We start from the raw sequence: 56,743 nt of genomic DNA on the forward strand, positions 1-56,743 counted from the left end.
GGCTCACCCCGGCCGTGCCCGTCCGCGGCCTTGGCCGGGCTGATCCGAGTCGTGCCCGTCCGCGGCCTTGGCCGGGCTCACCCCGGCCGTGCCCGCCCGCGGCCTCGGCCGGGCGCGCCCCGGTCGAGCCCGCGACTTGGCCGAGCTCACCCCGGCCGTGCCCGCCCGCGGCCTCGGCCGGGCTCACCCTGGTCGAGCCCGCGACTTGCCCGGGCTCATTCCGGTCCTGCGGCCTGGCCCGGCTGATCCCGGCCATGCCCGCGGCCTGGCCGGGCTGATCAACTTGTCGTGATCTTCAGTGGGCGCAAAAAGGCGCTCCCCGGACCTCATGGTCCGGGGAGCGCCTTTGCAGCAGCGTTGCTCAGCTCTCGAAGACGCCGGCGTCCACGAGGCGCTTCTCGGTCGCGCCCCAGCCGTGCTGCGGGAACGAGGCGTCCAGGCCCTCGATCTCGGCGCGGATCTTGGCGCCGTGGCCGGCGGCCGCGAGGGAGCGGATCTCCTCGACGAAGGCGTCCGAGTCGGTGCGGAGGTGGTTGGTCTTGCCGTTGGTCAGGTTACGCACGTAGGCGAAGCGCCCTTCGGCGAGCGGGATGAGGTACTTGAACTCACCCAGCACGCTCAGGGCCCCGCCCTGACCGGCCTGGCCGGCGCGGACTGATGCGCGGGCGGTCTTTGAGGTGTTGCTGGCCACGGCGGTACTCCTAGCTAGGTATTCCTCGGCAAAGTTGTCGGCAGAAAATGCCGCAGCCAGCCTACACGAACCCGGCATGGCCGTGCCGCCGGACGGGGTTCGGCCGTTAGGTCAGGTGTGCCTCGACGGCCATTCACATGTCGATATTGCGGTTTCTCTGGCGCACCATCCGTACCACCCGGCATCATGGAGCACGATCAACCGCGGTCGAGGTCGTAGGGGAAGACGCACCTCGGTCTCCGGGAGGTCACCGTGCCAACGTGTGGCGTCGTATACGTCCACTCGACTCCACTCGCCGTGTGCCAGCACGTCGAGTGGGCGATCGCGCGCGTCCTGACCGCGCCGGTCAATCTGCACTGGACGGCGCAGCCGGTAGACCCCGGCATGCGGCGTTCCGAGTGCAGCTGGACCGGACGGCCCGGGACTGGCGCCGAGCTGGCTGCTGCCCTCCGGCAGTGGCCCATGATCCGTTTCGAGGTCACCGAGGAACCGAGCCCCGGCGTCGACGGGGAGCGTTTCATGCACGTCCCGGGCCGCGGACTGTTCCGCGGCACCATCGGGGCGTCCGGTGACATCCAGATCGGTGAGGATCGGCTGCGGGCCATCATGGCCGCGGCCAAGGCTCCGGAGGCGCTTTCGCATGCCCTGGAGAAGGCGCTGGGCACGGCGTGGGACGCCGAGCTCGAGCCGTACCGCTACGCCGGGGACGGCGCGCCGGTCACCCTGCTCACCCGGGTGGGCTGACCCGACGCCAGGTAGTGGTCCTGCGTCACGTGGCCGGACCATGGGCGGGTGACCGCACCGGTCACCGGCCGATTGTGGGGGACCGGGGCGCTGGCCTACGCCGTTCCCTTGCCCGCGGGACGTTGTGCCGGCGAGGCCCTGCCTCGCCGATGGACCGCTTGCTGGCCTCGCAGTGTGGCTCACCCCAGGATCAGCGTCGGCAGGAAAGGCGCACGCGACCGCCGATCTCCCGTCGACCTTGCCGTCCGGCACGAAAGTCGGCCGTAACCTCCCCCTCAACGGCACGTCGGCGGGGTCGGCCCGCGCGTTGTCAAGGGGGTGTTCCTGCCCCCGTTCTTGGGGTGGACCCGTTTGTGCACGCGCTCGGGAGCTGATCGAATGGCAGCCGTGAAGAGGGCGTTTCGCGTTGCTGTGGCCGTACCCGTGGCTTTGTCTCTGCTGGCCGGGTGCGGCAGCAGTGATGCGCCGCAGCAGCCGCGACCCGCTCCGGGCTCCGCGTCTCCCGCCGCTCCCGCGCCTTCCATCAGCGCTGCCCCCACCGGCGATCCTGCCGCCCGGGCGCGCGAAGCCGTCAAGACCTTCACCGACGCCCAGCTGGCCGGCCAGGTGCTGATGCCCTACGCCTACGGCGACACCGCCGACCGGGTCGACGAGACGGCCGCCGCCGGCAACAAGCGGATCGCCGGCGTGGACACTCCCGCCGAGATGGTCACCAAGTTCGGCCTCGGCGGGCTGATCCTGGTCGCGTTCACCCCCGACGACCCGACCGGTGCCACCAATCCGGCCACGAATGTGGACAATCCGCAGCAGGTGCGGGCGCTGACCGACGGCCTGCAGCGGGTGGCGACCGGCCTGCCCGGCGGGGCGCCGCTGCTGATCGGCACCGATCAGGAGTACGGCGTGGTCACCCGGGTGAAAACCGGCGTGACCCTGCTGCCGTCCGCGATGGCGTTCGGGGCGGCGGGTAAACCGGAGCTGACCGAGGGCGCCTGGCGGGCGGCCGGCACGGAGCTGGCCGCGATGGGGATCAACCTCGACTTCGCCCCGGTCGCCGACACGCTGGGGCCGCAGGGCAGTTCGGTGATCGGCTCGCGGTCGTTCGGCGCCGATCCGAAGGCGAATGCCGCCCAGGTCGAGGCCGCTGTGCGCGGGATCCAGGGCGCCGGGGTGACCGCGGCGCTCAAGCATTTCCCTGGTCATGGGCACACCACTGGGGACAGCCACGACGACCTGCCGGTGGTCGCGCAGAGCCGGCCCAAGTGGGAGAGCGAGGACCGGCCGCCGTTCGCCGCCGGGATCGCCGCGGGTGCCGGCGTGGTCATGTCCGGGCACCTGGATGTCGAAGGCCTGGACAAGGGTGTCGCCGCGACGTTCTCGCGCAAGATCATGACAGATGTCCTGCGGGGTGAGCTGAAGTTCGGCGGGGTGGCGATCACCGACGCCATGAACATGCCGCCCGCGATGAAGTGGCCGGCGGGCGAGGCGGCGGTCCGCGCGCTGAACGCCGGGAACGACATCCTGCTCATGCCGCCGGACCTGGCCGGCGCGCGGGACGGCATCCTGGCCGGGCTCAAGGACGGCAGCCTCAAGCGGGAACGGCTCGTCGAGGCGGTCACCCGCGTCCTCACGCTCAAGTTCCGTACCGCCGCGCAGGTGCGGCCGGAGCTGTCCGCGCTCGGTTCGGCCGAGCACGTGCGGGCCGTCGGCGCCGCTGACGCGGCCGCGATCACCCTGCTCAAGGGCCCGTGTGCCGGGCCGCTGGTGTCCGGGCCGGTCACGGTCACCGCGTCCGGCGGCCGGGAGGCCGCCCGGATCGCCCTGGTCAAAGCGTTGCAGGACGCGGGCGTCACGGTCCAGGCCGCGGGTGGCAAGGTCGTGCACCTCGTCGGGTACGGCGACCGGCAGATCGACCTCAGCCCGGACGCGACGATCACCGTCATCATGGACACTCCCCAGCTGCTGGCCGGGTCGCGATCGCCGACGCTGCTAGCGACCTACTCGTCCAGCCCGCTCGCGCTCACGGCCCTGGCCGCGGTGCTCGCCGGCAAAGCGGCGGCGCCGGGCAGATCCCCGGTGGCGGTCGGCAAGCTACCGCGCAGCGCGTGCGTCAAGTGAGCCGCCGATAGCGCCCCGGCGCTGACCCGTGCCGGCGCCGGAACGCGGTGGCGAAGGCGAACTCGGAGGCGTAGCCGACCCGGTGCGCGACGGTGGCCACAGTGGCGTCCGAGTCGCGCAGCAGCCGTGCCGCCACGGTCATTCGCCACCAGGTCAGGTAGGCCAGCGGTGGCCGGCCGACCAGGGCGTTGAAGCGACGGGCGAAGGGCGCCCGGGACAGCCCGGCGTGCGCGGCGAGTGTGGCCACCGTCCAGGGGCGGCCAGGGTCCTCATGCATGGCGTGCAGGGCGGCGGCGGTCACCGGGTCGCGCAGGGCCGCTGCCCAGCCGGTCGGTGCGGCGGGCTGCTCGGCGTACCAGCGGCGCAGCAGGTAGAGCAGGAGCATCTCCAGCAGCGCGGGCACGACGGCGTCCGTGCCGAGGCGGGGATGTTCGAGCTCGGCGGTGAGCAGGCCGACGGCGGCGCGCAGTTCGTCGGTGGGGCTGAGGTGGATCACTTCCGGTAGGTCGTGGACCAGCGGGTGGACCTGGGCCGGGTCGATCTCGTAAGCGCCGCAGAGCGTGACCACCTCCTGCCCGTGCGGCCGTCGCGCGGGCTCCGCAATGCCGGCGCCGGGCACCGACCCGGGACGGGACCATCCGTGCGGCCGTCGCGCGGGCTCCGCATTGCCGGCGCTGGGCACCGACCCCGGACGGGACCACTCGGGCGGCTGCGGCGGCGAAGCGTTCGTGCACGGGGCGGGCACGGCGTCCGGCCTGTCGGCGAGGGCGTGCGCACGACCGTGCGGCCGGAACACGACATCTCCGGCGCGGAGCCGCACCGGCGCGGCACCACCCGGCGGAAGCAGCCACGGCGACCCCCGGAGAACCACCTGGAAGCCCATCGCCCCGGGCACCTCGGCGAACTCCTGCGCCCAGGGCGCATCCCACCCGAGCAACATCGACCGCGGCCGCCCGGTCCGCTGCACGGCGAGCACATCACTGAGCACATCCATCGCCGCACCCGCCGAGACGATCGCGAAGGTTTCCAGGACTTGAAAGCATAGGACGTCCTCACCGACCCGCCTACGGTCGGTGGTCATGAGAGCTGCGCGCATCCACGAGTACGGCGGCCCGGACGTCATCCGCGTCGAGGACATCCCCGAGCCGCTCCCGGGACCCGGCGAGGTGCTGATCCGCGTGGCCGCCACGTCTCTGAACCCAACCGAGACGGCGCTGCGTTCCGGCTTGCTCGCAACGATGTTTCCGGTCGTACTGCCGGTGACCCTGGGCTGGGACGTCGCGGGCACCGTCGACGGCGACCCGGTTCTCGGAATGCTCGACACCGGCGCGGCCGCCGAGTTCGCCGTAGCCCCGGCTGCGTCCCTGGTCCGAGCTCCGGCCACCGTCCCGCTCGCCGACGCGGCTGCCCTGCCACTGGCCGGGATGACCGCCTGGCAGACCGTCACCGAGCACGCCGCGATCACCCCGGGCGAACGTGTCCTGGTCAACGGTGCAGGTGGCGGCATCGGCGGCTTCACGGTCCAGCTCGCCAAGCACGCGGGCGCGTACGTGCTGGCCACCGCAAGCCCCCGCAGCGCCGTGACGGTCCGGAGCCTCGGCGCCGACGAGGTGCTCGACTACACCGCCGGCCCGTTGACGGTGGGGGAGCCGGTCGACGCCGTGCTGAACTGTGCGGCGATCGACCCCGCCGCCGCGGCCGCACTCGTGCCCCTGGTCCGGCGGGGCGGCCGGATCATCACGGTCGCCACCCCGATCGAGTCGTCCGCGTCGGTGACCGCCCGGCACATGGTCACCCGCAACGATCCGGCCGGCCTGGCCACGCTGGTGCGGCTGGTGGACGAAGGCATGCTGCGGCTGGTGATCACTGACCGCCGTACGCTCGGCGATCTGCCGGAGCTGCACCGGCTCGCGGAATCAGGCGGCACACACGGCAAGATCATCGTGACACCGTCGCGCTGACCGGGTCAGAGCGGGATGTTGCCGTGCGCGCCGCGGGCCGCCGGGGCCGCTGCCAGGGCTTCCGCGATGCGGCGGCGGGTCTGGTCCGGCGTGATCACGTCGTCCACCACGCCGATCTCCAGGGCCCGGTTGACCCCGCCGGCCGTGTGCAGCTGCTCCTCGACCAGCGTCTCGCGGAGCGCCTCGCGCTGCTCGTGCGGGGCTGCCGCCAGCCGCTTGCGGTGCAGGATGTTCACGGCCGCGCTCGCGCCCATGACCGCGATCTCCGCTGTCGGCCAGGCGAACACGGCCGTGGCGCCCAGCGCGCGGGAGTTCATCGCGATGTACGCGCCGCCGTACGCCTTGCGGGTCACCAGCGTCACCCGCGGCACGACCGCCTCGGCGAACGCGTGCAGCAGCTTCGCGCCGCGGCGGACCACACCGTCCCACTCCTGGCCGAGGCCGGGCAGATACCCGGGTACGTCCACCAGCACGATCAGCGGTACGCCCAGCGAGTCGCACATCCGCACGAACCGGGCGGCCTTCTCGGCACTGGACGCGTCCAGGCAGCCACCGAGGCGCAGCGGGTTGTTGGCGATGACACCGACCGTACGACCACCGAAGCGGCCCAGCGTCGTCGACACGTTCGGCGCCCACTTGGCGTGCAACTCCACGCCGGGCTCGTCGAGCAGCGCCCGCACCACCGGCTTCACGTCGTACGCCCGGTTGGCCTGGGCCGGCATGGCCTGGGCCAGGTCGTGGCCCGGCGTGCTGCCCCCCGCGACGTCCGCCGGGGTGAGCCGGCCCTGCCGGCCGAGCAGGACGGTCAGCTTGCGTGCCTCGGCCAGCGCGCTCTCGTCGTCCTTGGTGGTGATGTGCACGACGCCGGAGCGGCGGCCGTGCGGCTCGGGACCGCCGAGGCGTTCCATGTCGACCTGCTCACCGGTGACGCTGCGGACCACTTCCGGCCCGGTCACGAAGATCCGTCCGGCCTTGCTCATGATCACGATGTCGGTCAGCGCCGGACCGTAGGCCGCGCCGCCGGCGGCCGGGCCGAGGACCACGGAGATCTGCGGTACGCGCCCCGACGCGCGAACCATCGCCGCGAAGATCTGACCCACCCCGTCCAGCGCGACCACGCCCTCGGCGAGCCGCGCCCCGCCGGAGTGCCAGAGTCCCAGCACCGGCACCCGCTCGCGAACCGCGGTGTCGATCGCGTCGACCACATGCCGGCAGCCGTCGACACCCATCGCGCCGCCCATCCGGGTGGCATCGGTGGCGAAGGCGATCGCCGGCGTGCCGTCGACCTCACCCCGGGCCCACAGCACACCCGAGTCGTCCGCCGGAGCGAGCAAGCGCAGGGTGCCGCTGTCGAACAGCGCCCGCAGGCGAACCTGCGGATCACGGGTGTCAATGGTGGGATCGGCGGGCGATGAGGTCGTGGTCACAGCGCTTCTCCTAACGGTTCGCCGCGCGGGGTGAGGAACCGGACGGTCGCCGCGCGGGATGGAGACCGGGGCCGCGCGGCGTGCGGGACAGGACCGGACCGGTCGCCGCGCGGGGGTTGCGGCCGGTTCGCGTGAGGTGAGGGACCGGACCGGTGGCCCGGCGGGGTTGCGGCCGGTTCGCGGGAGGTGAGGGACCGGACCGGTCGCCGCGCGGGGTGCGGCCGGTTCGCGTGAGGTGAGGGACCGGACCGGTGGCCCGGCGGGGTTGCGGCCGGTTCGCGTGAGGTGAGGGACCGGACCGGTCGCCGCGCGGGGTGCGGCCGGTCCGCGTGAGGTGAGGGACCGGACCGGTCGCCGCGCGGGGTGCGGCCGGTCCGCGTGAGGTGAGGGACCGGACCGGTCGCCGCGCGGGGTTGCAACCGGTCCGCACGGTGTGAGGAACCGGTCACCGCGCCGAACAGAAGGTAGGACCGCACGGCTTGAGGAACCGGCCGGTCACTGCGCGGGATGGGAACCGGAACCCATCGCCACGCGGGATAGAGACCGGGCCGCGCGGGTGAGGGCCGGACCGATCGCTGCGCGGCATGGAGACCGGGCCGCGCGGGGTGAGGAATTGGACCGGTCACCGCGCCGGACAAAGACCGGGCCGCGCGTCGTGAGAGACCGGATCCGGTCACCGCGCGGGCGAAGTCCGGACCGCGCCCCGCGAGGACCGATCGGTCACGGCGCGGGCGAAGTCCGAACCGTGACCCGCGAGGACCGGCCGGTCACCGCGCGGCGCGAGAATCCGACCGCGCGGTGATCGGCCGGACCGTCACGCGCGGGTGAAGACCAGGGCCACGTTGTGTCCGCCGAAGCCGAACGAGTTGTTCAGCGCCGCCGGGATGTCGAGCTGGCGGGCCTTGTGGGCGGCCACGTCCAGCGCCAGCTTGTCGTCGGGGTCGTCCAGGTTGATGGTCGGGGGGACGACGCTGTCGCGGATCGCCAGGATGGTGGCGATCGACTCCAGGGCGCCGGCCGCGCCGAGCAAATGCCCGGACATGGACTTGGTGGAGGTCAGGACCGGGTGGTCGCCGACCGCCGTGAGCAGCGCGGCGATCTCCGTCATGTCCCCGGCCGGGGTGGAGGTCGCGTGCGCGTTGACGTGCACGATGTCGGCCTTGGTGAGACCCGCGTCCTCGATCGCCCGGCGGATGGCCCGGATCGCGCCGGCGCCCTCGGGGTGCGGCTGCACGATGTCGTAGCCGTCCGAGGTGATGCCGGCCCCGGCCAGCCGCGCGTAGATCGTCGCGCCGCGGGCGATGGCGTGGTCGGCGCGCTCGAGGACGAGCGCTCCCGCGCCCTCGCCGAGCACGAAGCCGTCGCGGCCCTTGTCCCACGGCCGGGATGCCTTCTCCGGCTCGTCGTTGCGGGTCGACATGGCCCGCATCGAGGCGAAACCGGCGATCGGCAGCGGGTGGATCACGGCCTCGGTGCCGCCGGCCATGACCACGTCCGCCCGGCCGGACCGGATGATGTCCAGGCCCAGCGACAGGGCCTCGGCGCCGGTCGCGCAAGCGCTGGCCATCGAGTGGACGCCCGCCTGGGCGCCGAGCTCGAGGCCGACCCAGGCGGCGGGGCCGTTGGGCATCAGCATCGGCACGGTGTGCGGGCTGACCCGGCGCGGCCCGGAGGCCTCCAGGATGTCGTCCTGGTTGAGCAGGGTCTGCGCACCGCCTATGCCGCTGCCGAAGCTCACGGCGAAGCGCTCCGGGTCGAGCCCGGAGTCCTTCAGGCCGGCGTCGGCCCAGGCCTGGTGGGCGGCGATCAGCGCGATCGCCTCGGAGCGGTCCAGCCGGCGCAGCTTGACCCGTTCCATCACCTCGGACGGGTCGACGGCGAGCTCCGCGGCGATGCGGACGGGCAACTGCGCGGCCCACTCCTGGGTGAGGGCTCTCACCCCGGAGCGGCCGGCGAGCATGGCGTCCCAGGTGGACGCGACGTCCCCGCCGAGCGGGGTCGTCGCGCCGAGCCCGGTGACGACGACGTCAGTGGTGCTCATGTCAGTGGTTCGCCTCGATGAAGGAGACGGCGTCGCCGACGGTCTTGAGGTTCTGCACCTCGTTGTCGGGGATCTTGACGCCGAACTTCTCCTCGGCGGCCACCACGACCTCGACCATGGACAGCGAGTCGACGTCCAGGTCGTCGGTGAAGGACTTCTCCTCGGCGACGTCGTCCGGGTTCACCCCGGCGACCTCCTCGAGGATCTCGGCGAGGCCGGAAGTGATCTCAGCGCGGGTTGCCATGTTCGGTGGTTCCTCTCGGTGGTGGGAAAAGCTACGGGCAGCGGATGACCTGACCCGCGTATGTGAGGCCGCCGCCGAAGCCGAAGAGCAGGACCGGGGCGCCCGAGGGCACCTCGCGGCGCTCGACGAGCTTGGACAGGGCCAGCGGCACACTCGCCGCGGAGGTGTTGCCGGACTCGACCAGGTCCTTGGCGATGACGACGTCCGGGCCGAGGCCCAGGCGCTTGACGATGCCGTCGATGATGCGGGTGTTGGCCTGGTGCGGCACGAAGGCGGCGAGCTCCTCCGGCCGGACGCCGGCCCGCTCGCACGCCTGCAGGGCGAACGGCGCCAGCGCGGTGGTCGCCCAGCGGAAGACGATCTGACCCTCCTGCTGGATGTACGGCTGCCAACCCTCGATGCGCAGCACGTCGCCCTTCTCCGGGGCCGAGCCCCAGAGCACCGGGCCGACGCCGGGCTGCTCGCCGTCGGGGACCGCGGAGACCACGGCCGCGCCGGCGCCGTCACCGAAGAGCACGGCGGTGGTGCGGTCGGTCCAGTCGGTGACGTCGGAGAGCTTCTCCGCGCCGATGACGATGGCGTTGCGGCTGGCGCCCGCCCGGATCGCGTGGTCGGCGGTGCCGAGGGCGTACGAGAAGCCGGAGCAGGCGGTGTTGAGGTCCATCGCCGCCGGAGCGGTGATGCCCAGCCGGGCGGCGACGCGGGTCGCCACGTTGGGGCAGCGGTCGATGGAGGAGCAGGTGGCCACGACGACCATGTCGATGTCGGCGGCGCTGAGCCCGGAGCCGGCCAGCGCCTTCTCCGCGGCGAAGGTGGCCATGTCGGCGACCGACTCGGCGTCGGCGATGCGGCGCTCGGCGATGCCGACCCGGTCCTTGATCCACGCGTCGTTGGTGTTGACGATCTTGGCCAGATCGTCGTTGGTGACGATGCGCGAGGGCTGGTAGTGGCCCATCGCGACGATGCGGGAACCCGCGGTCATCGTGTTGCTCCTTCGTTCGCGACGGACGTGGTCACTGCTGTTGCCCGCCGATGCGGGCCACCGGCTGGCCGGGGGCCACCGGGTCGTCGTGGTGGGCGAGCCACTCGGTGAGGATCCCGGCGGCGTGCGCGGCGACCTCGACCGGTCCCTGCCGGGTGGTCACCTGGCCGATGACCTGGCCCTGCCGCAGGTCCACGCCCTCGGCCAGGCCCTCGGCGGGCTGGAACAGCCCGGCGCTGGGGGCGACCACGACCCGGAAGAGCGGGGTGGGCTCGTGGGTGGAGACGGTGCCGTGCCGGGCGATGAGGTCGCGGGCGGCGGGCAGGTCGTCCGGGGTGTTGAGGGTGACGATCTCGGGGGCGTTCTCGCCCTTGAGCTCGCGCTTGGCCAGGCCGGCCAGGGTGCCGGCCGGGGGCAGCTCGATGATGCCGGTGACGCCCAGGTCGCGCAGGTTGCGCAGCACCAGGTCCCAGCGGACCGGGGCGGTGACCTGGCGGACCAGGCGGCGCAGCATCTCGCGGCCGTTGTTGACGGCGGCGCCGTCCAGGTCGGACAGCAGGATCCGGGCCGGGTCGGCGACGGGCACGCCGGCGGCGACGGCCCCGAGGGCCCGCTCGGCCGGCGCCATGTACGGCGTGTGGAAAGCCCCCGCAACCTGTAGTGCGATGACCCGGGCCTTGGCCGGCGGCTCGGCGGCGAACTTGGCCAGCGCGTCCAGCCCGCCGGCGGCGACGACCTGACCGGCGCCGTTGCGGTTGGCCGGGTAGAGCCCGTGGCGCTCGATCGCGGCGATCACCTCGTCGGCGTCGCCACCCAGCACGGCGCTCATGCCGGTGGCCTCCAGCGCGCAGGCGGCGGCCATCTCGCGGCCGCGGACCCCGGCGAGGGTGATGGCGGACTCGGCGGACAGCACCCCGGCGAGGGCGGCGGCGCCGAGCTCACCGACGCTGTGCCCGGCGACCAGGGCGACGTCGTGCATCGGCAGGTGCTCGGCGGCGAGCAGGGCAGCCGCGACGAGCAGCGGCTGGGTGCGGGCGGTGTCCTTGATGTCGTCCGCGTCGGCCTCGGTGCCGAGGTGGATCAGGTCGACGCCGGAGAGAGCGGACCACCAGGTCAGCCGGGCCTCGGCCCCGGGCAGGCCGAGCCATCCGGAGAGGAAGCCGGGCTTCTGGGAACCCTGGCCGGGCGAGAGTACGGCGAGCACGGAGTCGACTCTTCCGGATGCGAGGTCGTTCCGGGGTTGCTGCACGGGACCAAACCCTACGACCGGCGTTGTAGCTTTCCTACAAACACCCCCGTGTTTCGCCCAGATTAGGCATGATATCGGGGCTCTTCCGGCGATGCGGGGAGGACCGCGAAGCCCGGTGATTTAGCTCGCAGGGTCGAGGCGCCCGATGGTCAGGGCCATCCGCAGCGCGAACGCGTCCCGGCCGTCCAGCGGCGACAGACTGGTCACCTCGGCAACCCTTTTGAGGCGGTACCGCACGGTGTTCGGGTGCACGAACAGCTCGCGGGCGGCACTTTCCAGCACGCCGCCGGCCGCGAAGAAGGCGTCCAGCGTCTCCAGCAGCCCGCCGCCCGCGCGCGACAGTGCGCCGTACACGTCGTGCCGCAGCGCCCGCCGGGCCTCGGAGTCCCCCGCCATGGCCCGTTCCGGCAGCAGGTCGTCGGCAGCCACCGGGTTCGGGGCGCCGGGCCAGGCGCGCGCCGCCCGGAAGCCGGCCAGGGCGGCCCGGGCCGACTCGGTGGCCTGGTCCAGCGAGGGGACGGCCGGGCCCACCACGATCGGTCCCTCGCCGAAGCTCGTGGCCAGGTGCCCGGCGGCGGCCAGCGGGTCGGCGACCCCGCCGAGCACGACCACCAGCCGGTCGCCGTGCACGCCGCCGATGACCTCGACCCGGGCGCGCCGGGCGGCCCGGTAGACCGAGTGCAGCACCGCGGTGATGTCGCCGCCGGGGGTGCGTCCCACCACCACGGCCACCGGGGGCGCGTCGGCCCAGCCCAGGGCGGCGGCCCGGCTGGCCAGCACGTCCGAGGAGTCGCCGCGCAGCAGGGCGTCGACCAGCAGCGCCTGGAGCCGGGCGTCCCAGGCGCCGCGCGACTCGGCGGCGCGGGCGTAGACCCGGGCGGCCGAGAAGGCGATCTCCCGGGAGAACTTGAGGATGGCGACCGCGAGGGCCTCCTCCTCGCCGGCCGCGGCCAGGCTGGTCACCTCGGCCTCGGCCACGTCGATGGTGACCTTGATGAGGGCGACGGTCTGGGTCAGCGTGATCGAGCGGGCCAGGGCGCGCGGGGCGGCGGCGAAGACCTCGTCGGAGATCTCCTGGGTGCCGGCCGCGGTGCCGCCCGAGCGCAGCCACTCGACCAGCGAGCGGACGCCGGCCTGGGCGACCAGCATGACCCACGAGCGCTGGTCGGCCGGCAGGGCCCGGAACCAGGGCAGGGTCTCGTCCATCCGGGCGACGCTGGCGCTGGCCAGGGCTCCGGCGCGGCGCTCGACGCGGCGCAGGGTCGCGGCCAGCGGGGGGCGTTTCGCCGTACCGCCGGGTTTCGCCTCCTCTGCCACCCGGCCAGCCTGTCACGACCCGGCTCGCGGGCGGTCGCCGGTGCCTGGCACGTCCTTCCATGGCCGTGACGGGCCTGCTGGCTGTACCGTTCCGCGCGGTTGCCGAGCTTTCTTCATCTGTAACCTTTGGGTTATTTGTCCGATATAGCGGTGCGCCTTCACCGCGATTTCGGTCGGTGACCTGGCAGGGTGTCGTCCTAGCACCGCATGACTCGGGGGCGCGAGGTCTCATGACGGGCGGCGCGGTGCCGATGAGACCGGGTGGTCCGGACGGCGGGCAGGAGAGGGGGCAGGGATGACGGAACGCGAGGACGGCCAGCTGTACGCCGAAGCGGAGCAGGTCGCCGCGGAGGAGCCGTTTCCCTCGGCCGCCTCTTCACAGGCCACCGAGGAGCCGGTCGACGACATCCCGCACCGGGTCGGCTGCCGCACCGAGCTGCGCGGCTGGGCCGGTGCCCACCTGCACGGCGCGGTCCGGCCCCGGCGCCGGGCAGTGAGCCGGGGGCGTCCGCCCGGCCGCTGGTGCTGAAGCGGCGTCCCGCTCACCCTCGTGGGTGACTGACTGCGGTGTGGCGGGCTGGTTCCGGCCCATCACCCGGCCGGTCTCGGCACCGTGTGTGTCCGTGGACGACAAGAGACGACTCATCCTCGACCAGGCCCTGGCCCTCGTCGACGAACACGGCCTCGGTGCCATGTCCATGCGCGCCGTCGCCGAACGGGTCGGGCTCACCTCCATGGCCCTCTACCCGTACGTCGGTGGCAAGGACGCCCTGCTGGACGGGCTCGTCGACCTGCTGCACCTGGAGCTGGGCACCGAGTACGGCGAGGACCCCGGCGACATCGACTGGCGGCAGCGCCTGCGGGCCCTGGGCCGCGCGGTACGGGCGTTGTCCCGGGCGCACCCCGGCGCGTACCCGTTGCTGCTGAACCGCCGCTCCGCCGGCGCCTCCGCCTCCTGGCTGACCGCCGCGCTGCGCGGCTGCCTGCACGACGCCGGCGTGCCGGGCGAGCAGGTGCCGCGGCTGACCCGGATGATCTGTGCGTTCCTGCTCGGCTACACCGTCGGTGAGGTGACCGGCGGACTGCCCGCGGACGAGGCGGCCTGCCACGAGGACGCCGCGGGCGAGTTCGACGCCGACCTGGATGACCTGGTCCGGCTGGTGGAGGTCACCGTTAGCGGCACGTGAGGCCGTTCCGCATCGCCGCCCGGGTGCTGTGGCCTATAAAGAGGCTTATGTCCGACGGGTACGTTCTGGAGCGGTACATCCAGCTGCGCCGCGCCGCGTTCCTGATGTGCGGCGACTGGGCGCTCGCCGATGAGCTGGCCCGGACCACCCTGGCCCGGGTGCTCGCCGATCCCGACATCACCGAGCCGGACCTGTGGGCGTACGCCGATCTGATGGCCGCCTTCAAGAAGCCCCGCGGCCGGCGCGAGCACGTCTTCGTCGCCCCGGAACCAGCCCTGCTGACCGCACCCGTCCCGGCCGACCGGGGCTCGGGAGGCGGTCAGCTGCAACTCGCGACCGCGCCCGCCGAGGTCGACGCCGTGCACACCGTGCTGGTGCTGGACGCGCTGCACGGCCTCAGCCCGCGCTGCCGGGCCGTGCTGGTGCTGCGGCACTTCTGCGGGCTGGCCATCGACGAGACCGCCGACGCCCTCGACCTGGACGACAGCAGGGTGCTCGCCTTCGAGGCGGAGGGGCTGGGCGCGTTCGCGGGCCTGCTGGCCGCCGCCCGGCCGGTGGACGTGCGATGAGTGCGCTGCTCACGGCGGTGCTGGAGAAGGCCTGCGAGAGCGAGCCGCCGCCCGGCGACGCGGTTGCGGACATCAACCGGCGGGCCGACCGGCTGCGCCGCCGCCGGGCCTGGCGTGTGGTGCTGGCCGGCCTGATCGCGGTGGCCCTGGTCGTGCTGCTGGGCTTCGTCCTCACGAACGTCCTGCTGCCCGGGCACAAGGCCCGCTCGACCGCCGCGGTGCCCGTCCCGCAGCCCCGTCCGTCCGCCGTCCTCGACCCGGTGCTGAGCGTGCTGGCCCCGCCGGTGGACGCGAAGGGTTACCGGATCGTGCCGCGCCCGCCCAGCGCGGGCACCGGCTGGCGGCAGTACGCGGTGCTGAACGCGGACGGGGAGCCGCGGGGCCTGGTCGAGGTCGCCGTCTACGACGCGCCGGCCGGGCTCTGCCTGCCCGTGCAGGCCGAGCCGGAGGCCTGCGCCCTGCCGGACCGGACCCGGGGCGGCATCGAGTACGCGCGCTACGCCGAGACCGGCGACGTCGACTGGCAGGTCCACGAGGTGATCGCCCGCCGGGTGGTCGACGGCCGCACGGTGGCGGTGATGGCCACCGGGGAACGGGGCACCGGCAGCGCCGAACTGGGCGAGCCCCCACTGACCACGGTGGAGGTGGCTCAGGTCGCCACGAACCGCCGGTTGCCGGACGCCTTCGGGGTGGGGGAGCGTTGCAACGTTCCCGCCCCCGCCTGCCCCATCCTGCGGGTCCCGGTGCGTCCGGCCGGTTGAGGTCAGACCCGGCGGCGGATCAGGTAGGCGATGCCGCCCAGGCCCAGCAGGATCGTGAGCAGGACCGCGCCGTTGAGCAGGTACAGCCGGCGCATGTCGGCCAGCACGTCGTTGACGCCCTCGACCGGGTCCAGCTCCTCGGCCTGCACGTCCTCGCCGATGCCGCCGCCGATGCCGCCGCTGACCACGTCCGGCTTCTCCTTGAGCGGCACGCCGCTCAGGCGCAGCGACTCACTCATGGTCAGCCGCCCGTAGAACCACCCGGCCGTCTTCTTGCCGGTCGGCTGCTTCGCCGGCCGGAACGCCCGCGGGCCACCGGCGGCGTTCGGGTAGAGCTCGTAGGTCTGATTGGCCTTGTCCTTGATCAGCACGGTGACCGTGAACTTGGGACCGAGCTTCTTCGCCTCCGGCTTGGAGGTGGTCGGCGCCGTGGTCGCCAGCCAGCTGACCTCGCTGAGCAGTTGCTTGAACAGGTCCGGCCGCTCACTCTGCTGCACCGTCACAGTGCCGCCGGGGAACTTGCCGGCGATCTGCACCGCCGTCGGCTTGGCCGGCGCCTTGGGCGCGGCCGGCGCGGCCGGCGCGGCCGGCGCGGCCTGCGCAGCGCCCGGTGCGGCCACTCCCGCGCTCAGCGCGACACTCGCCGCGAGCACTCCGGTCGCCGACAGCAATCGGGCGATCACCCCTTGAACCACCGTCCGGCCTCCCCGCCCCGTGGATGACATGCATGCGCCGACCGGAACGACGCGTCCGGAAGGGACTCGTCGCCGGCACGGCCCAGTCCTCACAGCCTCCCCGCAGATCGTCTCGGCCGCATCTCGGAACGGGACGAATTGGAGCTATCTGGGATCGACTGCGTCGGTGGACCTTGGCCGCTGATCAGCGGGCGAATAGTACCCAGGGAGGGCAAGCCGAGGGGGTTCCGGTCACCCGTGCTGCTGACGTTCATACCCCTTTGACGGGCTGAACTGGCCAGGACGTTGCCTGGTGAGGTACGCGCGCGCCGTCATCGAAGCGCGCGCGTACCGAAATGGTCACGAAACCTCAGGCCAGGCGGGACCGGGCCGCCGACAGCCGGGCCAGGGTCCGTTCGCGGCCCAGCACCTCCAGCGATTCGAACAGCGGCAGACCCACCGTGCGGCCGGTGGTCGCGACGCGTACCGGTGCCTGGGTCTTGCCCAGCTTGAGCCCGCGCTCCTCGCCGACCCGCTCGAGGGCGGCCTTCAGCGGCTCGGCCGACCACGTCTCCAGCGCGCCGAACGCCGCGACGGCGGCGTCCAGGATGTCGCCCGCGCCCTCCTTCATCGCCTTGTTCCACGACTGCTCGTCGCGGACCGGCTCGGCCAGGAAGAGGAAGTCGACGTAGTCGACGATCTCGCTGAGCACGGCGATGCGGGTCTGCGCCAGCGGCGCCACCGCGGCGAACACGGTGGAGTCGAACGCCGACGGCTCCCACGGCGGTGCCGGGATCGTGTCGGTGCCGCCCAGCCAGGGCGCGCACACCGCGGCGAACTCCTCGGCGTCCAGGGCCCGGATGTAGTCGCCGTTGAACGCCCGCAGCTTCTTCACGTCGAAGAACGCGGGGGAGTGGCTGACGTCCTCGAGTCGGAACTCCTCCTCGACGACCGACCACGGCACGATCTCGCGGTCGCCGGAGGGCGCCCAGCCGAGCAGCATCAGGTAGTTGCGCATGGCGGCGGCGAGATAGCCCTCGTCGCGGTACGACTCCAGGGCCACCTTGTCGCGCCGCTTGGAGAGCTTCTGCCGCTTCTCGTTGACGATGACCGGCACGTGGCCCCACACCGGGGGCTTGACCCCGAGCGCCTCCCAGAGCAGCTGCTGCTTCGGGGTGTTGGGCAGGTGCTCCTCGGCCCGGATGACGTGGGTGATCCCCATGGTCATGTCGTCCACGACGTTGGCCAGCAGGAAGACGGCCGAGCCGTCGCTGCGGGCGATGACGAAGTCCTCGAGCAGTTTGTTCTCGAAGGTGGGCTCGCCGCGGACCAGGTCGACGACCACGGTCTCGCCCTCGTCGGGCGTGCGGAAGCGCAGCGCCCGGCCCTCGCCGGGACCCAGCGCCCGGTCGCGGCAGAAGCCGTCGTAGCCGATGTGCGTGTTGCCGGTGCGGGCGATCACAGCGTCGCGAGTGCAGTCGCAGTAGTAGGCGCGACCCTCGCCGTAGAGACGGGTCGCGGCGGCGGTGTGCTCGGCGGCGTACGTCGACTGGTAGTAGGGGCCCTCGTAGGAGCCGCGCTCGATGCCGATCCAGTCGAGCGCCGAGAGGATGCCCTCCGTCCATTCCGGACGGTTGCGGGCGGCGTCGGTGTCCTCGATGCGCAGGACGAAGACGCCACCGTTCTGCTGGGCGAAGATCCAGTTCTGCAGCGCCGAGCGGGCACCGCCGACGTGGAACATTCCGGTCGGAGAAGGGGCGAAGCGTACGCGTACTGTCACCCGACCAGCCTACGGCGCTTGTCGAGTCCCTTGTCAGCGACCTTTTATCACGTCTTATATTGACGACTATTAGTTAACCTTCTTAAACTTCAGCGGCCCGATGTCATCCCCGACGGCGCCCCCACGCCGGACAGAGAGGTCCCTGATGAAGAGAAGACTGGCTGCCGCAGCCGCCGCGGTCGCCGTGGTGGCCGCCAGCGCGATCGCCATGCAAGGCACGTCCGAGGCCGCCGTGCTGCCCAACAACTTCAAGAGCGTCGGCTACATGCCGTCCTGGGCCGGCAGCGTCACCAGCATCCAGTACAGCAAGCTCACCCACATCAACTACGCCTTCGTGCTGCCGAACGCCAACGGCACCCTGCAGGCCGTCCCGGACCCGGCCAAGCTGCAGTCGCTGGTCTCGCTCGGACACCAGAACAACGTGAAGGTCGGGCTCGCCCTCGGCGGCTGGAACGACGGCAACGACTCGGCCTTCGAGGCGCTCGCCGGCAACTCCGGCGCCCGCACCACGTTCGTCAACGCCGTCATGGGCCTGGTCGGCCAGTACAACCTGGACGGCATCGACATCGACTGGGAATACCCCGACCCGGGCACCTCGGGCAACAACTACACGGCCCTGATGCAGCAGCTCAGCACCGCCCTGCACGGCCAGGGCAAGCTGCTCACCGCGGCGGTCGTCTCCGAGGGCGGCACGGCCAACGGCGTGCAGCCGGCGGTCTTCGGCATGGTCGACTGGCTCAACATCATGGCGTACGACGGCGGCAGCCCGCACGCCAACTACGACTGGTCGATCGCCAGCGTCAACTTCTGGAAGAACCGCGGCCTACCGGCCGGCAAAGCGGTCCTCGGCGTTCCGTTCTACAGCCGTCCCGGCTACAAGACGTACGCGCAGATCGTCGCGACCAACCCGGCCTTCGCCAACCAGGACTGCGCCACGATCGCGGGCGTGCAGGAGTGCTACAACGGCCTGCCGACGATCCGCCGCAAGACCCAGTGGGCCATGGCCAACGCCGGCGGCATCATGAACTGGGAGCTCTCCCAGGACGCGACCGGCGCCAACTCGCTGGTCAGCGCCATCTACGCAACGGCGACCGGCGGTGGTACGCCGACCACCCCGCCGCCCTCGGGGCGTACCGGCCGGATCACCGGCATCGGCGGCAAATGCGTCGACATCGCCGCGGCGTCGTCGGCCAACGGCACCGCCGTGCAGCTCTACGACTGCAACGGCAGCGCCGCGCAGAGCTGGACCGTCGCGACCGACGGCACGCTGCGCGGGCTGGGCAAGTGCCTGGACGTGGCGGCGGCCGGCACCGCCAACGGCTCGCTGGTGCAGATCTACGACTGCAACGGCACCGGCGCCCAGCAGTGGCAGGCGCAGAGCAACGGCACGCTGCGGAACCCGGTCAGCAACAAGTGCCTGGACGCGTCGAACAACAGCTCGGCCAACGGCACCCGGCTGCAGATCTGGGAGTGCTTCGCCGGTACGAACCAGCGCTGGACCCTGCCCGCGTGACAGCTGATCCGCGCGGTCCGCTGACTCAGGGGACCGCGCGGATCCGTACCACGAGGACCGCGCCGAGCAGGGTGACCACCGCGGTCAGCGCGTACAGCGTGGAATAGCCGCCCAGGTGGGTGACCAGCGGCGCCGCGATGGCCGGCCCGAGCACCTGCGGCGCGGCCGTCGCGATGTTGATCACTCCGAGGTCCTTGGCCCGGTCCACCGCGGCCGGCAGCACCTGGGTGATCAGCGCGGTGTCGACCGCCAGATAGACGCCGTAGCCGGCGCCCAGCAGCACCGAGGCGACCAGGGCCACCGGCCAGGTCGGCCAGATCGCCAGCAGCAGGGCGGCGACCGCGATGACCACACCGGACCACACCACGAAGATCTTGCGGCGCCCGGACCGGTCGGAGAGCCGGCCGCCGAGCACCGCCGTCGCGAGCATGCCCGCCGTGTAGAGCAGGATCATGATCAGCAGCCCGGTGTCCGGGTCGGCCAGCCGGAGCCGGTCGGTGAGGAAATACAGCAGGTAGAGCGTGCCCAGGGCGTTGCCCAGCTGGACCAGGAACCGGGTGCCCCAGGCCCAGCCGAAGTCGGGATGCTCCCGCAGGACCCGCCACAGCCCGGTCCGCGACCGCGGCCGGGCCGGCCCGGCGGGCAGCGGATCGTCCGGGGTGAGCAGCACGAACGGTACGGCGAGCAGCAGCAGTACCAGGGCCATCACCAGGTAACCCGTGGCGACGCCGGTGACCACCGCGGTCACCAGTACCGCGCCGAGCACCAGGCCGAGCGCCTGCGGCATACCGATCCAGCCGGAGACCATGCCCCGCTGCTGCACCGGGACCCGGTCGGGGACCGCCGCGGTCAGCGTGGCCAGCATGATGTTGAGCCCGAGCTGGGTACCGGCCCAGCCCAGCGCGACACCCGCGAGGTGCCGCTGACCGGCCAGGGCCAGCAGCGACAGGGCGGCGATCAGGGCACCGGCCAGCGTCCAGACGTGCCGGCGGCCGTACGACCGGCCGCCGAGGCGCAGCCGGGTCCGGTCGGAGTACAGGCCGGCCAGCGGGTTGACGACGATCGCGACCAGCGCGCCGAGGGCGGTGACCCAGCCCAGCGCGGCTTCCTTGCCCTCGATGCCCAGCTCGCTGATCTGTGCCGGGAGCAGCACCTGCACCGGCGTGAAGAAGGCCATCCACAGACCCAGGTTCGCGGCGGACAGCAGGGCGACCCAGGAGCGGTGGACCGGCCGTACGGGCTCGGCCAGCGCGGCGGGCGCGTCCTGCGTGACGCTCATCGGACCCCCGGAGCGGGCTTCAGCGGATGACGGACCCCTCGGGCAGGGCCCGCCGGGTCGCGGCGGACAGCGGGGCGAACGGCGTGACGACCGGGTGGCCGTCGGCGAGCTCCCACACCCCCTCGATGCGGCCGTTCACCACCAGCGTGGGGGAGATCCAGCCCTGTGGCCGGGAAACCGCCGACTTCGGCCCGCTGCTCACCGTTTCGAGCCGCCGCAGGCTGCCCACCACGTACGGGTCGAAGGCCGGCAGCAGCAGCACCGTGTCCTCACCACCGGCGTCCGGCGCGTCGGCCGGCAGGAACCCCTCGTCCCCGACGGGCCGCAGGCGGTCGGCCAGCCGGGCGAAGGACTTCTTGGCCAGCGGTGGCTTGAGGTCGAACCAGCGGGCGAACTCGGCGGCGTCGGCCGGCCCGTACGCGTCCAGGTGATGGAGCACCAGCTGGTCGATCGCGTCCTCGGCGGGCATCGGCTCCCAGTCGCCCAGCCAGGCCCGCGGCGCCACGAACGTCACGTGCCGGCCCCGGGGCGGACCCGAGCAGAGCAGTCCGCGGAACGCCAGCGGCTTGAGGATCGCCCCGAACCCCTGGATCAGCGGCCCGCGCAGGTCCTCGTGCCCGGTGGCCTCGATGATCGCGCCCGTCAGTTCTTCGCGGGTCAGCGGCGTGGCCCCGAGCAGGTCGGGCAGCGCAGCGATGATGTCGCGCATCTGCTCGGCCGTCACGCCGTGGAACTTGAGCCACGAGCCGGTGGTCTCGCGGGTCCGGGTGCTCATCGCGGCGACCCACAGCGGCAGATCGGCCGCGGGCAGCAGGTGCAGTGTGCCCCGCGCGGCCCAGGTCCGGACCAGCGACTTCTGCCGGTACAGCGCGGCTTCCAGATCCGGCTCGGTGCCCAGCCGCAGGGTCGCCGAGGCGAGCGCCGAGGAGGCGACCTGGGCGTGCAGGCCGCCGACCCGCCGGGCTGCCGCGACCACGTCGCCGGCCTTGGTGGTGCCGAGGTGGTGCCGGTCGATCCGGCGCCGCAGGATCTCGTCGAGCTTCATGCGCTGCAGCGTCGCATGTCGAGGTAGCGCGGCGAGACCGGCTGAGGCAGGCTCAGCTGTTCGATCGCCACAACACGGAGGCCGGTAGGCATGGGAAAGATCATCGCGGTGGAGTACGTGACCCTGGACGGCGTCTTCGAGGAGCCGGCCTGGAGCGGGCCGTACTTCAACGACGAGCTCGGCAGCTGGCAGAACAGCAACCTCATGGAGGCCGACGCGCTGCTGCTGGGACGGCGGACGTACGAGGGTTTCAAGGCCGCCTGGCCGCAGATGGAGGAAGCGACCGGCGACTTCGGCAAGAAGATGAACGGTATGCCCAAATACGTCGCCACCACCACGCTCACCGAGCCGGAGTGGAACGCGCAGTTCCTCCAGGGCGACGTGGTCGAAGCGGTGACCAAGCTCAAGACCGACCCCGGTTCGCTGCTGATCAACGGCAGCGCCTCGCTGGTGAACCTGCTGACCCGGCACAACCTCATCGACGAGTACCGGATCATGGTCTACCCGGTGGTGGTCGGCGAGGGCCGCAAGCTGTGGGACGAGGGCACCAAGGTCGCGCTGAAGCTGAACAGCACGTTCACCACCACGACCGGCGTCGAGGTGCTCACCTACCTGCCGGCCTGACAGCTGCCCGCGCTCAGACGGTGAACCGTCCCACCAGTCCGGTCAGCCGCCGGGCGGTCGCGTTCAACTCGTCGGCCGCCTGGTGGGACACCGCCACCGCTGACCGGGTGCTGTCCACCGCGCCGCTGACGGCGGTGATGCCCACCGCGATGTCCTGGCTGCCGGTGGCCACCTCGCTGATGTTGCGGGCCATCTCCGCGGTCGTCGCGGCCTGCTCCTCCACCGCCGCGGCGATCGCCGTCTGGTAGTCGTTGACCTGGGCGATGGTGGCGGTGATGGCGTTGATCGCCTCGACCGCGCGGGCGGTGTCCCCCTCGATCGCGGCGACCCGGGCCGTCACGTCGTCGGTCGCCCGGGCCGTCTCCTGGGCCAGCTCCTTGACCTCGCCGGCCACCACCGCGAAGCCCTTGCCGAGGTCGCCGGCCCGGGCCGCCTCGATGGTGGCGTTCAGCGCGAGCAGGTTGGTCTGCTCGGCGATGCTGGCGATCAGCCGGACCACGTCGGCGATCTTGGTGGTGGAGACCCGCAGCTCGTCGATCACGCCGCTGGCCGTCTCGGTCAGCCCGACACCGTCGCGGCCCGCCCGCGCCGCGTCCTGGGCGTTGCTGGAGATCTCGCCGATCGAGGCGCCCATCTCCTCCGCGCCGGCCGCGACCGTCTGCACGACGTGGCTGATGCCCTCGGCGGCCACGCTGGCCGCGCCGGCCTGGCCGGACGCGTCCTCGGCGGAGGTGGTCAGCTCGCTGCCGGTGGCGGCGACCTGCCCGGCGGACCGGGAGACGCCGTCCGAGGCGGTGGTGACCTCGACCATCACCTCGCGCAGCTCGGCGACGGCGGTGTTCAGGGCCGTGCCGGCCCGGCCGATCTCGTCCTGGGCGCTGGGCGGCACGGAGACGGTCAGGTCCCGCTGGGCCAGCCGGGCCAGGGCGGCGGTCAGGCCGCCGAGCCGGCTGGAGATGCGGCGCGCCTGCCAGGCGGCGAAGAGGCCGCCGGCCAGGGCCAGCAGCAGGGCGGCGATTCCGAACGCGGTCAGCATGGCCCGGCGCCCGTCGCGGACCGCGTCCACCGCGCCGGAGGCGTCGTCGTCATAGCCACCGACGGCGATCGCCCACGAGTACGGCGCGTAGTAGGCGACCGTCGTGGTCGTGGGACCCGCACCCGCGCCCGCGGAACCCGGTAGCCGGTACGTCTTGCGCCAGGTGGCTCCGCCCTCGAGCTGCGGTGCCTGCGCGACGATCTCCTTGACGTACTCGGTGCCGGCGGCGTCGGTGGCGTCCAGGTCGGTCCGCCCGACCGCCCCGTCGAGACTGGAGGCGATGACCCGCCCGGTGTCGGCCTTCGCCGTGCTGTAGACGGTGACCCAGCCGTTCTCGCGGACCGAGGTGGCCGCGATCGCGTCGGTGAGGTTCTGCAGAGCGGCCGCCTGCTGCACGCCGACGTAGAGCGCGCCGATCACCTTGCCCGACGCGTCCTTGACCGGGTCGTACGCGGAGATGTACCAGGTGTCGACCACCTGGGCCACGCCCCGGTACGGCTTGCCGGCCTTGATCGCGGCGGCCACGGCGTTCGGGGTCCCCTCCGCCGTCACCGCGGGGATGAAGGTGCCGATGGCCCGGTTGCCGGTCTTCGCCCGGACGTTGGTCGCCACCCGCAGCAGGTCGCCGGCGTCGTTCATCCGCTGGAAGACCGTGACCGTGCCGCCCAGCAGCGACTGCACGTCGTCGACGAACGGCGTCGTCTTCTTGACGTCGGTGTTCTGACCGAGCCACTGGCCGCCGACCGTCGCCCGCGGCAGCCGCACCGACTGCTTGGCCTGCGACAGCTGGTTGGTGGCGGTCCAGGTCGTGGTGTCCCCGTCCAGGCGCAGACCGCCCCGCTGCTTGAGCAGTGCGTTGGCGGCCTGCATGTCGCTGTCCACCCCGCCCTGCACCTCGTCGCCGACCGAACCGACCAGCCGGGTCACGTTCGCGGTGGTCTGGTCCAGGTCCTCGGCGTTGAGCGTGGCGACCGCCGCGCCGGTCTTGTCGGCGAACGCGTCGCTCTGCCAGGCACCGACGCCCACGAGGACGGCCGCGGTGCTGACCACTCCTCCCAGACCGAGCGCGAGCAGTTTGTGGCTGATCTGGAACCCCATGTCCGGCTTTTCGGCGAGATCCGGACCCAACTGAGGATCTTGGCGCAGAAAAAGGGAGCCCCGCGGGGCTCCCTTTCTCGTCGTCCGATCGCCTAGCTGTCGCCGCCGGTCTCGCCCACCGGGGCGGCCGAGACGTCGTCGATCGCGTACTTCTTGGCGGCCTCGGCCGGCACGTGCGCCGGCACCTTGCCGCTGAGCGCGAGCTGGCGCAGCGTGGCCACCGCGACCGACTCCGCGTCCACGTGGAAGTGGCGGCGCAGGGCGTGCCGGGTGTCGCTCATCCCGAAGCCGTCGGTGCCCAGCGACGTGTAGTCGTTCGGGATCCAGCGGCTGATCAGGTCGGGCACGGCGCGCATCCAGTCGCTGACCGCGATGGCCGGGCCCTCGGTGCCCTCCAGCTTGGTCCGGATGTACGGCTTGCGCGGCGCGTCACCGGGGTTGAGCAGGTTGTGCTCCTCGGTCTCGACGGCGTCGCGGCGCAGCTCCGTCCACGACGTCACCGACCACACGTCCGCGCCCACACCCCAGTCCTGGGCGAGCAGCTTCTGAGCCTTGAGCGCCCACTGCATCCCCATGCCGGAGGCCAGGATCTGTGCCTTCGGGCCGGTGGTCTCGGGTGCCGCCGCATAGCGGTAGATGCCCTTGAGCAGACCCTCGACGTCGACCCCGTCCGGCTCCACCGGCTGCAGGATCGGCTCGTTGTAGATGGTCAGGTAGTAGAAGACGTTCTCCTGGTGCTCGCCGTACATCCGGTGCAGGCCGTTCTCGACGATGTGCGCGATCTCGAACGCGAACGCCGGGTCGTACGCCACCACGGCCGGGTTCGTCGCCGCGATCAGCAGCGAGTGCCCGTCCTCGTGCTGCAGGCCCTCACCGTTGAGCGTGGTCCGCCCGGCGGTCGCGCCCAGCAGGAAGCCGCGGGTCATCTGGTCCGCCGCCGCCCACAGCTCGTCGGCGGTGCGCTGGAAGCCGAACATCGAGTAGAAGATGTACAGCGGGATCATCGGCTCGTCGTGGGTGGCGTACGAGGTGCCGGCCGCGATGAAGCTGGCGGTCGAACCGGCCTCGTTGATGCCCTCGTGCAGGATCTGCCCGCTCGTCGACTCCTTGTACGACAGGAAGAGCTCCCGGTCGACCGACGTGTAGGTCTGGCCGTGCGGCGAGTAGATCTTCTTGGTCGGGAAGAGCGAGTCCATGCCGAACGTGCGCGCCTCGTCCGGGATGATCGGCACCCAGCGGGCCCCGAACTCCTTGTCGCGCATCAGGTCCTTGAGCAGCCGGACGAAGGCCATCGTGGTGGCGACCTTCTGCTTGCCCGAGCCGCGCTTGACGTCACCGAAGGTCTTCGACTCCGGGATCGCCAGCGACTTGTGCCTGGTGCGCCGGGTCGGCACGAAACCGCCCAGCTCCTTGCGGCGCTCGAGCATGTACTGCAGCTCGTCGGACTTCTCACCCGGGTGGTAGTACGGCGGGAGGTACGGGTTGTCCTCCAGCTGCTTGTCCGGGATGTCGAGGTAGAGCCGGTCCCGGAACTGCTTGAGGTCGTCCAGGGTCAGCTTCTTCATCTGGTGCGTGGCGTTGCGGGCCTCGAAGTGCGAGCCCAGCGTCCAGCCCTTGACGGTCTTGGCCAGGATCACGGTCGGCTGGCCGGTGTGCTCGGTGGCCGCCTTGTAGGCCGCGTACAGCTTCTTGTAGTCGTGGCCGCCGCGCTTGAGGTTCCAGATCTGGTCGTCGGTCATGCCCTCGACGAGCTTGCGGGCGCGCGGGTCACGGCCGAAGAAGTTCTCCCGGACGTACTGGCCGGACTCACCCTTGTAGGTCTGGTAGTCGCCGTCGGGGGTGACGTTCATCAGGTTGACCAGCGCGCCGTCGCTGTCCGCGGCGAGCAGCGGGTCCCACTCGCGGCCCCAGACGACCTTGATGACGTTCCAGCCGGCGCCCCGGAAGAACGACTCCAGCTCCTGGATGATCTTGCCGTTGCCGCGTACCGGGCCGTCGAGGCGCTGCAGGTTGCAGTTGATGACGAAGGTGAGGTTGTCGAGCTCCTCGCGGGCGGCCAGGCCGATCGCGCCGAGCGACTCGACCTCGTCCATCTCGCCGTCGCCGAGGAACGCCCAGACGTGCTGGTCGCTGGTGTCCTTGATGCCGCGGTTGTGCAGGTAGCGGTTGTAGCGGGCCTGGTAGATCGCGTTCAGCGGGCCGAGGCCCATGCTGACCGTCGGGAACTCCCAGAAGTTGTTCATCAGCCGGGGGTGCGGGTACGACGGCAGGCCGCCGCCCGGGTGCGAAAGCTCCTGGCGGAAGCCGTCCAGGTCGTTCTCGCTGAGCCTGCCCTCCAGGTACGCGCGGGCGTACATGCCAGGTGAGGCGTGCCCTTGGAAGAAGATGTGGTCGCCGCCGCCGGGGTGGTCCTTGCCGCGGAAGAAGTGGTTCATGCCGACCTCGTAGAGGCTGGCGCTGGAGGCGTACGTCGAGATGTGCCCGCCGACGCCGATCTCCGGCCGCTGCGCGCGGTGCACCAGCATCGCGGCGTTCCAGCGGATGTAGGCCCGGATCCGGCGCTCGACGAACTCGTCACCGGGGAACCAGGGCTCCTGCTCGGGCGAGATCGTGTTGATGTAGTCCGTCGACGTCAGCGGCGGGACACCGACCTGTCGTTCCCGGGCCCGTTCCAGCAGGCGCAACATCACGTAGCGGGCGCGCTTGGCGCCACCTTCGTCGATGACTCCGTCGAGCGATTCGACCCACTCGCTGGTTTCCTCGGGGTCGACGTCCGGAAGCTGGCTCGGCAGGCCGTCGCTGATCACCGGGCGCTTGCGTTCCGTGGCCACAGGCATTCCTCTTGTCGGTGTCGGACCGTGCGACTCATTGTGTGAACCGCACGGGAATGGTTCCATCCTGCCCCCTGTCGGTGTCTGTCGTCACGCCTACCGTCCGGGTACGCGACGCTCGACACACGTACTGAGCAGTAACTTGAAATCAACCTGCGAGAAAGCTGAACCTCACCTGGCGCGACGGATTGTCGCCGTTCGGGTCGACCAGGCAGATGGACTGCCAGGTGCCGAGCTGGATGCGCCCGCCGATGACCGGCAGGGACGCGTACGGGGGGATCCAGGCGGGCAGGACGTGATCGCGGCCGTGCCCGCGCGAGCCGTGCCGGTGCCGCCACTTGTCCTCGGCCGGCAGCAGCTCGTCGATGGCGGTGAGCAGGTCCTCGTCGGAGCCCGCCCCGGTCTCGATGATCGCCACCCCGGCGGTGGCGTGCGGCACGAACACGTGCAGCAGCCCGTCGCCGCGGCCGCTGACGAACTGCTCGGCCTCGCCCGTGATGTCCCGGACGACCGGCCGGTCCCCGGTCCGGACGGTGATCACCGTGGTGTCCATGACCGGGAAGTCTGCCACGCTACGTATAGAGGTCGAGCACGAGGAAGCAGACACTCACGATCACAAACCAGAACCCGCACTGCGCGAGCCGGCCCAGCATCGCCATGTCCCCAGCTGAGCACCTGTCCGCCGGCCCGCGCAGCCGTTCGGCGTACGGTCACCCACCGATGTCCCGGCGGCCGAAGCGGAAGACGCCCACCGCGGCCAGGACGACCGCCGTGCCCGCCAGCGCCGTCGCGCCACCCCACTGCACCCCGTTGGTCAGCGGCTCGCCGCCCAGATACCAGTGGAACGGCGAGATGTTCCGGGTCCACTCCAGGGCGGCGACCTGCGGGAAGACGCTGTTGGCCAGGTACGCCAGCACCGCCACGCCCGCGCTCACGCCCAGCGCCAGGCTCTTGCTGCCGGTCGCCGCCCCGACCGCGAAGGCCAGCGTGCCGAACATCGCGCCGAAGAGCGCCAGCTGAACGTTCATCGCCAGGAAGCCACCGACCGCGACCGTCTCCAGCTCGAACGGGCCCCGCAGGGCCACCAGCAGGGCGAACAGGACCACCGCGACCACCGCCATGCCGGTCAGCGCCGCGCCGAGCCGCTGCAGGGCCAGCGCGCGCCGGCTCACCGGATGCGCCAGCACCAGGTCGAGGGTCCCGGCCTCTTCGTCACCGGCGACCGCGCGGGCCCCGGCGGCGATCATGAAGACCGCCACCAGCAGCGGCACCAGCAGCCCGTAGACCGCGCCGCCCAGGTAACCCTGCGCGGTGCCCAGGTCGCCCGAGTTGAAGGCGGCCAGCACGTCGTCCGGGTACGCCGCGAGCGCGTCGTGCATCTGCGGCGAGTTCACGGTCGGCCAGAACGCCGCGTACATCAGGGCGACCGCCGCGATCGCCGCTGTCCACCCGGGCAGCGATCGCCGGGCGTCCCAGAGGGCCTTCGGATAGACATCACGCAGGAACATGGTCGGCCTCCGGCCGCGCGTAGTAGTGGAAGAAGATCTCCTCGAGGTCCGGCTCCTCGCACAGCAGGTCCCGCACCGTGTATCGCGACGCGGCCTTGACCAGCTCGTCCGTGTGCCCGGCGAGCCGCCCGCGCAGGGTCGGGCCCGCCACGGTCAGCTCGGTGAAGCCGGGCACCCGCGCGAAGTCGGCGGCGTCGAAGGCACCGTCGAAGGTCAGCGTCACGCTGCGCAGGGCGTGCGCGCGCAGCGACTCGACACTCTCGACGGCGGCCAGCCGGCCGTCGCGGATGATGCCGACCCGGTCGGCGGTGTGCTGCACCTCGCTCATCACGTGCGACGACATGAAGACCGTCGCGCCCTCGCGCCGCGCCTCCTGGACCAGCCGCACGAACTCCTGCTGCAGGAACGGGTCCAGCCCGCTGGTCGGTTCGTCGAGCACCAGCAGCTCGGGGGAGTGCATGAAGGCCTGGATGACCCCGGCCTTCTGCCGGTTGCCCTTGGACAGACCCCGGATCTGGCGATCCAGGTCCAGGCCCAGGCGGTCGGCGAGCTCGGCGATCCGCGCGGCCGGGACGCCACCGCGCAGATTCCCCAGGTACGTGAGCAGCTGGCGCGACGTCTGCCGGCCGTCGACGACGAAGTCACCGGCGAGATAGCCGATCCGCCGGCGCAGCGCCACCCCGTCGGCGCGCGGGTCCAGGCCCAGTACGCGGACGGTGCCGCTGGTGGGGCGGATCAGGTCCAGCAGGATGCGGATGGTGGTCGACTTGCCGGCGCCGTTGGGGCCCAGGTAGCCGTACACCTCATTGGTCTTGACCTCGAGGTCGAGTCCCGCCAGGCCGCGCGTGCCGCGGCCGTAGGTCTTGACCAGGTCCTGGGTGGAGATGGCCAGGTCAGCCATCACTCCGTCCTCTCTGTTCGGTCTTGAAGCGGTCGATGAGCTTGGGCACCTCGACCTCGAGGTAGGCGTAGAAATCCCGGTTCGTGCGCAACCGTTCGGCGCCGGGGGCGTCCTCGCCGCCGACGACTTCGAGGCCGCGGTCCATCAGCTGGCGGAAGTAGGTGAACTTCTCCGAGCCCGCGGCGCGCATGATCGCGTCCGGGGTCATCTCGTAGAAGGAGCCGCGGCGCCCGGGCATGGCCACCCGCCGCACCAGCCCGCCGGCCTCCAGCGTGCGCAGGCCGGCGCTGACCGAGCCCTTGGAGAGCCCGAGGGCGGCGACGAGCTCGGCGCCGCTCTGCGCGGCCGGGGTGCAGATCAGCAGCCAGCCCAGCAGCTTCCCGTACGCCTGCGGCATGCCCATCCCGGCCAGCACGACGCCGGCTTCCTCGGCATACCGCCGCTGGGCGCTGAGATCCATCGTGCTCCCTCAGGTTCTAGAAGGTTCAGTATGTTCTGAACTTCGACGTTAGACCTCTCGCACCATCGATGACAAGCAAACTTTCCGACGGAGTGTCCGACGGCACTCACGGGCGGTGGCGGCTGTGGCCATGGTCGGCAATGCTGGGTCGCGTGACCACCCCGCAGAACCTCGACGAGCGCTTCCGTGACGCCGTCTCGGCCCTGCAGCCGAGCGGCCGGCGGCCGGCACCCGACGAACCGGTCCGCGACGGCTCGGCCCTCACCGGGGCCCGGGCCAGAGAGCTCTTCGACGCCCAGCTCACCAGCCGCCACCTCGACCTGGCCGCGCGCTGGCTGCGCAGCTTCAACGAGGGCTTCTACACGATCGGCTCGTCCGGCCACGAGGGAAACGCGGCGGTGGCGGCCGCCCTGCGGGTGGACGACCCGGCGCTGCTGCACTACCGGTCCGGCGGGTTCTACTGTGCACGCGCGCTGCAGGCCGGCGTCGAGAGCGACGACGAGTCGCGCAAGGACCCGCTGGTCGAGGCGGCCCGCGACGTGCTGCGCGGAGTGGTGGCCGCGGCCACCGAGCCCATCGCGGGTGGCCGGCACAAGGTCTTCGGCCGCGCCGACCTGCGGATCATCCCGACCACCTCGACCATCGCCTCGCACCTGCCGCGGGCCGTCGGTCTCGCCTTCGGCATCGCCCGCGGCAAGCAGACGCCCTGGCCCGCGGACGCCGTCGCGGTGGCCTCCTTCGGCGACGCGTCGGTCAATCACGCGACCGCTACCGCGGCCTTCAACACCGCCGGCTGGTACGACCACACCGGGCAGCGGTTGCCCCTGCTGCTGGTCTGCGAGGACAACGGGTACGGCATCAGCGTCCCGTCGCCCGACGGCTGGACGGCCGAGACGCTGCGCAGCCGCCCCGGCATCCGCTACTTCAGCGCCGACGGCTGCGACCTGGCCGCCACGTACGACGCCGCCCGTGCGGCCGCCGACTGGGTCCGCGAGCAGCGCCGCCCGGCCGTGCTGCACCTGACCATGGTCCGGCTCATGGGTCACGCCGGCGCCGACGCCGAGGTGGCGTACCGCTCGGCCGAGGAGATCACCCGCGACCTGGAACGCGACCCGCTGGTGGGCACCGCCCGGCTGCTCGTGGAGAGCGGCACCCTCGGCGTCGAGGAGCTGCTGACCCGCTACGACGAGGTCGGCTGGCAGGTCCGCAAGGTCGCCGAGGAGGTGCTCAACGAGCCCAAGCTGACCAGTGCGGCCGAGGTCATGGCCCCGCTGGCCCCGCGCCGCCCGCTGCGGACGGCCCGGGTGATCGCCGACGCCGCCATCCGCGCGGGCGGCCCCGGCGCGCACGCCCGCTCCCAGACCTTCGGCGGCAAGCTGCCGGAGCAGGGTGGTCCGCTGACTCTGGCGCAGACCATCAACGCCACCCTCACCGACGCCCTGCTGGCCACCCCGGGCGCGGTCCTGTTCGGCGAGGACGTGGCGGTCAAGGGCGGCGTGTACGGCGTCACGAAGAACCTGCGGGACCGGTTCGGGGCCGAGCGGGTCTTCGACACCCTGCTCGACGAGACATCCGTCCTGGGCCTCGGACTGGGCGCCGGGCTGGCCGGAATGCTGCCGATCCCGGAGATCCAGTATCTGGCGTACCTGCACAACGCCGAGGACCAGCTGCGTGGTGAGGCGGCCACGATGGGCTTCTTCTCCAAGGGAGCCTTCCGTAACCCGATGGTCGTGCGGGTCGCCGGCCTGGCCTACCAGCAGAGCTTCGGGGGCCACTTCCACAACGACAACTCGGTGGCCGTGCTGCGCGACGTACCCGGGCTGGTCCTGGCCGTGCCGGCGCGGGCCGCGGACGCCGCACCGATGCTGCGGGCCTGCCTGGCCGCCGCGGCGGCCGACGGCAGCGTCTGCGTCTACCTGGAGCCGATCGCGCTCTATCACACCCGCGACCTGTACGAACCGGGCGACAACGAGTGGCTGGCGCCGTACGCGGGGCCCCTGGAGTGGGCGAACGCACACACGCCGATCGGGCGCGCCCGGACCTACCCGATCGGGTCGGCCGACAATCTGACCATCCTGACGTTCGGCAACGGCTTGCCGATGTCGCTGCGGGTGGCGGCCCGGTTGGCCGCCCAGGGGTACGGCTCGCGGGTGGTCGACCTGCGCTGGCTGTCCCCGCTGCCCACAGCCGACCTGGTCAGGGAGGCGTCGGCGACCGGGCGGGTGCTGATCGTGGACGAGACGCGACGCTCGGGCGGCGTCGGCGAGGGCATCCTGGCGGCTCTGGTGGACGGCGGATTCGTCGGCGCGGCCCGCCGGGTGGCCGCCGCGGACTCGTTCGTTCCGCTGGGTCCGGCAGCACAACAGGTCCTGATCGGGGAAGATGCCATCACACAGGGTGCCCACGCGCTGCTGGCGCGGTAAATTGCCACACACTCGGTGCGCCACTTGCGCGCAGAGCCACAACTGTGTGGACTACCCAGACCGGGACCGGCATCGGTCCCGACCACGGAACAAGGAGGCATTCGACAGTGAGCGCGACCGCTGGTCAGGCCGACGGCGTACGTAGCCCGGCGGACCGGTTCGGGATCGAACCGGACTCGGTCGTCATGGAGATGGGCTACGACGACGATGTCGACGAAGACCTCCGTGACGCCCTGGCCGAACGTTGTGGGGAGCTGGAAGACGAGGACACCGACGAGGTGGTCGACGCGGTACTGCTCTGGTACCGAGACGGCGACGGTGACCTGTTCGACCTGCTCACCAATGCTTTGGGGCCGCTGGCCGACACCGGAGTGGTGTGGCTGCTGACCCCGAAGGCCGGCCGCGAAGGCCACGTCGAGCCGAGTGAAGTGAGCGAGTCCGCGCAGACTGCCGGCCTCCAGCAGACCTCGACGGTGAACGCGGGCAAGGACTGGACGGCAGCCCGGCTGGTGTCCCCGCGAGGCGCGAAGAAGAAGTAGCTGCGGCACTTCTGCCGGCCGGCGCCCCGAGGACGGGCGACCGGCCATTCGACATACGCCCGGCTATCGTGACCCCATGCCGATCGAGGTGGGAACGCAGGCGCCGGACTTCACGCTGAAGGACCAGAACAACCAGGAGGTCGCCCTCGCGGACTTCACCGGCCGCAAGGCGGTCCTGCTGGTGTTCTACCCCTTGGCGTTCTCCGGCACCTGCCAGGGGGAGCTGGCCGAGATCCGCGACAACCTCCCGCAGTACGCGAACGACTACGTGCAGGTGCTGACGGTGAGCGTGGACTCGGTCTACAGCCACAAGATCTGGGCGAACAACGAAGGCTTCACCTTCCCGATGCTGTCGGACTTCTGGCCGCACGGGGCGGTCGCGACGGCATACGGGGTCTTCAACGAGCAGGCCGGCGTGGCCAACCGCGGCACCTTCGTGATCGACAAGGAGGGCGTGGTCCGCTACGCCGATGAGCAGGACCCAGGCCGGCGCCGCGACCAGAGAACCTGGCGCGACACCCTGAAAGAAACGATCTTCTAGGCCCTCCGGGCGCCGGAAACCGGAAGGGTACGATGACCACTCCGGTTGTCACGGGAACCGGGCGCGTAGCTCAGTGGGAGAGCACTCGCCTTACAAGCGAGGGGTCGTAGGTTCGAAACCTACCGCGCCCACCCAACCCCACCAACACGAACAGCCGCTGCGACGCCAGGTAGAAGCGGTGTGGTTAAGGGTGCTTTGGCCAGGCGGTCGACCGGCACGGCCTGGAAGAGCGAACCAGCTGCCAGGTGCGGGCCGTAGGGGCGAGTCACGGGCCGTTGAGCTCCAGGTGCGGGCGGCGCGCATGGTGTCCGGGCCCGCCCCTCCACCATCAAGGGCGCTTCGCGTCGCAAGCGACGGCCACAAACCGGCCGCCCTGAACGGATGGAGCCTCTGCGACCCTGTGCGGTCAGCGGTCAAGCGGCAGGCCGGTGGCCTGCCCGTGGGAGGGTGCACGCCGCTGCACCCATCGCCGACTCCGCAGCGGCAAGAATCCTCCATGCCAAAGCAGCCTTGACACGACGGTGGGTCACTCGTCTAGGGCGTTACGTCTTCCACCCAGTCACCCCACGATAGAGAAAACGATGTGAGGGCATAGGGAGAGTGGATCGTGAGAAACAGGTCTCGGCAACAGACACGACGCGTTGTTCAAGCTTTCGTGACGTGCTGCGTAGGCATTGTGTTGATCTTTTCCACCGCAGCCCCCGCATCCGCCAGCTTCAATCGTCGTGACGGAGTCACGACGTTCGGAGGCACAATCTGCGTTCCTGGAACGAAAATTTGCTCTCCCCAGGGCGTCTTCAGTCTCGTCTACGAATATGCGGGTTCGGGAGGGCACATGCCTTGGCGAATGCGGAGCGGATTCGAGTACGCTGGCCATCTCTGCGGATGGTGGATCGATTTCGACGCTTATAGCAACGGCAGGCAGACCTACCACAGGCAGGGAGACCGCAGGAACTGCACAGCAAAGGGGTCTCGGACGTACACGGAGCCAACTCTGCCCAGTACATATCTTCCGGCCGGAAATATGTGCGCTACCCTGTATCGCGACGCTTCGGATGGAATCGTTCGAGCTGCCAGAACCTGCGTAGCGATCGATAATTAAACAGGCCAGCGTGTATGCAGTTGTAGTAGTAGGCACCCGTATTGAGTAGATCGCAGGATCGACAGGACGTGCCCGTCACGTGGCCGATCGCTGGTAATCAGAGGTCAACATGGGGCTGGACAGGTCACAGTTCAACTCGGGCGAGACACAAGCCCACCTGGTGGCCACAAGCCTCAATTACTAAATCAATACGATTCCCAAGCTGATTGCTTTCTAGCAGAGGTTGCTTGCGCACCAGCAGGTCTCGGCGATGACGACAAAGCGACGCGTCGACGGGCGGGTGTCTCCGGGAACGCCTTGGGCTACAGGCGAAAGTTGCGGCGCTCTTCGCTTGCAAGCAGGCGTACGGGCTCGGCTCGTCCTGATCGTCGCCAGCGGCGGCTGCTGCGGCGCCAAAGACACCCCCGAGGAGTGATCCCAAGGCGTCCAGCTCGTTCCAACTGAAGCTCAGGAGCATGCAGAGTCCTTCCTTCAGGCGTGCGACTCACTTGCGATAGCGATCGGTGATCGACGGTCTCTCCCTTGGTCGGGGACGTCTGCGGAAAATGCGTGGTCAACTTCGCCAGAGGTGGCCTTATGCCTTGTCGTCCATGCAGATCAGGTGCGTCCCCCGTACTCCATACTCGCGCCCTCCGGAGGCGAAGGCGTTTGGTCCCTTGTCCAACCGAATTGAACGAACCGACCGGCATTTCACGGGCGTGTTTACCGTGCCAGCGTGATGATCACCAGGGTGATGCCGTACACGGCGATGCCCACGTGAAGCCCGGTCCAGAGGCTGTGCAAGCGGATCCGGTGCAGCCGCGGATATCGCCTATAGTGCTGTTTGCGGGACTCGTCCAGCGTGTCACGGTCGGCGAGGGCACCCATGTCTGTCAGTACGCGTGTCAGGGCTCGTGCCTGCATCAGGTGGTACTCGGCACGCTCGTGGTACTTGGCGACGGCCACCGCCCCATACACGCCTACCAGAGAGATCAGGACGGACAAGGGCAAGGTCTCGGCAGCGAACCGCTGCTGCACGATCAGGGCACTCAACGCCGCGGCGATCACCAGCAGATAGTTCGTGAGCAGTGCTCGCTGGGTTTCCGATTGCCGCAGCTGATCCCGATGTTCGCCCCAGTACGCCAGCACTGCGGTCTCGGATTGATTCACGTCGACTCCTCATCGGCTGCGCGGGGCGCCCCGTCCGACCGTCCCGTCTGATCTGTCCGTCGTTGTCCAACCGAACCTTCGGTAGCCGGGTCGCCAAGGTCTCGCAGGATCAGGGCAAGGTTGCCCAGGCGGGTGCCGACGGTGGGGTGGTCGGGGCCGTAGGCGGCCTCGGTGATGGCCAGGGCCCGTTCGGCCAGCCGGCGGGCGTCCGGCAGCTCACCGAGATCCTTCAGGATCCCGGCGTGATTATTTAGGCGGATGCCGACGGTGGGGTGGTCGGGGCCGTAGGCGGCCTCGGCGATGGCCAGGGCCCGTTCGGCCAGCCGGCGGGCGTCCGCCAGCTCACCAAGATCCTGCAGGATCACGACGAGGTTGTTCAGGTGGGCGCTGACGTCGGGGTGGTCGGGACCGTAGGCGGCCTCGGTGATGGCCAGGGCCCGTTCGGCCAGCCGGCGGGCGTCCGCCAGCTCACCGAGATCTTTCAGGATCACAGCGAGGATGCTCAGGTCAATGCCGACGTTGGGGTGGTCGGGGCCGTAGGCGGCCTCGTCGATGGCCAGGGCCCGTTCGGTCAGCGGGCGGGCGTCCGCCAGCTCGCCGAGATCTTGCAGGATCAGGGCGAGGTTGCTCAGGCGGGTGCCGACGGTGGGGTGGTCGGGGCCGTAAGCGGCCTCGGTAACCGCCAAGGCCCGCTCGGCCAATCGGCGAGCGTCCGCCAGCTCACCAAGATCCTTCAGGATCAGGGCGAGGTTGCTCAGGCGGGTGCCGACGGTGGGGTGGTCGGGGCCGTAAGCGGCCTCGGCGCTGGCCAGGGCCCGTTCGGCCAGCCGGCGGGCGTCCGCCAGCTCACCAAGATCTTGCAGGATCCCGGCGAGGTTGCTCAGGTCGATGCCGACGTTGGGGTGGTCGGGGCCGTAGGCGGCCTCGTCGATGGCCAGGGCCCGTTCGGTCAGCGGGCGAGCGTCCGCCAGCTCGCCGAGATCTTGCAGGATCACGGCGAGGTTGCTCAGGGCGGTGCCGACGTCGGGGTGGTTGAGGCCGTAAGCGGCCTCGGTGACGGCCAGGACCCGTTCGGTCAACCGGCGGGCGTCCGCCAGCTCACCAAGATCCTTCAGGATTAGGGCGAGAGTGCTCAGGTCGGCGGCGACATCGGGGTGGTCGGGGCCGTAAGCGGCCTCGGCGATGGCCAGGGCCCGTTCGGCCAGCCGGCGGGCGTCCGCCAGCTCACTAAGATCTTGCAGGATCCCGGCGAGGTTGCTCAGGTCAGTGCCGACGTTGGGGTGGTCGGGGCCGTAGGCGGCCTCGTCGATGGCCAGGGCCCGTTCGGCAAGCGGCCGGGCCTCGCCGGGCCGTCCATGGACCCGCAGAAAGGCAGCGGCACGATCCAGCAGCCACGAACAGTTCCGTACCGCCTGCTCACGGCCCGGGCCCGGAAGCGACAGATGACCGGTCTCGCCGATCTGATCTGTCGCCGCCAGCACATGCGGCAGCAGCACATCCCACCGCGGCCAATCCTCCGGCGCACCCATGATCGTCGCCGGCGCCTCGCTGCGCAGCAGGCTCAACGCTGTGGCATGGGGATCGAAGTCGGGGGTGGTCATCAGGCGGTCATGTCCTGGCCGGTGGTCGGCTGGGGGTGGCCTTCGGCCGGGTAGCGCAGCCGTAGGGCGCCTTGTACCAACCGGTGCAGCAGCAGGCCGTCGACGTCGCGTTTGGCGAGGGAGTAGTCCACGATGGTGGCCAGGACATCGGTAAAGGCCAGTGGGTCCGTGACCTTGGTGGCCAGCGGCGGGCTGAGTTGGTCCGGGTGGTCGGTGAACAGGTCCAGCGGGATAGGGAGCGGCGCTAGATAGGCGCAGATGGCCAGCAGTTGCAGCGCCGCAGGCTCCTCTTGGCCGACGCGGTCGAAGCTCAACGTCCACAGCGTCGCGACGGTTTCTTCGCGGGACGCGACCCGGCCCCGGCCGTACAGTTCTTGGGCCCTGGTCCGCAACAGCTGCAGGTAGTCGCCGGGCGGAAGCTGTGATCGGGTCATGTAGGCCGACGCCTGCTCCAAAGCCAGCGGCAGTCGGCCCAGTTCCTCGGCGATCTGCCCAGCCACCTCTTCGCCGATCTGCGGCACCCGGGCCCGCAGGATTTGCAGCGCCTCCGCCTCGTCGACGACGTCCAAATCGTAGACTTCGCCCAGCACGGTGAATCCGTCCCGCCGGGTCGTCACCAGCACATGACCCGCCATTCCCGGCGACCGCAGCGCAGGCGGTAGCCACCCGCGGATATCTTCGACCGTGTCCGCGTTGTCGAAGATCAGCAACCAGCTCGGCACTTCCCGCAACCGTTGATGGACCTCCAACCGCACCGTATCGGCGTCCTGGCCAGGTTCCAGCCCCATCGCGGCGGCAAGCCTGGCGAACTGATCGGCGATCAGCGCCGGCTCCTCAGCGGCGATCCACCACACCAGGTCGTAGTTGGTGGCGCGCCGGTGGGCGTACTCGTTGGCCAGCTGGGTCTTACCGACTCCGCCCATACCGCGCACCGAGGTCACGGTCATCGTTCCCGCCGTGGCTAGTTCCTCTGCCAGCGCCGTCAGGGCGGAAGCGCGGCCGGTGAAGTTCGGGTTGCGCGCCGGGACGTTCCACACCTGCGGTATCGCTCCCGGGAACCGGGCCTCGTGCGGAATCGCCCGCTGCGACGGCGGGAACAGCGGCCCCTCGCCGGGCTTAGCCCGGCCGGCGGCGGCACGGGCCACCATGGCCCGCAGCCGAGCCCGTGCCTTGGCTTCCGTGACGCCGAACACGTCGATCCCGACCACCGGTCCGAGTAGGCCGGGACGTTCACAGTCCTGCACTCGGACCGTCAGCAACCTCCGTTCGTCGCCCAACGGGTCGGATCCCCACACCGCCTGCCACTCGGCCTGCCCGTACACCGACGACAGGTACGCCTGCGATAGCACCGCGATCATCCGCGAGGCTCGGGTCACACCGTTCTGCATGCCCTGCACCCAGCTGGCGCCCGGCACGAAATCCCACACCTGCACCAACACCCGGTGCCCGTTCTCCTCCAGCTCCCACGCGATCCACTCAGCCCAGGAACGGTCGGCTTGCGTGTACGAGACGAAGAAATCCCACTCAGCCGATGCACCCTCGATCGTCACCCACACACAGTTCCACACCGGACACCGCCGTCTGTACACCCAACGGGCTGAAGCTCAATCCCGCCGAGAGCCACGCGACCGTTTCCGCTGAATTAGGCCAGGCTTGCCCGGGCAACACCAACGCGGGGTGGTCGGGGCCGTAGGCGGTCTCCTTGATGGCCAGGGCCCGTTCGGTCATGCTGCGGGCGTCCGGCAGCTCGCCGAGATCCTTCAGGATCCCGGCGAGGATGCATCAGGTCGATGCCGATGTTGGGGTGGTCGGGGCCGTGGCGGCCTCGTCGATGGCCAGGGCCCGTTCGGCCAGCCGGCGGGCGTCCGTCAGCTCACCAAGATCCTTTAAGATCCCGGCGAGGATGCTCAGGTCGATGCCGACATCGGGGTGATCGGGGCCGTAGGCGGCCTCGTCGATGGCCAGGGCCCGTTCGGCCAGCCGGCGGGCGTCCGCCGGCTCACCGAGATCCTGCAGGATCAGGGCGAGGTTGCTCAGAGCGGTGCCGACATAGGGGTGGTCGGGGCCGTAGGCGGCCTCATAGATGGCCAGGGCCCGTTCGGTCATGCTGCGGGCGTCCGGCAGCTCGCCGAGATCCTTCAGGATCAGGGCGAGGATGCTCAGGTCGATGCCGACATCGGGGTGGTCGGGGCGGTAGGCGGCCTCGTCGATGGCCAGGGCCCGTTCGGCGAGCGGTCGGGCCTCGCCGGGCCGTCCATGGACCCGCAGAAAGGCAGCGGCACGATCCAGCAGCCACGAACAGTCCCGTACCGCCTGCTCACGCCCCGGGCCCGGAAGCGACAGATGACCGGTCTCGCCGATCTGATCTGTCGCCGCCAGCACATGCGGCAGCAGCACATCCCACCGCGGCCAATCCTCCGGCGCACCCATGATCGTCGGCGGCGCCTCGCTGCGCAGCAGGCTCAACGCTGTGGCATGCGGATCGAAGTCATCTAGCTCCATCGTGGACCTCACGTTGCGGGAGCGATCCCCGCCAGAAAGCGGCACATTGATCCGGACCCTGCGAAGGATACGCGGCGGCGATTGCCTCCCCGGCTACCTCCGCTGCAGGTCAGCACCTGTTGCGGGCTTGGGCTGCAAATCCGCTGCCGATCGCCGAACTGAAAGAAGGGAATGGGAGTGATTTGGAAGTAAGTCTCCGGCTGCAGGGCGGAGGCAGCCGCCGGCCTTACCCGAGTCGGCCCGTCTCAGTCTGCGTCTCGTTCGCGGCCGTCTAGCCGGGGCCGCCGGCGGCCGTCTGGCGTTCGATCCGCAGGTCGGAGGCACCGCCGAACGTTCGCGAACACCACTACGCCGAGCGTGCGCTACTCCCGATGGCCGGAATGCGTCCCCGTCTCAGTCGTCGTCTCAGTTCGGCTCAATCCGGCCGACGTTCGCCGGTGTTCGTCGAGGTCCGCCAACGCCTGCTGTCTGTGCCGCACCCCTGGTCGAGGGCGGTCAGCGTACCGCCCCGGACGTACCTGGACGAACGTCGATCGATCGTACAAGCGAGGGGTCGTAGGTTCGAAACCCACCGCGCCCACCATGTGTGGCGGTGACCAGTCGAGTGAGTTCACAAGGATCGGCAGGACGCGGTCGTACTCGGCCTGCGTGCCGATAGCCGGGCGATGCTCGGGGTGCGCCGCGTAGTACCGGATGGCGGCGCAGACGAACCGCGGGTCGATGGCGTCCGTACGCAGCCGATTTCGGTACCGGTGGAGGCCGCGTCGACGCACCAGGTCAGGGCGGCTGTAGGTCAGCCGCACGGTCTTCGCGCTCGGGTCCGGCGGTAACGTCGGGACGGTGGGTGAGGCGTCCCAGGGCACGACGAGCGAACCGAAGGCTCCTCGCTGCCACAGACCATCGGGCCGAAGCTGCACACCCGAATCCCGCCACGCGCGGGCGACCCACGTGATGGCGATGCACGGGTAAGCCAGCTCGATGAGCTGATCCGGCAGGAATGACTCCGATGCCCGGTCCCGGACGACGTTGGCCGCCATTCCGGTGCTCAGCACGAGGAAGGCGAGCGCCATGAAGACGAACGTCGGCTGTGGTGGAGTGCCGAATGCCGGCACGGGTGGCTGGACCACGAAAGACCGCGGCCCTCTCCAGGACGCCGCGACGACGCCCATCAGGAGAAGGACCGCCATGGTGGCGACCATTGCCGGAAACGTGCGTCGTCCGAGGTCCGGGACCCAGAGGTGGGCCAGGACGTAGCCGACCGACAAGAGGAGACCGACGGCCAGGATGCCCCGGCGACGACGCCCGGCCGCGGCGAGGAGCTGTGTGATCACCCCGGCAGGGTACGGCCCTTCGACGGTTGTAGCCGTCCGGCTTCACGCAGTGGATGACGCTTTGCATCAGGTCCACGCAGCCGGGTCAGTCAGTGGTCGACGATGGGGTCGGCCCAGGCCGCGTGGCCGAACTCCCACGTCCAGAAAATATCGTCGGACTCGCCTGTGGCTATGTCCAGAGCGGCGGCGGTCAGGTCTCGACCGGGTTGGACGTAACCGACGCGCTCGCGGACTCGCTTGGCGTGGCGGACGCAGTACTTGAGACCCTCGATGTCTACGGTACCGCACTGGTCGCCAGGTTCGTCGACCATGGTGGCCTCGACCGTGACAGACCATCCCTCTTTGGTGGCCTTGTACAGCCAGACCTCGAAGGCGCGCTCCTTGCCGTCGTTTTCTGACACTCGAGCGATGATCTCGACCGGGTCTGTGCGGTTGTCCATCGGTGTCCTTCGCCGCTGGGTGGGGAGTGCACCTTAACGACCGCGCGGCGGTTCGAGTTTGCGGGCCCGAGCCCGATCCGCCGCCGGCCCAGGGGCGGATGCGGGTCGTCTCCAAGAGCATGCGCGAGCGGTCGGCTGCTGCGCCTAACCAACGGTTTCATGCTCGAAGACGGGCGGCCGGGGTGCGCCCAAGTTGAGGACTGACCAGACGAAGAGGGCCGGCGCGGCGAAGAACAGCACGGCGGCTCCGGCCCAGAGAACAGCGGAGGTTGTCAACGGCGCAGGTGGCGCGTCGATCGCTAAGGAGCAGACCAGGATTACTGCCCGGCTGGTGTTGTCGGGGACGGTCGTCTGTCGCTCAATATCTGACAGAGCATCGACGGCGATGACCGCCGAGAGCAGCATCGTGACGGCGCTGACAGCTAGGAGCACGCTTGCGTGGTCCGACCGTCCGCCCACACGGCTCAACGCGGTGATGGTCAACACGACGACCATGAGAAGCGGCAACACTCCCAGTGCCGCCGCGACCAGCAGCCCGGACTCGTCAGCGGCTTGGGCGAGGGGCAAGAGCCCGATGAGTGTCAGCAGGGCCAGTATCACCATGGTGGCGATGCGCACGGGCCGCGACCGCTTGCGCGGCCGCCGGGATGATCTGACCACGGCGTAGGTCGCTGAGGCAGCAGCGGCGAACCGCAGGACTTCACTGACTTGTGCGTAGCGCAGCTGCGCGCGCCAGTAGCTCGGATTCGTATCGGTCGGGCAGCCGTTGCGATCCAAGGGGCTCAGAGGGGGCACAGGCATCGTGTGTCTGACAAGCTCGACCGCGGCTGCCGCAGCCAGCAGAAGGCAGAAGGCGACAAGAATCAGGCGCACCTGACGCTGTGCCGGTGGGCCGGCCAGCCCGGCGCAGACCGCCAACGCCAGCATCGTCGCCACCTCGGCGGCGTACCGCGTGCCGTCTTCCTCAAGAAGATGCGCCGCAACGGTGACGATGAGGGCAACACCGAATGCGGTTCTGGCCGCGTTCAAGGGGCGCACCTGAAGGGATTCTTCCAGCTCCCGGAGCCACTGGCTGGAGTTTGATGACTCTGAGGGGCCTGCCCTGGGCAACGCCGAGGACCGTCGGACCGCAGGGCGAGTCACCGTTGTCGCCGAGCTTCTGCCGCCGGTTGATGCAAAGATCAAGTCTCATGATGGAAGGGCAATAGTTGTGGGCGAGTTCCGGTGGGGTGAGCTCGACGTCGCGCTGAACGAGTCCGACGTGGTGGGCATTCAGGAGCGATCAGGAAGCATCGTGCTGCTGCTGCACGTCCTCTCGGTGCCTGAGCGCGGTCCGGTTGATCCGGACACCCGCAGAATGCTCGTCCTGTCCGAGCCGTCGAGGGTGCGGGTTCTGCTCCGGCGCGACCGGATCGGGACGGACGCCTATGGGCCGGCCGTGCCCTTGCCCGATCTGAAATCGGTGGATGATTTCTTGGCCTCGTTGTCCTGGTCCGGTTCCATGTATGGCTGGCGGTTCCTGGACGGGCCCGAATTGATCGACGACTGGCCGGCTCTCCTGAGCCTGGACCTTGAACTGGCGTCGACGCCGGCGAGGCACAGCCTGTACTGGTTCAATGAGTGCGGCCGCGAGGAGGACGGCGATCCGGTCGCCTACTGCATCGAGGGTGTCGTGGAATTCGAAGGGCTTCGGGTCCTGCGCGCCGATGGGACTCCGGTGGCGCTGGAGGATTTCGTCGCCGACGGCGAGCGTTGGTGGTCGGGACTTCACGCCGGCGATCCTCGAGTTGGGCTTGAGGCGCAGAGGGCGCAGGCCGAATCCCCGTCGTGGCGGCCACTTCCGGTCGTTCGCTGACAGCAACCAGAAAATTCAGGCTGTCAATTGCTTCTCGATGGCCTGGGCGTCGAGGAGATACCACATGCGCTCGAAGCGGCCGTCGCGGAAGTGGTAGAAGGCGTACTCGGTGAAGGTGATGTCGCGGCCGGTGGGCTGGAGTCCGAGCCACTCCTTCACGGGAGTGCCGGTGTCGGTCAGCCGGGCCGCCACCCGGTCGCCCTCGATGATCAGGTCCTCGAGGTGGTAGGTGAGGTCCGGCACCGAGTCAATGGCCTCCTGCAACGCGGCGGTGTAGTCGTCGCGGGTGACGGTTTCGCCGTTGAAGACGATGGTGTCGTGCGCGAACTCCGCCATGCGGTGCAGCTCCCGGGCGTTGACTGCCTCGAGGTAGTCGCGATAGATCCTGCGCAGGTCAGTGGCGCTCATCGGAGATTCCTTCCCTGCGCGCGATGGGCGCGTAGGTCGGTGACCTGCCGCGCCCATCGCTCGATTTCGTCTGTGGTCGTCACCAGGTCCATTTCTGGAGGGCGTTGCCGTTGCAGGTGGCGATCATGATCGCCGCCTTGCTGGCTGTCGAGGCCGCAGCCAGGCACAACGCCGTATTGCCCAGCGGTCGGATCGTACCGTCCGTACGGAATTGCCACGTCTGAGCCGCTGTGTTGTTGCAACGGTACGTCCAGATCTTCTGGCCCGTCACGTACGTCGACGACGGTACGTCGATGCAGTTGCCCAGCACCCGCAGCGTGTTGTCGTTCGGCAGGCGGGTCAGCGCCTGCGCCTTGGTGTTGTTGCACGTGTACGCCTGCAGATACGTCTTGATCGCCAGCGCCGACGACGGTACGTCGATGCACTGGGTGCCGTTCTTGACGCCGCTCATCAGCGGGTTCGGGCTCTTGGCGACCTGCACCATCTTGGCGACCGACGGCACGCCCTCGGAGTTGATGACGAAGAGCATGTAGTAGCCGGGGGGCGTCACGCCGCCGGTCGGTGGGCCGGTGACCGTCAGTGTCGTGCCGGACGCCGTGAACTTCAGTGGGACGTAGCGCTGCCCCTGGTCCACGCCGTGCGTCACGTCGCTGAGGCCGACCAGTGCCACCTTGCTGATGTCGGTCGCGTCGCCGACCGTGACCGAGAAGTTCGTGTTGATGGCGACGCTGGCCGGTGCCGCCGAGATGGTCGGACGTGTCGCCGGCTCGCCGGTGCCGTCCTTCTTGAACAGGTACGGCGGGCTGAAGTACTCGATGTTCTTCTCCAGGTATCCCGCGGTCATGCAGACGCCGCAGATGCCGCCGCCTCCGGTCATGACCCGTCCGTCCGGCAGCAGCGCCGCCGTCGAGTGGTACTGCCGGATGCGGCTCGCGCTCGCCAGCACCGTCCACTGGCCGGTCACCGGATCCCAGCGCTCGGCTGCCGTCGCGGCGTGGTTCAGGTCGACCAGGCTCGACGTCGCCGCGCTGGTCATGCCGCCGGTCGCCAGCACCGAGCCGTCAGCGAGCACAGTGGCGTTGTGCTGCCGGCGTCCGGTCGCCATGGAGCCGGTCGCTGCGGTGGTCGGGACCAGGCCGGTGGTGCTGTTCAGCACGACCGCGGTCCGGCTGGGGACCTTCGCGACGCCGCCCTCGGTGATGTTGCCGCCTCCGACGACGATCGACTTGCCCACGTCGTACGTGGCGAAGCTGCCGTAGTCCCGGGTGATGGCGTCCCGGGTCGATGTCCCCGTGATCACGCCGTTTCCCGGGGTGTTGATGGTGTATCCGGTCGTGTACGGGCCGATCAGCCCGAGCTGGGTGTCGGGACGCGAGCCCATGAACGGATACAGACGAGCGCCGTATTTCGTGAAACCGGTCAGCGCGCGAATGGCGCCGTTCGCCTGGTACACCTCGGCCGTGGTCGGTCCACCGCCGATGATGACCTCCTCGCCGTTGGCCATCTGCGCCACCGACGGATACCAGCGGGCGGCGGCCATGTCCTTGCCGCGGGTCCACGTCTCGGTCTGCCAGTTGAACACGTAGGTGCGGACTGTTCCGGCGAGCTGCGCGTTGGCGTTTCCGCCGGCGATCAGGATGTTGCCGTTCGCCAGGTGCGCGAAGCCGGCACAGAAGATGTTGGAGCCTTGCAGGTCGACCCGTTTGGTCGTGTTGTCGGCCGGGTTCCACACCATGGCGCGGGTGAAGGTGTGATTCGGATAGGACTCGGCCGCATTGTCGCCGACGGAGTCCCAGATCAGCAGCTTGCCGTTCGGCAGCACCGCCTGGAACACCGGGACGACCGACGTGGCGGTGACCGGGCTCCACGCTCCCGACTGCCCCGGATCAACGGCCAGGGCCCTGTTGTCGGCGCGCGCTGTTCCGGGCCGTACCCCGGTTCGGCGTTCGATCTGTCTAGCCTTTTCTCCGGTCTTCTGCTCGATTTCCCGCATCGGCGTGCCCACGAGGTCCTCGGCCATGTGCTCGGCGTCGTCCGCCAGGTGAGCGTGCTCATGGGCGTGCTCGTGGGTGTGGGCGTGCGGCTCGGCCGCCGGCTGGGCGGGTGCGCCGGCGGCTGTTGCCGAGCCGCCGAAAAGTAATGCCGCCGACAACAGAGAAGACCAGATCAACCTACGACGGGTACGCATGGCAGGGTCCTTTCGCCGGAGACCAATGATCAGCAGCTGTGGACGGCGCGCCGGAACCCACGTCGAGTTGTATCCCCGTTGGTGCGATCTCCGCGAATGTCGTCTCGCTGACCGTCTTATGTGTTCAGTCGCGCCACCTTAACTCTGATTAAATTGATCATCAATGCCTGTTGGCGAAGCCTTAGGTCTGATTCGCGACTCCATCCGGGCACGTGATACAACCGAACGGACAACGTCGGATGGCGAGTGGGCAATTGGCTCCGCACGGTCCTGCGGCAAGCCGTTACACAGGCTGAAAAAGGCGGAAATTCCGAACTAGACCCAGCGGGTGCCCAGCCACATCCGGTCGTACCAGCTGTCGTAGGTCATCAACTGGCCGACAAAGATCGGAAAGAAATAGGCGAAGCACAGGGCGACCGCGACCACGTATCCGGTTGCGACGATCGTGCCGATCAACCGGCGGTCCGGACGGCCGGCTTCGTCCCGCGCCGGTGTCATGATCGCGCCCAGGACGTACACCACGGCCAGGATCAGGAAGGGCAGGGCGGGCAGCGCGTAGAAAGCGAACATCGTCCGGCCGTCCTTGACGGCGTACCAGAACCAGGGCAGCAGGCCGGCCATCACGCCCGTACCGATGGCCAGGGCCCGCCAGTCCCGCCGGGCGATGCCGAACCACAAAAGCGCGCCCAGCGCGGGCAGGAACGACCACCACAGAATGGGCGTGCCCAGCAGCAGGATCTCGCGGGCGCAGCTCGGGGCGCCGCAGTCGCCCGTGCCCCAATAGAACGGCACCGGGCGGCCCAGCAACAGCCATTGCCAAGGCCAGGATTGCGATGAATGCTGATCGGTCAGCCCGCTGTGGAAGGTGTACGCCACCGAGTGGTAATGCAGCAGATTGAGCAATGGGCCCAGAATCGGCGGTTCGCTCAGACCGTTCTGCTCGCGGTAATGCCGGAAATAGCCGGAGTCAGTGACGAACCAGCCCGTCCACGAGGCCAGATAGAAGATGGCCGTCAGGACGAAACTCAGCAGGCCCCAGCCCAGATCACCCACGATGCCGGCAATGAGCGGGCCACGGACGCCGGCGGAACGGCGAGCGCCCACCCGCCAGGCAACGATCAGCGCGGCCAGGAACGGCAGGAAGAACAGCGCGCTCCATTTCACCCCGCAGGCCAGCCCGAACAGCACGCCGGCGACGAGCAGCCACCACGGCACGATCCGCGGGACTTTCGGGGTACTGCTGGGGTCGTAGCCGTTCTCGAGCGCGCGCAGCAGGCGGCGACGGTAATGGTCGCGGTCGAGCAGCACCGCCGCGAAGGTCGCCAGGATGAACAGCCCGAGGAAGATGTCGAGCAGAGCGGTGCGGGAAAGCACCAACTGGAAGCCGTCGAGCGTCATCAGCAGGCCGGCCGTTCCGGCCAGCAGGACCGAGCGGAACATCCGGTACGCGACCCGGATCAGAATCAGAATCATCAGCGTGCCGGCGATCGCGGCCGAAGAACGCCAGCCGAGCGGATTGTTGCCGAACGCCTTCTCGCCGAGCGCGATCAACCATTTACCCAGCGGCGGATGCACGACGTACGCGGGGCCGTTGGCCTTCTCGTCCCACTCCACGCCGTGCTGGAGCATGTCCCACGCGTCGGTCGGGTAGTACTTCTCGTCGAAGATCAGCCGGCGCGGGCTGCTGACCCCGTTCAGGCGCAGGATCGCGGCCATCGCCACGATGACCGCGGTGACCGCCCACGAGTACGGATCGAGCCAGTTCTGCAACGTCGCCAGCCGCCGCCGCACGATGTCGGGCACCCCGCCCATTCCCGCGGCACCGGTCGGCGCAGGTGGGGGCGGGGTGAGCGCAGTCCGAGCTGCCGCCGCGATCGTCACCGGGCGATCGTAGGGTCCGCCGTCGAGGTCCGATCGCCTCGATTGCCGGAGTTCCCTGCTAACGGGGGAGGAGGCCGCCCGGCCGCTCATAGACGAATCTGCGGTGGGTGAGCGGCCAGGAGATGTACCAGGTGAACCCATGTGCCCGGACATGATGACGACGTACGACGCGACCGTGATCGTCGCAAAGACCAGGCGGATCCGCGGAGCCGCCAGCGGGCGGTCCGGCCGGTAGATCAGGCCGGCGTTGCTGTAGAAGAGCGCATGCGGGAGGCCGCGACCTTCAACACCAGGAAACCCACGAACGAGATGGCGACAGCGGGCGCCACCAACGGCAGCCACGTGGGGGTCTTTCCGTCGCACTTCAAGCAACGAAGATGGTGTCACCGTGTCCACCGAGGTGCGGCCAGATGTAACCGGCTTGATCGGCGGGCTCGCCCGAACGGGTGGCCGTCTCGTCGGCTCCGGTTCCGCTCGCGCATTCACGGGCAGACGGATCGATCGGGGTTCGCTATGGTGGCGCGGCTGATCATCCACGGGGAGTGTTTGCCATGACGTTTCGCCTACGCGCGCTCGGCGCCATCCTGCTGACCGCCGGTGTGCTCGCGGTCCCGGCGGTCGCACACGCCGCCGACGCCGACACCGCGAAGCTTGCCGCGCTGACCGAGCTCGACAGTGACGGCAAGGTCGCCTCCTACCCGGTCAAGCCCGGCGAGACCGTCCCCGTCGTGCTGGGGGTGGCCAACCTCGGCACCGAGCCCCTGCCGGGCGTCGTGGTCAACGTCCGCGTGGTCAACGACGTCGACCTCCCGAAGGAGTTCGGCAACTGCCAGTACTACGTCGACTCCAATCTCGACGGTGCCTGGTGCGAGATCGGCCGGGAGCTGGCCGTCGGCAAGACGTACGCTCTCGCGTCGTTCCCCGTGGCCGCCGCGGCGCAGGCGCGGGCCGACCGCTGGTCCTCGGTGATCTTCCAGTGGTATTCGAAGGCCTGGGCCGACCGGCAGGGCGGCATCGAGGCGCTGGCCAAGGCGGACAGCGGCCGCGGCACGACGCCCGCTCCCGGCCCCGGCGCCGGCATCGATCTCACAGTGCGCGAGCTGCCCGTCCCGGCCGAGCCGCGGGCGATCGGTTTCGCGCGGGTCAAGCTGGTCCTCCCGCCGACGAGCGAGCCGACCGCCACCCCGACTGCCACCGCGACCGCGACCCCGACTGCGACGCCCGCCACGACCGAGCCGACAGCGGCGCCCGCCACCACGGAACCGGCTGACGGCAGTGGCGGCGGGCTGCCGGTCACCGGCAGCCAGACCGCGACGGTCGCGGGGATCGGCGCCGCGCTGCTGCTCAGTGGCGCGGGGGCCCTGGTGGTCGCCCGGCGTCGCCGCAGGAGCTTCACCGCCTGACCGGAGATCTTGCCCGCCGAGGGGAAATCGCATGACTTCGCCGTTCGACGACGGTCCGGCGCAGTGGACCGGACCGCCGCTGACCGGGGACATGGTCCGGCAGGCCGAGGCGACTCTAGGCGTGCGGCTGCCGCAGGCGTACGTGGACCTGCTGCGACTGCGCAACGGCGGCGTGCTGCGGGACACGCGTCATCCGACGAGCTTCCGGACGTCCTGGGCGGCTGATCACTTTGCGGTGGACGTCCTGCTGGGCGTCGGATACGCCGAGGGCGCCGACGCTCAGTCCGCGTACCTGATCGCCGAGTGGGACTACCCGGACGTCGGGGTGGTGATCGGCGTGACGCCCTCGGCCGGCCCCGACACCGTCATGCTGGACTACTCCGGCTGCGGACCCGCCGGCGAGCCCGCGGTCGTGTACGTCGACGAAGACCGGCTGCCTCGGCGGGTCGCCGATTCGTTCGCGCAGTTCATGAGCGGTCTCGAGCCGGACGACGACGAGTAGCGGCCATCTTCAGGCGACGCAGAACTCGTTGCCCTCGGGATCCTGCATGACCACGTGGTCCAGGTGACCGTAGGACTCCTCGCGGACGGCGGTCGCGCCGGCGGCGACGAGCTCGGCCACCTTCACGCGGATGAGCTGCTCGCGTACCGCTGGATCCATCGGCTGCCCAGCAGCGACCCGGATGTCGAGGTGCAGCCGGTTCTTGGCGGTCTTGCCCTCCGGAACCCGCAGGAAGCTGATCGCCGGCAGCCGGCCCTCGGGGTCGATCAGCGCCGCGCCGTCGGCGAAGTCGTAGCCCGGCTCGTCGACGTAGCCGAGCGCCAGCGCCCAGAACCGCGCGAGCCGCTGTGGGTCCGCCGCGTCCCCGCTCACCGTCCAGTGTGTGGTCATGCCCCCATCATGGCCCGGTGGTGACGCTCTGTGCCGCAGTGGCCGACCAACTCGCCAGCAGGCGCAGCGCGTCCTGGGCCGGTGAGCCCGGCTCGGCGCTGTAGGCGGTGAGCGTCAGGCCCGGGTCGGCCGGCATCGGCATCGCCTCGAAGCCGAGCTTGATCTCGCCGACGACCGGGTGCCGCAGGTGCTTCGTCCCGGTCTGGTGCAGGCGTACGTCGTGCGCGGCCCACCTGGTCCGGAAGGTCTCGCTGCGGGTGGAGAGCTCACCGACCAGGTCCGTCAGCCCCCGGTCGTACGGGTCCCGCCCGGCCTCCGTGTGCAGCAGCGCGACCGTCGTGTTCGCCGCGTCCTCCCAGTCGGGGTAGAAGTCTGTCGCCCGCGGGTCCAGGAACGCGAAGCGGGCCAGGTTCGACGGCCGGGCCGGATGGTCGAAGACCGGCGCGTACAGCGCGTAGCCGAGCTTGTTGGCGGCGAGCACGTCGAGCCGGCCGTTGCGGACGAACGACGGTGCGTCGGTCATCGCGTCGAGCAGCTGCTGCACGCCCGGGCGGATCCTCAGCGTGACCGGGCGCCGCCGGGCCCGCGACGGGGTGTTGCCGGCCCGGGCCAGGTCCGTCAGGTGTGCCCGCTCGGCCTCGTCGAGCTGCAGCGCGCGGCAGATCGCGTCCAGCACGCTGTCGGAGACGCCACCGAGGTTGCCGCGTTCGAGCCGCGTGTAGTAGTCCGGGCTCACGCCGGCGAGCAGAGCCACTTCCTCGCGCCGCAGCCCGGGGACCCGCCGGTGGCCGCCGTAGTTCGGCAGGCCGGCCCGCTCGGGCGTGATCCGGGCGCGCCGGGAGGCGAGGAACTCGCGGATGTCGTTGCGGTTGTCCACGCACTCCACGGTACGGGCGGGCCGGCCGGCGATGGAGGTTCTGTCATTACCCGCCTCCCCTGGAACAGCGGCGGGCCCGCGATCTAGCGTGGCGGGCACAGGCCGGCGCCTTCCGCCCGGCCACCTGATCGAGGAGCGCGCATGGCGGCCGCCGTCACCCCCGGCGCCGGGCTGGCCCGCCTGGCGACCATCTACCGCGAGGGCACGCTCGGCCGGCGGCCGGTCGTGCCGGCCGACTTCGCCGAGCTCGAGCGCCGGGCCCGCCGGGTGAGCAGCAGAAAAGCCTGGGCGTACGTCGCGGGCGGGGCCGGCGAGGGCCGGACGATGCGGCGCAACCGGGCGGCCTTCGACCAGTGGGCGATCGTGCCACGGATGGCCGCCGGCGCCGTGGAACGGGACCTCTCGGTGCAGCTGCTCGGCGCCCGGCACACCACGCCGATCCTGCTCGCGCCGGTCGGTGCCGCCGCGCTCATGGGCCGCGACAGTGACGTGGCCATCGCCCGGGCCGCCGCGGCCACCGGCACCGCCTACGTCTTCTCCAACCAGGGCTGCAACCCGATGGAGGAGTGCGCGGCGGCGATGGGCGAGACCCCGCGCTGGGTGCAGCTCTACTGGAGCACCGACGAACGCCTGGTGGACAGCCTCATCCAGCGGGCGGAGGCGATCGGCGCGGGCGCGCTGGTCGTCACCCTGGACACCACCGTGCTGGGCTGGCGCCCGCAGGACCTCAACCTGGGGTCGCTGCCGTTCAGCCGGGGTCTCGGCATCGCGCAGTACACCTCCGACCCGCGGTTCCGGCAGATCGTCACCGAGCGGCTGGCGGCACCCCAGCCCGACAAGGCACCGGTACGGGTGACGCCTGCTGCCGTTCGCGCGTTGCTCGCGATGACCCGCAACCACCCGGGCCCGTTCTGGCGCAACCTGCGCTCGCCCGTCCCGCGCGCCTCGGTCGAGACATTCCTCGATATCTACTCCAATCCGGGGCTGAACTGGGAACACCTGGCGACCCTGCGCGACCGGACGCGGCTGCCGATCGTGCTCAAGGGAATCCTGCATCCCGACGACGCCCGCCGCGCGCTGGACCTGGGCGTGGACGCCATCGTGGTCTCCAATCACGGCGGCCGGCAGGTCGACAACGCCGTCGCCGCGCTGGACGCGCTGGTCGCCGTGCGCGAGCGGATCGGCGCGCAGCCCACGGTGCTGTTCGACAGCGGCATCCGTACCGGAGCGGACGTCTTCACGGCCCTGGCGCTCGGCGCCGACGCGGTGCTGCTGGGCCGCCCGCACCTGTACGGCTTCGCGCTGGCCGGCCGGCGCGGCGTCGAGGACGTGATCCGCAACGTGATCGCCGAGCTGGACCTGACCATGGCCCTGACCGGTGCCCCGAGCATCGCGGCGATCACCCGGGACCTGCTGCGGCGGGACAGCCGGCAGAGTGCGCCGCATGGCTGAGGTCGACGTGGTTCGTAAGTTCGACGGCCGGGTGCACCGCCGAGCGGCCGAGCCGTTCGACACCCACTACCGCACCTTGCTCGAACTCGTCCGACCGGCCACGAAGCCGACGATGGCCGCGACGACCGGCCGGTACGGCTCCTCCGGCTCCTGCGGCCACCCCGCGGCGTCCCAGGTGCCGAGCCGGTAGACCGCGGCCCGGACCAGCAACTGGCCCCACTCCGGCAGGTGCGCCCACCGCTCGATCACCCCTGTGCCGACGCCGTGCCACACCATCGCGTCGACCGCGGCGACGGCCGACGCCCACGCCGGCGGCCGCCAGTACGCCGGCCAGTCGATCACCGCGGGCGGGCGGCCGTCGGCGAACAGCACGTTGCCCAGCAGGTCGCCATGCACGATCTGCTCCGGTAGCGCGATCGGCTGCCGGGACTCCAGCAACTGGTCGAGCAGGGCGGAAGGTCTGCGCCGCGCTGGGGGCAGGTCGTCGCCGAAGGCGAGCTTGTTGCCGTACTCCCAGGGGTTGTCGCGGGTGTCGAGCAGCGCAGGTCGCGGCACGGCGGCGACCGCCTCGTGGAACGCGGCCCCGGTCCGGATCACGTCGTCGACGCGGCGCTGGTCCGGCTGCCCGGCGACGGCTCGGGCGGCCTCCCAGCCACCGGCCAGCCAGTCACCGTCGGCGGCGCGCACCGGCCGGGCGATCCGGAAGTGCGGCGACTCCGGCAGGGCGGCCAGCACGTCACTGCGCCAGCGGACCTCCTCGTCGCCCTCGGACGGCTTGAGGACGAGGTCGCCGATCCGCCATGTGCCGCCCTTGCCGCCGGCCAGCCGTACGGCCTCGCCTTGCGCGTCGAACGCCGCCCGCACCTCGGGCGGCGGCCCTTGATCTGTCATGGGTGACCGTCCTCCAGATAGAGCGTGGTGCTGGTGTGCAATGCGCGCAGAGCGGCCGCGGCGCGGCGGGCCAGCAGGGGAAGCAGCCGTTGCGCGGCCTCGCCGGGATAGGACCAGGCCCAGCTGCGCAGCTCGGCCTCGGGCAGCCGCACCGGATCGCCGCACCGGCCGCCGTCGAAGACGAGCATCAGACCGTCGGTGCGAGCGTCCCGTGGTGGCACCCAGTCGACGACGAGCAGCCGCCCCGGCATCACGCCGAGCCCGAGCTCCTCGGTGATCTCCCGCGCGGCAGCCGCCCGCGGTGACTCGCCGGCCTCGACCACCCCGCCGGGCAGCTCCCAGTAGGGCTTGTAAGTGGGCTCCACCAGCAGAATCCGGTCGTCGCCGTCACGCAGCAGCAGCGCGGCACCCATCCGCTTGCCCGGCAAGGTGGCGGTCCAGTCGGTCGTCACGGCGGCCAGAGTACGGGCCGCGGGAGGGTCGCCGGCGACGTTAGCCTGTGCCTGTGGATATCCAATCCGCGATCGCCGACGAGCGGCGCCGCGTCGCCGATCTGGTGGAGTCGCTGACCCCGGAACAGCTGGAAACCCCGAGCCTGTGCGGTGAATGGACGGTCAAGCAGGTGGCCGGCCACCTGCTGGCGGCGGTCGGCAAACCGGTGGCACCGGTGCTGCCGCTGCTCGCCCGCAGCGGCTTCAGCATCCACAAGACGAACGCCCGGCTGGCGGTCCTGACGGCGGAGCAGCCGGCGGCCGAGCTGGCCCGCGGCCTGCGTGACAACGCGGAGAACCCGTTCCGCCCGCCGATCGTGGGCTATCCGGGACAGCTGACCGACCTCCAGGTGCACGGACAGGACATGCGCCGGCCACTGGGCCTGCCGCACGGGCTGCGGCTGGAGCGGCTGCGGGTGTCACTGGACTTCCTGGTGGGCGGCCGGGCGGTCGGCTTCGCACCGAGGCGGCGACTGGCCGGGCTGCGTTTCGAGGCGGCGGATCTGGACTGGTCGGTGGGCGCGGGGCCGCTGGTGACCGGGCCGGCGGAGGCGCTGATGCTGGCGATGACCGGGCGCGGCGTGGCCCTGAGCGAACTGGACGGGCCGGGCGTGCCGATCCTGCGCAACCGGCTGAGCTGAGCCGGATCGGCATGTCTTCGGATAGTTGTCCGGGACGCGCGGATGTCCCCGAACCGCGCGCCACGCCGGGGACAAAAATGTCAGTCGCCGGTCATAGCGTCGCGGCATGGATGACAACGAGTACGTACCCGAGAACGACAACCGTCCGCACCTCAGCCTCGAGCGGCACCTGACGATCGGACCGCACGTCTACGAGCTCACCGCGTCCGGCACGGGCGACGAGAGCATCGGCCTGTCCCTGGTCGGCTGGGGCCCCACGGGCGAGGTGGTGAGCGAGATCAGCGGAGGGATCTCACCCGCCGACCTCGCCCCGGTGGCGGACGCGCTGACCTCGACCCTGGCCGGCCTGGCGGCGCTGCGCCGGCAACGCCTGTCGTCGGTGACACCGGCGCGGGCGACGTCCGGGGAGCGGCCGAAGCGCCACCGTAACCAAGGCACGCGGTGGTCGGCCGAGGACGACGAGCGGCTGGTCGCGCGGCACCGGGCGGGCGCGAGCCCGAGGGAGCTGATGGAGGAGTTCGGCCGCAGCCGGGGAGGCATCCTCGCCCGGCTGGAGCACCTCGGCCTCATCACCGCTGACGGAGTGCCGGTCGCCGCGGCGGAGGAAGGCGGTCCCGGCGAGGGGACGGAGGTGGTCGCCGAGGCGGCGTGATGCAACCCGCGCTGCACCCGGAGGTGAGCTCAGGTAGCCCCGCACCCACCCGATTCCTCCAGGTACCGGCGGACGGCTCCGCCGGTGAGCGGGCCCGGGCGTACCCCCCTCGGCGTCCGGGCCCGCTCAGCCAACCGCAGGCGGAAAGGGTGCACCGTGGTCACACCGGGGCCCAAGGGTCTGCACATCGGCATCGACACGGAGAAGGTCGTCGTGTCGCCCAGCCCGCTCAGGATGCGTACCGGCCGGGCCCGGCGGGTCCGCTGGGGTTCCGTCACCGAGGTCACGCCGGTCGCGCCCAGTGGGCGTAGCCGTCAGGACCGGATCCGGTTCGCCTCTCAGCTCACTCTTGTCCTGGTGATGCTGTCGGCGGTGCTGAGTGCGCTCGGCATCGCCTGGTGGATGGCAGCGGGTGGTTCGGTCGCGCTCATCGCTTTCGTGGCGGTCGAGCAGGCGCGTGCCGCCCGTACCGGGATCATCGCCCTGCCCAAGGGCGACAGCGCCCACGTGCTCGTCGCTCCGGAGGAACGGGCCGCGTTCGAGCGGGCGTTCGTGGTGGCCAAGCGGGTGCGGCGCACCTGGCCCGCGCTGCGCCACATGATCGACTCCGACGACGCGGATCGCAGCCTGTCGGCGGCGCTGGAGGAGCTCGCCGCCATCATGGCCCGCCGCCAGCAGATCCGTTGCCTGCGCGAGGAGCTCGCCCAGGCCACCCGGCACGACCTGCCGGCCGACAGTCCGGCGGTGCAGGCCCTGGCCGAGCAGCGGCTGCGGGTTGAGGCGCTCTGGAGGTCCACGGCCAGTGCGGCCAACCGGATCCTGGCGAGCATCAACGCTGCCGCGCTGGCGGGGGAGAACCTCATCCGCGAACAGCGCATCGGCGACACCGCCCGCGAAGCCGAACTGGCGATCTCCCGGCTGACGGCGGCCGGGCCGCCCCGCACCGAAGCCGGCCCGGAGCTCGCCGAACGCACCGCCGCGGTCATCGCCGCCTACCGTGAGCTGGCCTCCGGCCGCTGAAGAGCGCAGCGGATGGCGAGCTGGCCTCCGGCCGCTGAAGAGCGCAGCGGATGGCGAGCTGGCCTCCGGCCGCTGAAAGCGCCCCACGCGGCGAGCTGGCCCGGCCGACCAAGAGGGTCCGCAGGCGGCCGGCCGGCTTCCGGTCATTGCGGGACCGGCGATCTCCGGACCCGAGCCGCGCGAAGCGCAGCGTCAGGAGCGGAAGTTGTCCACGTTGGCCCGCGCTTTCGCGCCCAGATCCGTCAGATGCAGCGCCGCCCCCTGCAGCGACTCCGGCACCAGCCGATAAAACGTGTACCGCCCCCGAGGCTCAGCCTCGACCACCCCAGCCTCCCGCAACTGCTTCAGATGCCCGGACACGTTCGGCTGCTTGGCCCCGGTCTCCGCGACCAGATAGGCCGTACACGCCGGCCCGCCCGCCAGGATC

51 protein-coding genes, 1 tRNA gene and 1 pseudogene (1 of these 53 cut by a window edge) are annotated in these 56,743 nt (G+C 70.7%); 20 read left to right on the forward strand and 33 right to left on the reverse strand.

The window, feature by feature from the left end; translation table 11 throughout:
* Positions 1-361: 361 nt before the first annotated feature.
* Positions 362-691, reverse strand: a complete 330-nt coding sequence (locus ACZ6S4_RS30445; RefSeq protein ID WP_451915244.1) for a hypothetical protein — start codon at positions 689-691, stop codon at positions 362-364.
* A 252-nt stretch (positions 692-943) separates the two neighbouring features.
* Here ACZ6S4_RS30445 and ACZ6S4_RS30450 point away from each other — a divergent pair, with 252 nt between their 5' ends.
* The gene (locus tag ACZ6S4_RS30450) at positions 944-1,435 is read left to right on the forward strand and encodes a DUF3145 domain-containing protein (RefSeq protein WP_212991880.1); all 492 of its coding nucleotides are present in this window, start codon (positions 944-946) and stop codon (positions 1,433-1,435) included.
* Positions 1,436-1,813: 378 nt separating this feature from the next.
* Entirely contained in the window at positions 1,814-3,550 is a 1,737-nt protein-coding gene (locus ACZ6S4_RS30455; RefSeq protein ID WP_465478210.1) for a glycoside hydrolase family 3 protein, read from the forward strand.
* Here ACZ6S4_RS30455 and ACZ6S4_RS30460 read toward each other — a convergent pair.
* On the reverse strand, positions 3,543-4,544 hold the full coding sequence (locus ACZ6S4_RS30460) for a cupin domain-containing protein (protein ID WP_465478211.1): 1,002 nt from the start codon (positions 4,542-4,544) through the stop codon (positions 3,543-3,545). The two genes, ACZ6S4_RS30455 and ACZ6S4_RS30460, sit on opposite strands and share 8 nt — an antisense overlap.
* Positions 4,545-4,629: 85 nt before the next feature.
* Here ACZ6S4_RS30460 and ACZ6S4_RS30465 point away from each other — a divergent pair, with 85 nt between their 5' ends.
* Positions 4,630-5,511: an NADP-dependent oxidoreductase gene (locus tag ACZ6S4_RS30465; RefSeq protein ID WP_465478212.1), complete on the forward strand. Its 882-nt coding sequence runs from the start codon at positions 4,630-4,632 to the stop codon at positions 5,509-5,511.
* Between the two features lie 5 nt (positions 5,512-5,516).
* Here ACZ6S4_RS30465 and ACZ6S4_RS30470 read toward each other — a convergent pair whose 3' ends face one another.
* The 6 genes from ACZ6S4_RS30470 to ACZ6S4_RS30495 form a co-directional block, all read right to left on the reverse strand.
* A complete protein-coding gene (locus tag ACZ6S4_RS30470) occupies positions 5,517-6,905 on the reverse strand; it encodes an acyl-CoA carboxylase subunit beta (protein ID WP_465478426.1) in 1,389 nt (462 codons plus the stop codon).
* 847 nt (positions 6,906-7,752) lie between these two features.
* Positions 7,753-8,979, reverse strand: coding sequence for a beta-ketoacyl-ACP synthase II (gene fabF / locus ACZ6S4_RS30475; protein WP_451915240.1), 1,227 nt, complete (start codon positions 8,977-8,979; stop codon positions 7,753-7,755).
* Between the two features lies 1 nt (position 8,980).
* Complete coding sequence (locus ACZ6S4_RS30480; RefSeq protein WP_023359558.1) at positions 8,981-9,223, reverse strand: acyl carrier protein; 243 nt, start codon at positions 9,221-9,223, stop codon at positions 8,981-8,983.
* Between the two features lie 31 nt (positions 9,224-9,254).
* A complete protein-coding gene (locus ACZ6S4_RS30485; protein ID WP_465478213.1) occupies positions 9,255-10,205 on the reverse strand; it encodes a beta-ketoacyl-ACP synthase III in 951 nt (316 codons plus the stop codon).
* A gap of 31 nt (positions 10,206-10,236) precedes the next feature.
* Positions 10,237-11,409: an ACP S-malonyltransferase gene (locus ACZ6S4_RS30490; protein ID WP_465478214.1), complete on the reverse strand. Its 1,173-nt coding sequence runs from the start codon at positions 11,407-11,409 to the stop codon at positions 10,237-10,239.
* A gap of 165 nt (positions 11,410-11,574) precedes the next feature.
* Positions 11,575-12,771: a PucR family transcriptional regulator gene (locus ACZ6S4_RS30495; protein ID WP_465478215.1), complete on the reverse strand. Its 1,197-nt coding sequence runs from the start codon at positions 12,769-12,771 to the stop codon at positions 11,575-11,577.
* A 295-nt stretch (positions 12,772-13,066) separates the two neighbouring features.
* Here ACZ6S4_RS30495 and ACZ6S4_RS30500 point away from each other — a divergent pair, with 295 nt between their 5' ends.
* The 4 genes from ACZ6S4_RS30500 (at position 13,067) to ACZ6S4_RS30515 (ending at position 15,288) form a co-directional block, all read left to right on the forward strand.
* A complete protein-coding gene (locus ACZ6S4_RS30500) occupies positions 13,067-13,300 on the forward strand; it encodes a hypothetical protein (protein WP_465478216.1) in 234 nt (77 codons plus the stop codon).
* A 94-nt stretch (positions 13,301-13,394) separates the two neighbouring features.
* Positions 13,395-13,958: a TetR/AcrR family transcriptional regulator gene (locus tag ACZ6S4_RS30505; RefSeq protein ID WP_360548477.1), complete on the forward strand. Its 564-nt coding sequence runs from the start codon at positions 13,395-13,397 to the stop codon at positions 13,956-13,958.
* Positions 13,959-14,005: 47 nt separating this feature from the next.
* On the forward strand, positions 14,006-14,527 hold the full coding sequence (locus tag ACZ6S4_RS30510) for a sigma factor-like helix-turn-helix DNA-binding protein (RefSeq protein WP_465478217.1): 522 nt from the start codon (positions 14,006-14,008) through the stop codon (positions 14,525-14,527).
* Entirely contained in the window at positions 14,524-15,288 is a 765-nt protein-coding gene (locus ACZ6S4_RS30515) for a hypothetical protein (RefSeq protein WP_465478218.1), read from the forward strand. Before ACZ6S4_RS30510 ends, ACZ6S4_RS30515 begins: the two co-directional genes overlap by 4 nt.
* A gap of 2 nt (positions 15,289-15,290) precedes the next feature.
* Here ACZ6S4_RS30515 and ACZ6S4_RS30520 read toward each other — a convergent pair whose 3' ends face one another.
* The gene (locus ACZ6S4_RS30520; protein ID WP_465478219.1) at positions 15,291-15,971 is read right to left on the reverse strand and encodes a hypothetical protein; all 681 of its coding nucleotides are present in this window, start codon (positions 15,969-15,971) and stop codon (positions 15,291-15,293) included.
* 361 nt (positions 15,972-16,332) lie between these two features.
* Positions 16,333-17,742, reverse strand: a complete 1,410-nt coding sequence (gene gltX / locus ACZ6S4_RS30525) for a glutamate--tRNA ligase (protein ID WP_465478220.1) — start codon at positions 17,740-17,742, stop codon at positions 16,333-16,335.
* Positions 17,743-17,887: 145 nt separating this feature from the next.
* On the opposite strand from gltX, the gene ACZ6S4_RS30530 reads away from it, so the two are divergent.
* Positions 17,888-19,255, forward strand: a complete 1,368-nt coding sequence (locus ACZ6S4_RS30530) for a glycosyl hydrolase family 18 protein (RefSeq protein ID WP_465478221.1) — start codon at positions 17,888-17,890, stop codon at positions 19,253-19,255.
* A gap of 25 nt (positions 19,256-19,280) precedes the next feature.
* Here the strand turns inward: ACZ6S4_RS30530 and ACZ6S4_RS30535 are convergent, their stop codons facing one another.
* Together ACZ6S4_RS30535 and ACZ6S4_RS30540 are read right to left on the reverse strand one after the other, a co-directional pair.
* On the reverse strand, positions 19,281-20,534 hold the full coding sequence (locus ACZ6S4_RS30535) for an MFS transporter (RefSeq protein ID WP_465478222.1): 1,254 nt from the start codon (positions 20,532-20,534) through the stop codon (positions 19,281-19,283).
* Positions 20,535-20,553: 19 nt separating this feature from the next.
* Entirely contained in the window at positions 20,554-21,579 is a 1,026-nt protein-coding gene (locus ACZ6S4_RS30540; protein WP_465478223.1) for a winged helix DNA-binding domain-containing protein, read from the reverse strand.
* A 90-nt stretch (positions 21,580-21,669) separates the two neighbouring features.
* On the opposite strand from ACZ6S4_RS30540, the gene ACZ6S4_RS30545 reads away from it, so the two are divergent.
* Positions 21,670-22,203: a dihydrofolate reductase family protein gene (locus ACZ6S4_RS30545; RefSeq protein WP_465478224.1), complete on the forward strand. Its 534-nt coding sequence runs from the start codon at positions 21,670-21,672 to the stop codon at positions 22,201-22,203.
* A 13-nt stretch (positions 22,204-22,216) separates the two neighbouring features.
* Here the strand turns inward: ACZ6S4_RS30545 and ACZ6S4_RS30550 are convergent, their stop codons facing one another.
* The 6 genes from ACZ6S4_RS30550 to ACZ6S4_RS30575 form a co-directional block, all read right to left on the reverse strand.
* On the reverse strand, positions 22,217-24,337 hold the full coding sequence (locus ACZ6S4_RS30550) for a methyl-accepting chemotaxis protein (RefSeq protein WP_465478225.1): 2,121 nt from the start codon (positions 24,335-24,337) through the stop codon (positions 22,217-22,219).
* A 92-nt stretch (positions 24,338-24,429) separates the two neighbouring features.
* Positions 24,430-27,168 (reverse strand): pyruvate dehydrogenase (acetyl-transferring), homodimeric type, encoded by a 2,739-nt coding sequence (gene aceE, locus ACZ6S4_RS30555; protein ID WP_465478226.1) that lies wholly within the window; start codon positions 27,166-27,168, stop codon positions 24,430-24,432.
* Between the two features lie 148 nt (positions 27,169-27,316).
* Positions 27,317-27,721 carry a YjbQ family protein gene (locus ACZ6S4_RS30560; RefSeq protein ID WP_360548456.1) on the reverse strand — a complete coding sequence of 135 codons (405 nt, stop codon included), beginning with the start codon at positions 27,719-27,721 and terminating at the stop codon, positions 27,317-27,319.
* A 157-nt stretch (positions 27,722-27,878) separates the two neighbouring features.
* Positions 27,879-28,676, reverse strand: coding sequence for an ABC transporter permease subunit (locus tag ACZ6S4_RS30565; protein ID WP_465478227.1), 798 nt, complete (start codon positions 28,674-28,676; stop codon positions 27,879-27,881).
* Entirely contained in the window at positions 28,663-29,577 is a 915-nt protein-coding gene (locus tag ACZ6S4_RS30570) for an ABC transporter ATP-binding protein (RefSeq protein ID WP_465478228.1), read from the reverse strand. The genes ACZ6S4_RS30565 and ACZ6S4_RS30570 overlap by 14 nt, the downstream gene beginning before the upstream one ends.
* Complete coding sequence (locus ACZ6S4_RS30575; protein ID WP_465478229.1) at positions 29,570-30,037, reverse strand: GbsR/MarR family transcriptional regulator; 468 nt, start codon at positions 30,035-30,037, stop codon at positions 29,570-29,572. The genes ACZ6S4_RS30570 and ACZ6S4_RS30575 overlap by 8 nt, the downstream gene beginning before the upstream one ends.
* Positions 30,038-30,177: 140 nt before the next feature.
* On the opposite strand from ACZ6S4_RS30575, the gene ACZ6S4_RS30580 reads away from it, so the two are divergent.
* The 4 genes from ACZ6S4_RS30580 (at position 30,178) to ACZ6S4_RS30595 (ending at position 33,671) form a co-directional block, all read left to right on the forward strand.
* Positions 30,178-32,460, forward strand: a complete 2,283-nt coding sequence (locus ACZ6S4_RS30580; protein WP_465478230.1) for a thiamine pyrophosphate-dependent enzyme — start codon at positions 30,178-30,180, stop codon at positions 32,458-32,460.
* A 107-nt stretch (positions 32,461-32,567) separates the two neighbouring features.
* Positions 32,568-32,999: a DUF3052 domain-containing protein gene (locus tag ACZ6S4_RS30585; protein WP_360820325.1), complete on the forward strand. Its 432-nt coding sequence runs from the start codon at positions 32,568-32,570 to the stop codon at positions 32,997-32,999.
* A gap of 76 nt (positions 33,000-33,075) precedes the next feature.
* The gene (locus tag ACZ6S4_RS30590) at positions 33,076-33,540 is read left to right on the forward strand and encodes a peroxiredoxin (RefSeq protein ID WP_465478231.1); all 465 of its coding nucleotides are present in this window, start codon (positions 33,076-33,078) and stop codon (positions 33,538-33,540) included.
* 59 nt (positions 33,541-33,599) lie between these two features.
* A tRNA-Val gene (locus tag ACZ6S4_RS30595) sits at positions 33,600-33,671 on the forward strand.
* A gap of 1,673 nt (positions 33,672-35,344) precedes the next feature.
* Here the strand turns inward: ACZ6S4_RS30595 and ACZ6S4_RS30600 are convergent.
* The 7 genes and pseudogenes from ACZ6S4_RS30600 to ACZ6S4_RS30630 all read right to left on the reverse strand — a co-directional run bounded on the left by ACZ6S4_RS30600 (position 35,345) and on the right by ACZ6S4_RS30630 (position 42,694).
* Positions 35,345-35,791 (reverse strand): hypothetical protein, encoded by a 447-nt coding sequence (locus tag ACZ6S4_RS30600; protein WP_465478232.1) that lies wholly within the window; start codon positions 35,789-35,791, stop codon positions 35,345-35,347.
* A complete protein-coding gene (locus tag ACZ6S4_RS30605) occupies positions 35,788-37,392 on the reverse strand; it encodes a tetratricopeptide repeat protein (protein ID WP_465478233.1) in 1,605 nt (534 codons plus the stop codon). Before ACZ6S4_RS30605 ends, ACZ6S4_RS30600 begins: the two co-directional genes overlap by 4 nt.
* The gene (gene fxsT, locus ACZ6S4_RS30610) at positions 37,392-38,942 is read right to left on the reverse strand and encodes an FxSxx-COOH system tetratricopeptide repeat protein (protein ID WP_465478234.1); all 1,551 of its coding nucleotides are present in this window, start codon (positions 38,940-38,942) and stop codon (positions 37,392-37,394) included. Before fxsT ends, ACZ6S4_RS30605 begins: the two co-directional genes overlap by 1 nt.
* A pseudogene (locus ACZ6S4_RS30615) lies at positions 38,917-39,894 on the reverse strand (tetratricopeptide repeat protein). The gene fxsT and the pseudogene ACZ6S4_RS30615 overlap by 26 nt, the downstream one beginning before the upstream one ends.
* Positions 39,895-40,256: 362 nt before the next feature.
* Entirely contained in the window at positions 40,257-41,225 is a 969-nt protein-coding gene (locus tag ACZ6S4_RS30620; protein ID WP_465478235.1) for a hypothetical protein, read from the reverse strand.
* A gap of 89 nt (positions 41,226-41,314) precedes the next feature.
* Positions 41,315-41,665, reverse strand: a complete 351-nt coding sequence (locus ACZ6S4_RS30625) for a hypothetical protein (protein ID WP_465478236.1) — start codon at positions 41,663-41,665, stop codon at positions 41,315-41,317.
* Between the two features lie 144 nt (positions 41,666-41,809).
* A complete protein-coding gene (locus ACZ6S4_RS30630) occupies positions 41,810-42,694 on the reverse strand; it encodes a hypothetical protein (protein ID WP_465478237.1) in 885 nt (294 codons plus the stop codon).
* Positions 42,695-42,875: 181 nt separating this feature from the next.
* On the opposite strand from ACZ6S4_RS30630, the gene ACZ6S4_RS30635 reads away from it, so the two are divergent.
* Positions 42,876-43,520 carry a hypothetical protein gene (locus tag ACZ6S4_RS30635; RefSeq protein WP_465478238.1) on the forward strand — a complete coding sequence of 215 codons (645 nt, stop codon included), beginning with the start codon at positions 42,876-42,878 and terminating at the stop codon, positions 43,518-43,520.
* A 15-nt stretch (positions 43,521-43,535) separates the two neighbouring features.
* On the opposite strand, the gene ACZ6S4_RS30640 is transcribed toward ACZ6S4_RS30635, so the two are convergent.
* The 3 genes from ACZ6S4_RS30640 to ACZ6S4_RS30650 form a co-directional block, all read right to left on the reverse strand.
* On the reverse strand, positions 43,536-43,928 hold the full coding sequence (locus ACZ6S4_RS30640; protein ID WP_465478239.1) for an ester cyclase: 393 nt from the start codon (positions 43,926-43,928) through the stop codon (positions 43,536-43,538).
* Positions 43,929-44,007: 79 nt separating this feature from the next.
* A complete protein-coding gene (locus ACZ6S4_RS30645; protein ID WP_465478240.1) occupies positions 44,008-46,116 on the reverse strand; it encodes a galactose oxidase-like domain-containing protein in 2,109 nt (702 codons plus the stop codon).
* 315 nt (positions 46,117-46,431) lie between these two features.
* The gene (locus tag ACZ6S4_RS30650) at positions 46,432-47,997 is read right to left on the reverse strand and encodes a dolichyl-phosphate-mannose--protein mannosyltransferase (protein WP_465478427.1); all 1,566 of its coding nucleotides are present in this window, start codon (positions 47,995-47,997) and stop codon (positions 46,432-46,434) included.
* A 551-nt stretch (positions 47,998-48,548) separates the two neighbouring features.
* Between ACZ6S4_RS30650 and ACZ6S4_RS30655 the strand changes: the two genes are divergently transcribed.
* Both ACZ6S4_RS30655 and ACZ6S4_RS30660 read left to right on the forward strand, forming a co-directional pair.
* Positions 48,549-49,400 (forward strand): LPXTG cell wall anchor domain-containing protein, encoded by an 852-nt coding sequence (locus ACZ6S4_RS30655; protein ID WP_465478241.1) that lies wholly within the window; start codon positions 48,549-48,551, stop codon positions 49,398-49,400.
* 31 nt (positions 49,401-49,431) lie between these two features.
* Entirely contained in the window at positions 49,432-49,902 is a 471-nt protein-coding gene (locus tag ACZ6S4_RS30660) for an SMI1/KNR4 family protein (protein ID WP_465478242.1), read from the forward strand.
* Between the two features lie 9 nt (positions 49,903-49,911).
* Here the strand turns inward: ACZ6S4_RS30660 and ACZ6S4_RS30665 are convergent, their stop codons facing one another.
* Both ACZ6S4_RS30665 and ACZ6S4_RS30670 read right to left on the reverse strand, forming a co-directional pair.
* Positions 49,912-50,292 carry a VOC family protein gene (locus tag ACZ6S4_RS30665; RefSeq protein WP_465478243.1) on the reverse strand — a complete coding sequence of 127 codons (381 nt, stop codon included), beginning with the start codon at positions 50,290-50,292 and terminating at the stop codon, positions 49,912-49,914.
* Positions 50,293-50,299: 7 nt separating this feature from the next.
* The gene (locus ACZ6S4_RS30670; protein WP_465478244.1) at positions 50,300-51,169 is read right to left on the reverse strand and encodes a helix-turn-helix transcriptional regulator; all 870 of its coding nucleotides are present in this window, start codon (positions 51,167-51,169) and stop codon (positions 50,300-50,302) included.
* A gap of 141 nt (positions 51,170-51,310) precedes the next feature.
* Here ACZ6S4_RS30670 and ACZ6S4_RS30675 point away from each other — a divergent pair, with 141 nt between their 5' ends.
* Positions 51,311-52,621, forward strand: a complete 1,311-nt coding sequence (locus ACZ6S4_RS30675; RefSeq protein WP_465478245.1) for an alpha-hydroxy-acid oxidizing protein — start codon at positions 51,311-51,313, stop codon at positions 52,619-52,621.
* A 66-nt stretch (positions 52,622-52,687) separates the two neighbouring features.
* Here the strand turns inward: ACZ6S4_RS30675 and ACZ6S4_RS30680 are convergent, their stop codons facing one another.
* Positions 52,688-53,512: a TIGR02569 family protein gene (locus ACZ6S4_RS30680; RefSeq protein WP_465478246.1), complete on the reverse strand. Its 825-nt coding sequence runs from the start codon at positions 53,510-53,512 to the stop codon at positions 52,688-52,690.
* Positions 53,509-53,964, reverse strand: coding sequence for an NUDIX domain-containing protein (locus ACZ6S4_RS30685; RefSeq protein WP_465478247.1), 456 nt, complete (start codon positions 53,962-53,964; stop codon positions 53,509-53,511). Before ACZ6S4_RS30685 ends, ACZ6S4_RS30680 begins: the two co-directional genes overlap by 4 nt.
* A 53-nt stretch (positions 53,965-54,017) precedes the next feature.
* On the opposite strand from ACZ6S4_RS30685, the gene ACZ6S4_RS30690 reads away from it, so the two are divergent.
* The 3 genes from ACZ6S4_RS30690 to ACZ6S4_RS30700 all read left to right on the forward strand — a co-directional run bounded on the left by ACZ6S4_RS30690 (position 54,018) and on the right by ACZ6S4_RS30700 (position 56,316).
* Positions 54,018-54,644, forward strand: a complete 627-nt coding sequence (locus ACZ6S4_RS30690) for a maleylpyruvate isomerase family mycothiol-dependent enzyme (RefSeq protein WP_465478248.1) — start codon at positions 54,018-54,020, stop codon at positions 54,642-54,644.
* A gap of 106 nt (positions 54,645-54,750) precedes the next feature.
* Entirely contained in the window at positions 54,751-55,296 is a 546-nt protein-coding gene (locus ACZ6S4_RS30695) for a hypothetical protein (RefSeq protein WP_465478249.1), read from the forward strand.
* Positions 55,297-55,452: 156 nt separating this feature from the next.
* The gene (locus tag ACZ6S4_RS30700) at positions 55,453-56,316 is read left to right on the forward strand and encodes a hypothetical protein (RefSeq protein WP_465478250.1); all 864 of its coding nucleotides are present in this window, start codon (positions 55,453-55,455) and stop codon (positions 56,314-56,316) included.
* Positions 56,317-56,508: 192 nt separating this feature from the next.
* Here ACZ6S4_RS30700 and ACZ6S4_RS30705 read toward each other — a convergent pair whose 3' ends face one another.
* A protein-coding gene (locus tag ACZ6S4_RS30705; protein WP_465478251.1) for an ArsR/SmtB family transcription factor crosses the window boundary here: on the reverse strand, positions 56,509-56,743 show its 3' end. The gene runs 431 nt beyond the window's last position; only the last 235 of its 666 coding nucleotides appear in the window; the start codon falls outside the window, past its right edge — the gene reads right to left on this strand; the stop codon is at positions 56,509-56,511.

Source organism: Actinoplanes sp. NPDC051405 (genome assembly GCF_055586185.1).

Coding starts and splice junctions, on each gene's coding strand:
- ACZ6S4_RS30455 (WP_465478210.1), top strand. CDS start 1,814: ATGGCAGCCGTGAAGAGGGCGTTTCGCGTTGCTGTGGCCGTACCCGTG.
- ACZ6S4_RS30460 (WP_465478211.1), bottom strand. CDS start 4,544: ATGGATGTGCTCAGTGATGTGCTCGCCGTGCAGCGGACCGGGCGGCCG.
- ACZ6S4_RS30465 (WP_465478212.1), top strand. CDS start 4,630: ATGAGAGCTGCGCGCATCCACGAGTACGGCGGCCCGGACGTCATCCGC.
- fabF (WP_451915240.1), bottom strand. CDS start 8,979: ATGAGCACCACTGACGTCGTCGTCACCGGGCTCGGCGCGACGACCCCG.
- ACZ6S4_RS30480 (WP_023359558.1), bottom strand. CDS start 9,223: ATGGCAACCCGCGCTGAGATCACTTCCGGCCTCGCCGAGATCCTCGAG.
- ACZ6S4_RS30485 (WP_465478213.1), bottom strand. CDS start 10,205: ATGACCGCGGGTTCCCGCATCGTCGCGATGGGCCACTACCAGCCCTCG.
- ACZ6S4_RS30500 (WP_465478216.1), top strand. CDS start 13,067: ATGACGGAACGCGAGGACGGCCAGCTGTACGCCGAAGCGGAGCAGGTC.
- ACZ6S4_RS30510 (WP_465478217.1), top strand. CDS start 14,006: ATGTCCGACGGGTACGTTCTGGAGCGGTACATCCAGCTGCGCCGCGCC.
- ACZ6S4_RS30515 (WP_465478218.1), top strand. CDS start 14,524: ATGAGTGCGCTGCTCACGGCGGTGCTGGAGAAGGCCTGCGAGAGCGAG.
- ACZ6S4_RS30530 (WP_465478221.1), top strand. CDS start 17,888: ATGAAGAGAAGACTGGCTGCCGCAGCCGCCGCGGTCGCCGTGGTGGCC.
- ACZ6S4_RS30535 (WP_465478222.1), bottom strand. CDS start 20,534: ATGAGCGTCACGCAGGACGCGCCCGCCGCGCTGGCCGAGCCCGTACGG.
- ACZ6S4_RS30540 (WP_465478223.1), bottom strand. CDS start 21,579: ATGAAGCTCGACGAGATCCTGCGGCGCCGGATCGACCGGCACCACCTC.
- ACZ6S4_RS30545 (WP_465478224.1), top strand. CDS start 21,670: ATGGGAAAGATCATCGCGGTGGAGTACGTGACCCTGGACGGCGTCTTC.
- ACZ6S4_RS30550 (WP_465478225.1), bottom strand. CDS start 24,337: ATGGGGTTCCAGATCAGCCACAAACTGCTCGCGCTCGGTCTGGGAGGA.
- ACZ6S4_RS30560 (WP_360548456.1), bottom strand. CDS start 27,721: ATGGACACCACGGTGATCACCGTCCGGACCGGGGACCGGCCGGTCGTC.
- ACZ6S4_RS30565 (WP_465478227.1), bottom strand. CDS start 28,676: ATGTTCCTGCGTGATGTCTATCCGAAGGCCCTCTGGGACGCCCGGCGA.
- ACZ6S4_RS30570 (WP_465478228.1), bottom strand. CDS start 29,577: ATGGCTGACCTGGCCATCTCCACCCAGGACCTGGTCAAGACCTACGGC.
- ACZ6S4_RS30575 (WP_465478229.1), bottom strand. CDS start 30,037: ATGGATCTCAGCGCCCAGCGGCGGTATGCCGAGGAAGCCGGCGTCGTG.
- ACZ6S4_RS30580 (WP_465478230.1), top strand. CDS start 30,178: ATGCTGGGTCGCGTGACCACCCCGCAGAACCTCGACGAGCGCTTCCGT.
- ACZ6S4_RS30590 (WP_465478231.1), top strand. CDS start 33,076: ATGCCGATCGAGGTGGGAACGCAGGCGCCGGACTTCACGCTGAAGGAC.
- ACZ6S4_RS30605 (WP_465478233.1), bottom strand. CDS start 37,392: ATGACCACCCCCGACTTCGATCCCCATGCCACAGCGTTGAGCCTGCTG.
- ACZ6S4_RS30625 (WP_465478236.1), bottom strand. CDS start 41,665: ATGGACAACCGCACAGACCCGGTCGAGATCATCGCTCGAGTGTCAGAA.
- ACZ6S4_RS30640 (WP_465478239.1), bottom strand. CDS start 43,928: ATGAGCGCCACTGACCTGCGCAGGATCTATCGCGACTACCTCGAGGCA.
- ACZ6S4_RS30645 (WP_465478240.1), bottom strand. CDS start 46,116: ATGCGTACCCGTCGTAGGTTGATCTGGTCTTCTCTGTTGTCGGCGGCA.
- ACZ6S4_RS30655 (WP_465478241.1), top strand. CDS start 48,549: ATGACGTTTCGCCTACGCGCGCTCGGCGCCATCCTGCTGACCGCCGGT.
- ACZ6S4_RS30660 (WP_465478242.1), top strand. CDS start 49,432: ATGACTTCGCCGTTCGACGACGGTCCGGCGCAGTGGACCGGACCGCCG.
- ACZ6S4_RS30665 (WP_465478243.1), bottom strand. CDS start 50,292: ATGACCACACACTGGACGGTGAGCGGGGACGCGGCGGACCCACAGCGG.
- ACZ6S4_RS30675 (WP_465478245.1), top strand. CDS start 51,311: ATGGCGGCCGCCGTCACCCCCGGCGCCGGGCTGGCCCGCCTGGCGACC.
- ACZ6S4_RS30680 (WP_465478246.1), bottom strand. CDS start 53,512: ATGACAGATCAAGGGCCGCCGCCCGAGGTGCGGGCGGCGTTCGACGCG.
- ACZ6S4_RS30695 (WP_465478249.1), top strand. CDS start 54,751: ATGGATGACAACGAGTACGTACCCGAGAACGACAACCGTCCGCACCTC.